51 protein-coding genes (2 of these 51 running past the window's edge) are annotated in these 57,452 nt (G+C 65.2%); 14 read left to right on the top strand and 37 right to left on the bottom strand.

Annotated elements, in window-relative coordinates; translation table 11 throughout:
* From fliG to AAFN46_RS14765, 27 genes are all read right to left on the bottom strand, one after another.
* Positions 1–511, bottom strand: partial view of a flagellar motor switch protein FliG gene (gene fliG / locus AAFN46_RS14895; protein WP_347809473.1) — the 5' portion only. It extends 506 nt beyond the left edge of the window; the window shows 511 of its 1,017 coding nt (coding positions 1–511); it begins with the start codon at positions 509–511; its stop codon lies off the left edge, out of view.
* Positions 504–2,291, bottom strand: a complete 1,788-nt coding sequence (gene fliF, locus AAFN46_RS14890; protein ID WP_347809472.1) for a flagellar basal-body MS-ring/collar protein FliF — start codon at positions 2,289–2,291, stop codon at positions 504–506. Before fliF ends, fliG begins: the two co-directional genes overlap by 8 nt.
* Positions 2,292–2,306: 15 nt before the next feature.
* Positions 2,307–2,639 carry a flagellar hook-basal body complex protein FliE gene (gene fliE / locus AAFN46_RS14885; RefSeq protein ID WP_347809471.1) on the bottom strand — a complete coding sequence of 111 codons (333 nt, stop codon included), beginning with the start codon at positions 2,637–2,639 and terminating at the stop codon, positions 2,307–2,309.
* A gap of 192 nt (positions 2,640–2,831) precedes the next feature.
* Positions 2,832–4,238 carry a sigma-54-dependent response regulator transcription factor FleR gene (gene fleR, locus AAFN46_RS14880; RefSeq protein WP_347809470.1) on the bottom strand — a complete coding sequence of 469 codons (1,407 nt, stop codon included), beginning with the start codon at positions 4,236–4,238 and terminating at the stop codon, positions 2,832–2,834.
* A gap of 3 nt (positions 4,239–4,241) precedes the next feature.
* A complete protein-coding gene (locus AAFN46_RS14875) occupies positions 4,242–5,402 on the bottom strand; it encodes an ATP-binding protein (protein WP_347809539.1) in 1,161 nt (386 codons plus the stop codon).
* 214 nt (positions 5,403–5,616) lie between these two features.
* On the bottom strand, positions 5,617–7,092 hold the full coding sequence (locus AAFN46_RS14870) for a sigma-54 dependent transcriptional regulator (protein ID WP_347809469.1): 1,476 nt from the start codon (positions 7,090–7,092) through the stop codon (positions 5,617–5,619).
* Between the two features lie 188 nt (positions 7,093–7,280).
* On the bottom strand, positions 7,281–7,577 hold the full coding sequence (locus tag AAFN46_RS14865; protein ID WP_347809468.1) for a flagellar protein FliT: 297 nt from the start codon (positions 7,575–7,577) through the stop codon (positions 7,281–7,283).
* Positions 7,578–7,588: 11 nt separating this feature from the next.
* Positions 7,589–7,969: a flagellar export chaperone FliS gene (fliS, locus tag AAFN46_RS14860; protein ID WP_347809467.1), complete on the bottom strand. Its 381-nt coding sequence runs from the start codon at positions 7,967–7,969 to the stop codon at positions 7,589–7,591.
* Between the two features lie 71 nt (positions 7,970–8,040).
* Entirely contained in the window at positions 8,041–8,436 is a 396-nt protein-coding gene (gene fliS / locus AAFN46_RS14855) for a flagellar export chaperone FliS (protein WP_347809466.1), read from the bottom strand.
* A gap of 3 nt (positions 8,437–8,439) precedes the next feature.
* Positions 8,440–10,173: a flagellar filament capping protein FliD gene (gene fliD / locus AAFN46_RS14850; RefSeq protein ID WP_347809465.1), complete on the bottom strand. Its 1,734-nt coding sequence runs from the start codon at positions 10,171–10,173 to the stop codon at positions 8,440–8,442.
* Positions 10,174–10,249: 76 nt separating this feature from the next.
* On the bottom strand, positions 10,250–10,630 hold the full coding sequence (locus tag AAFN46_RS14845; protein WP_347809464.1) for a flagellar protein FlaG: 381 nt from the start codon (positions 10,628–10,630) through the stop codon (positions 10,250–10,252).
* A 72-nt stretch (positions 10,631–10,702) separates the two neighbouring features.
* On the bottom strand, positions 10,703–12,238 hold the full coding sequence (locus AAFN46_RS14840; protein WP_347809463.1) for a flagellin: 1,536 nt from the start codon (positions 12,236–12,238) through the stop codon (positions 10,703–10,705).
* Between the two features lie 244 nt (positions 12,239–12,482).
* On the bottom strand, positions 12,483–17,255 hold the full coding sequence (locus tag AAFN46_RS14835) for a glycosyltransferase (protein ID WP_347809462.1): 4,773 nt from the start codon (positions 17,253–17,255) through the stop codon (positions 12,483–12,485).
* A complete protein-coding gene (locus AAFN46_RS14830) occupies positions 17,252–18,544 on the bottom strand; it encodes a class I SAM-dependent methyltransferase (RefSeq protein ID WP_347809461.1) in 1,293 nt (430 codons plus the stop codon). The genes AAFN46_RS14835 and AAFN46_RS14830 overlap by 4 nt, the downstream gene beginning before the upstream one ends.
* Before the next feature lie 184 nt (positions 18,545–18,728).
* A complete protein-coding gene (locus tag AAFN46_RS14825) occupies positions 18,729–20,408 on the bottom strand; it encodes a flagellar hook-associated protein 3 (protein WP_347809460.1) in 1,680 nt (559 codons plus the stop codon).
* 14 nt (positions 20,409–20,422) lie between these two features.
* Positions 20,423–22,486, bottom strand: coding sequence for a flagellar hook-associated protein FlgK (gene flgK / locus AAFN46_RS14820; protein ID WP_347809459.1), 2,064 nt, complete (start codon positions 22,484–22,486; stop codon positions 20,423–20,425).
* A gap of 10 nt (positions 22,487–22,496) precedes the next feature.
* Positions 22,497–23,636: a flagellar assembly peptidoglycan hydrolase FlgJ gene (flgJ, locus tag AAFN46_RS14815; protein WP_347809458.1), complete on the bottom strand. Its 1,140-nt coding sequence runs from the start codon at positions 23,634–23,636 to the stop codon at positions 22,497–22,499.
* 11 nt (positions 23,637–23,647) lie between these two features.
* Positions 23,648–24,733, bottom strand: a complete 1,086-nt coding sequence (locus tag AAFN46_RS14810; RefSeq protein WP_347809457.1) for a flagellar basal body P-ring protein FlgI — start codon at positions 24,731–24,733, stop codon at positions 23,648–23,650.
* 92 nt (positions 24,734–24,825) lie between these two features.
* Entirely contained in the window at positions 24,826–25,539 is a 714-nt protein-coding gene (flgH, locus tag AAFN46_RS14805) for a flagellar basal body L-ring protein FlgH (protein WP_347809456.1), read from the bottom strand.
* A 58-nt stretch (positions 25,540–25,597) separates the two neighbouring features.
* On the bottom strand, positions 25,598–26,383 hold the full coding sequence (gene flgG, locus AAFN46_RS14800; protein WP_347809455.1) for a flagellar basal-body rod protein FlgG: 786 nt from the start codon (positions 26,381–26,383) through the stop codon (positions 25,598–25,600).
* 46 nt (positions 26,384–26,429) lie between these two features.
* Positions 26,430–27,173, bottom strand: coding sequence for a flagellar basal-body rod protein FlgF (flgF, locus tag AAFN46_RS14795; RefSeq protein WP_347809454.1), 744 nt, complete (start codon positions 27,171–27,173; stop codon positions 26,430–26,432).
* A 196-nt stretch (positions 27,174–27,369) separates the two neighbouring features.
* Complete coding sequence (gene flgE, locus AAFN46_RS14790; RefSeq protein ID WP_347809453.1) at positions 27,370–28,677, bottom strand: flagellar hook protein FlgE; 1,308 nt, start codon at positions 28,675–28,677, stop codon at positions 27,370–27,372.
* Between the two features lie 45 nt (positions 28,678–28,722).
* Entirely contained in the window at positions 28,723–29,391 is a 669-nt protein-coding gene (flgD, locus tag AAFN46_RS14785) for a flagellar hook assembly protein FlgD (RefSeq protein WP_347809452.1), read from the bottom strand.
* Positions 29,392–29,413: 22 nt separating this feature from the next.
* The gene (gene flgC / locus AAFN46_RS14780; RefSeq protein ID WP_347809451.1) at positions 29,414–29,857 is read right to left on the bottom strand and encodes a flagellar basal body rod protein FlgC; all 444 of its coding nucleotides are present in this window, start codon (positions 29,855–29,857) and stop codon (positions 29,414–29,416) included.
* Between the two features lie 14 nt (positions 29,858–29,871).
* Positions 29,872–30,279, bottom strand: a complete 408-nt coding sequence (gene flgB / locus AAFN46_RS14775) for a flagellar basal body rod protein FlgB (RefSeq protein WP_347809450.1) — start codon at positions 30,277–30,279, stop codon at positions 29,872–29,874.
* 235 nt (positions 30,280–30,514) lie between these two features.
* The gene (gene cheR / locus AAFN46_RS14770; RefSeq protein ID WP_347809449.1) at positions 30,515–31,342 is read right to left on the bottom strand and encodes a protein-glutamate O-methyltransferase CheR; all 828 of its coding nucleotides are present in this window, start codon (positions 31,340–31,342) and stop codon (positions 30,515–30,517) included.
* Positions 31,343–31,386: 44 nt separating this feature from the next.
* Positions 31,387–32,319 (bottom strand): chemotaxis protein CheV, encoded by a 933-nt coding sequence (locus tag AAFN46_RS14765; RefSeq protein WP_347809448.1) that lies wholly within the window; start codon positions 32,317–32,319, stop codon positions 31,387–31,389.
* A 79-nt stretch (positions 32,320–32,398) separates the two neighbouring features.
* On the opposite strand from AAFN46_RS14765, the gene flgA reads away from it, so the two are divergent.
* From flgA to AAFN46_RS14745, 4 genes are all read left to right on the top strand, one after another.
* Positions 32,399–33,151: a flagellar basal body P-ring formation chaperone FlgA gene (flgA, locus tag AAFN46_RS14760; RefSeq protein WP_347809447.1), complete on the top strand. Its 753-nt coding sequence runs from the start codon at positions 32,399–32,401 to the stop codon at positions 33,149–33,151.
* A 134-nt stretch (positions 33,152–33,285) separates the two neighbouring features.
* Entirely contained in the window at positions 33,286–33,627 is a 342-nt protein-coding gene (flgM, locus tag AAFN46_RS14755) for a flagellar biosynthesis anti-sigma factor FlgM (protein WP_347809446.1), read from the top strand.
* Positions 33,628–33,676: 49 nt separating this feature from the next.
* The gene (gene flgN / locus AAFN46_RS14750) at positions 33,677–34,144 is read left to right on the top strand and encodes a flagellar export chaperone FlgN (protein ID WP_347809445.1); all 468 of its coding nucleotides are present in this window, start codon (positions 33,677–33,679) and stop codon (positions 34,142–34,144) included.
* Positions 34,145–34,229: 85 nt separating this feature from the next.
* On the top strand, positions 34,230–34,970 hold the full coding sequence (locus tag AAFN46_RS14745) for a flagellar regulator YcgR PilZN domain-containing protein (RefSeq protein WP_347809444.1): 741 nt from the start codon (positions 34,230–34,232) through the stop codon (positions 34,968–34,970).
* A gap of 31 nt (positions 34,971–35,001) precedes the next feature.
* Here the strand turns inward: AAFN46_RS14745 and AAFN46_RS14740 are convergent, their stop codons facing one another.
* From AAFN46_RS14740 to AAFN46_RS14730, 3 genes are all read right to left on the bottom strand, one after another.
* The gene (locus tag AAFN46_RS14740) at positions 35,002–36,243 is read right to left on the bottom strand and encodes a glutamine synthetase family protein (protein ID WP_347809538.1); all 1,242 of its coding nucleotides are present in this window, start codon (positions 36,241–36,243) and stop codon (positions 35,002–35,004) included.
* A 197-nt stretch (positions 36,244–36,440) separates the two neighbouring features.
* Positions 36,441–36,677, bottom strand: a complete 237-nt coding sequence (locus AAFN46_RS14735) for a glutaredoxin family protein (protein WP_347809443.1) — start codon at positions 36,675–36,677, stop codon at positions 36,441–36,443.
* Between the two features lie 45 nt (positions 36,678–36,722).
* Entirely contained in the window at positions 36,723–37,862 is a 1,140-nt protein-coding gene (locus AAFN46_RS14730) for a DUF5610 domain-containing protein (RefSeq protein ID WP_347809442.1), read from the bottom strand.
* Between the two features lie 137 nt (positions 37,863–37,999).
* Here AAFN46_RS14730 and AAFN46_RS14725 point away from each other — a divergent pair, with 137 nt between their 5' ends.
* Complete coding sequence (locus tag AAFN46_RS14725) at positions 38,000–39,958, top strand: cation:proton antiporter (protein ID WP_347809441.1); 1,959 nt, start codon at positions 38,000–38,002, stop codon at positions 39,956–39,958.
* A gap of 1 nt (position 39,959) precedes the next feature.
* On the opposite strand, the gene AAFN46_RS14720 is transcribed toward AAFN46_RS14725, so the two are convergent.
* Positions 39,960–40,517: a helix-turn-helix domain-containing protein gene (locus tag AAFN46_RS14720; protein WP_347809440.1), complete on the bottom strand. Its 558-nt coding sequence runs from the start codon at positions 40,515–40,517 to the stop codon at positions 39,960–39,962.
* Between the two features lie 126 nt (positions 40,518–40,643).
* Here AAFN46_RS14720 and AAFN46_RS14715 point away from each other — a divergent pair, with 126 nt between their 5' ends.
* The 4 genes from AAFN46_RS14715 (at position 40,644) to AAFN46_RS14700 (ending at position 44,396) form a co-directional block, all read left to right on the top strand.
* Entirely contained in the window at positions 40,644–41,240 is a 597-nt protein-coding gene (locus AAFN46_RS14715) for a glutathione S-transferase family protein (RefSeq protein WP_347809439.1), read from the top strand.
* Positions 41,241–41,249: 9 nt separating this feature from the next.
* Positions 41,250–42,158 carry a pyridoxamine 5'-phosphate oxidase family protein gene (locus AAFN46_RS14710; RefSeq protein ID WP_347809438.1) on the top strand — a complete coding sequence of 303 codons (909 nt, stop codon included), beginning with the start codon at positions 41,250–41,252 and terminating at the stop codon, positions 42,156–42,158.
* 2 nt (positions 42,159–42,160) lie between these two features.
* A complete protein-coding gene (locus AAFN46_RS14705) occupies positions 42,161–43,018 on the top strand; it encodes an MBL fold metallo-hydrolase (protein WP_347809437.1) in 858 nt (285 codons plus the stop codon).
* A 109-nt stretch (positions 43,019–43,127) separates the two neighbouring features.
* A complete protein-coding gene (locus AAFN46_RS14700; RefSeq protein ID WP_347809436.1) occupies positions 43,128–44,396 on the top strand; it encodes an OprD family porin in 1,269 nt (422 codons plus the stop codon).
* A 273-nt stretch (positions 44,397–44,669) separates the two neighbouring features.
* Here the strand turns inward: AAFN46_RS14700 and AAFN46_RS14695 are convergent, their stop codons facing one another.
* The gene (locus AAFN46_RS14695) at positions 44,670–45,878 is read right to left on the bottom strand and encodes an ammonium transporter (protein ID WP_347809435.1); all 1,209 of its coding nucleotides are present in this window, start codon (positions 45,876–45,878) and stop codon (positions 44,670–44,672) included.
* A 433-nt stretch (positions 45,879–46,311) separates the two neighbouring features.
* Here AAFN46_RS14695 and AAFN46_RS14690 point away from each other — a divergent pair, with 433 nt between their 5' ends.
* A complete protein-coding gene (locus AAFN46_RS14690; protein WP_347809434.1) occupies positions 46,312–47,478 on the top strand; it encodes an EAL domain-containing protein in 1,167 nt (388 codons plus the stop codon).
* 86 nt (positions 47,479–47,564) lie between these two features.
* Here the strand turns inward: AAFN46_RS14690 and AAFN46_RS14685 are convergent, their stop codons facing one another.
* Complete coding sequence (locus tag AAFN46_RS14685) at positions 47,565–48,677, bottom strand: GGDEF domain-containing protein (RefSeq protein ID WP_347809433.1); 1,113 nt, start codon at positions 48,675–48,677, stop codon at positions 47,565–47,567.
* Positions 48,678–48,858: 181 nt separating this feature from the next.
* Between AAFN46_RS14685 and AAFN46_RS14680 the strand changes: the two genes are divergently transcribed.
* From AAFN46_RS14680 to AAFN46_RS14670, 3 genes are all read left to right on the top strand, one after another.
* Entirely contained in the window at positions 48,859–50,190 is a 1,332-nt protein-coding gene (locus tag AAFN46_RS14680; RefSeq protein WP_347809432.1) for a deoxyguanosinetriphosphate triphosphohydrolase, read from the top strand.
* Positions 50,191–50,194: 4 nt separating this feature from the next.
* Complete coding sequence (locus tag AAFN46_RS14675) at positions 50,195–51,250, top strand: FUSC family protein (RefSeq protein WP_347809431.1); 1,056 nt, start codon at positions 50,195–50,197, stop codon at positions 51,248–51,250.
* Positions 51,251–51,385: 135 nt separating this feature from the next.
* Positions 51,386–54,334 carry an HD domain-containing phosphohydrolase gene (locus tag AAFN46_RS14670; RefSeq protein WP_347809430.1) on the top strand — a complete coding sequence of 983 codons (2,949 nt, stop codon included), beginning with the start codon at positions 51,386–51,388 and terminating at the stop codon, positions 54,332–54,334.
* A gap of 3 nt (positions 54,335–54,337) precedes the next feature.
* Here AAFN46_RS14670 and AAFN46_RS14665 read toward each other — a convergent pair whose 3' ends face one another.
* The 3 genes from AAFN46_RS14665 to AAFN46_RS14655 form a co-directional block, all read right to left on the bottom strand.
* Positions 54,338–54,685 (bottom strand): GFA family protein, encoded by a 348-nt coding sequence (locus tag AAFN46_RS14665; protein ID WP_347809429.1) that lies wholly within the window; start codon positions 54,683–54,685, stop codon positions 54,338–54,340.
* Between the two features lie 85 nt (positions 54,686–54,770).
* Positions 54,771–55,373 carry a glutathione S-transferase family protein gene (locus tag AAFN46_RS14660; protein WP_347809428.1) on the bottom strand — a complete coding sequence of 201 codons (603 nt, stop codon included), beginning with the start codon at positions 55,371–55,373 and terminating at the stop codon, positions 54,771–54,773.
* 2 nt (positions 55,374–55,375) lie between these two features.
* Positions 55,376–56,536: a PLP-dependent aminotransferase family protein gene (locus tag AAFN46_RS14655; protein WP_347809427.1), complete on the bottom strand. Its 1,161-nt coding sequence runs from the start codon at positions 56,534–56,536 to the stop codon at positions 55,376–55,378.
* 81 nt (positions 56,537–56,617) lie between these two features.
* Between AAFN46_RS14655 and AAFN46_RS14650 the strand changes: the two genes are divergently transcribed.
* Positions 56,618–57,061, top strand: a complete 444-nt coding sequence (locus AAFN46_RS14650) for a MarR family transcriptional regulator (RefSeq protein WP_347809426.1) — start codon at positions 56,618–56,620, stop codon at positions 57,059–57,061.
* A gap of 1 nt (position 57,062) precedes the next feature.
* Here AAFN46_RS14650 and AAFN46_RS14645 read toward each other — a convergent pair whose 3' ends face one another.
* Positions 57,063–57,452, bottom strand: partial view of a hypothetical protein gene (locus AAFN46_RS14645; protein WP_347809425.1) — the 3' portion only. Its footprint extends 252 nt past the window's final position; 390 of the gene's 642 nt are visible here — the last part of the coding sequence; its start codon lies beyond the right edge, outside the window; the stop codon is at positions 57,063–57,065.

The following is a 57,452-nucleotide window of genomic DNA, read 5'->3' as shown; positions in this document are numbered from 1 at the left end:
TATTGAGCGAGGACACGCGCAGGATGATGTCCAGGCGCACCTTGTGGTCGAAGTGGCTGAGCACCTCGCCGGCCTGGTCCGGGTCCAGATAGGCCACCACGATCGCCTGGATCTGCGGGTGCTCGTAGCGGATCACGTCGGCCACCGCGCGCGGCTCCATCCACTTCAGGCTGTCCAGGCCGCTGGTGCTGCCGCCGAGCAGGATGCGGTCGATCAGGTTGCCGGCCTTGTCCTCGCCCAGGGCCTGGGTGAGCATCTTGCGGATGTAGCTGTCGGCGCCGACGCCCAGGCTGGTCTGGTCGCCGACAATGTCGACGAACTCGCCCATCACCTTCTCCACCTGCTCGCGCTGCACGTTGCGCATGGCGGCCATGGCCACGCCGACCTTCTGCACTTCCTTCGGCCCGAGGTGACGCAGCACCTGCGCGGCGTCGGTCTCGCCGAGCGACAGCAGGAGGATGGCGGCCTTGTCGACCTTGGTCATCTTGGCGGCGGGACGATTGTCACTCATCGGCATTGATCCACTCTTTGACTACCTGGGCCACACGGCCCGGATCTTCCGCCACCAGACCCTTGATGGCGTTCAATTGAGCATCATACCCCTCCGAGGGGCTGGGCAGCAGGATGCTCTGCGGGCCACCCAGGCTGACGCGGTCGGCGGCGAGCTCGCCCTCCAGGCCGGCCATGTCGCCCAGCTCCACGTCGCGCGCACCGCCCGCGCCGGCGCCACCCTTGCCGCCCGCAGTGATGTTGTTGAGCACCGGGCGCAGCACACCGAACACCAGTACCAGGATGAACAGCACGCCGAGCACCTGCTTGACGATGTCCCAGAACCAGGGTTGCGAGTAGAAGGGAATGTCTATGCTCTCCTCGCCGACCTCGGCCGAGAACGGCGCGTTGATCACGCTGACGCTGTCGCCACGGCTGGCGTCGAAGCCTACCGAGTCCTGCACCAGGCGGGTGAAGCGGGCCAGGTCCTCGGCGCCCCAGGGCGAGCGGGTGACCTCGCCGGACTCGGCGTCGATGCTGATCTTGTCGTCCAGCACCACGGCCACCGAGAGGCGCTTGAGGCGGCCCTGCTGCTGCTTGGTGTAGCTGATCGAGCGGTCCAGCTCGAAGTTGCGGGTGGACTGCTCGCGCTTGTCCGCCGGATAGGGCGCCAGCATCGGCTGACCGGTGACCGGGTCCATGACCTGCTGGCCATTGGCGTCCAGCAGCGGCTGGCCGGGCTGTATCGGGCCGGGCGGCGCGGCCTGGGCATTGGCCTGCTCCGGCGCGCTGGCGGCACCCGGTGGCTGGTTGCTCAGGGCGCCCGGCACACCCTGCGGCGGCAGGCCGCTGGAGCGTTGCTCGTTGACCTGCTGCTCGCTGCGCAGGGCCGGTTGGTCCGGGTTGAACATCTCGGCGGTGGACTCCACCGCGCTGAAGTCGACATCGGCGGACACCTCGGCCTTGTAGCGGCCATTGCCCAGCACCGGCTGCAGGATATTGTGCACCCGCTGGGTGAACAGGCTTTCCATGCGCCGGGTGTAGTCGAACTGCTTGCCCGCCATGGTCAGCTCGGACAGCTCCTGCTGGTCGGACAGCAGGTTGCCCTTCTGGTCGACCACGGTGACCTGCGACTTGGTCAGCTCCGGCACGCTGGTGGCCACCAGATTGACGATGGCCATCACCTGGCTCGGCTCCAGGGCGCGCCCCGGGTACAGCTCGACCAGCACCGAGGCGCTGGGCTTGCGCTCGTCGCGCACGAATACCGAACTCTTTGGGATGGCCAGGTGCACGCGCGCGCCCTTGACGTTGTTCAGGCTGGAAATGGTGCGCGCCAGCTCGCCCTCCAGGCCGCGGCGGTAGCGCGTGGCCTCCATGAACTGGCTGGTGCCCAGGCCCTGCTCGCGATCGAGAATCTCGAAACCGACGTTGCCATCGCCCGGTGCCACACCGGCGGCCGCCAGCTTCATGCGCGCCCGCCCGAGGTCGTCGGACTTGACCAGCAGGGCCCCTGAGTTCGGTTCGACCGTGTAGGCGATATCGGCGGCGTTGAGCACCTCCATCACCTGGCTGCTGTCCATGCCGGCCAGGTTGCCCAGCAGCGGCCGATAGTCCGGCTGCTGCGACCACAGCACCACGGCGAAGCCGATGGCCACGCTGGCGGCCAGGCCGACCAGCAGGCCGATCTGGCGCAGCATGGACATCTCGGAGAGATTCTCCAGGAAGGCCAGGCCGAACAGCGGCTTCTTCGGCCCCTCGGCAGCGGCGGTGGCGGGTACGTTTGCAGCGACTGCGTCAGCCATGTTTCAACTCCGCCCTTAAACCGGCATCTGCATGATGTCTTGATAGGCCTGAACCAGCTTGTTGCGCACCTGGGTCATGGCCTGGAAGGACACGCTGGCCTTCTGCGAGGCGATCATCACGTCGGTGATGTCGACGCCCTTCTGCCCCATCTCGAAGGCGGTCGCCAGCTGGGTAGCGGCCTGCTGGGTCTCGTTCACCTTGCCGACCGCCTGGCCGAGCATATCGGCGAAGCTCGGCGCGCCCGGCTCGGGAGCGGCGACCTGCTCCGGCTTGATCTTGGCCATGGCCTCCATCTGCATGGCACGCATTTCCAACATCAGGCGATTGAATTCGACACCCTGGCTCATGAGCTTTCCTCCAGCTGCCGCGGTTTTTTGACGCTGCGCGGCTTTTGCAGGGTATGTGCAACAAGAGTGCCAAGGGTAGCCGCAAGCTATAAGCCACAAGCTACAAGAGAAAGCCCGCTCCAAACGGTTTCATCTGGATCGGGCTTTTGCTGTCACTTGTCGCTTGTGGCTTACGGCTTGCAGCTGTCGGCGCTAGCTGGCGTAGAGATAGGCCTCGACGTCCATGCCGGAGTCGCGCATCTGGGCCAGCTTGTAGCGCAGGGTGCGGGGGCTGATGCCGAGGCGCTCGGCCGCCTCCTTGCGCCGACCGCGCTCGGCGCGCAGGGTGTCGATGATCAGCTGGAACTCGCGCCGACGCAGGTCCTCGCCCAGGGCGCCGGCGCCATCCGTAGCCGACACCTCGAGCTCCGGCGGATTGCCCGCCGGCGCAACAGCGGGTGCCGGCGCCACGCTCATGGAGGCCATGCCGATGGGCGCGGTCAGGCACAGGTCGTGGGGCTGGATCAGCCCGCCCTGCTGCAGGATCAGCGCGCGCTGGATGGCATTGTCCAGCTCGCGCACATTGCCCGGCCAGGCATGCGCCAGCAGCGCCGCGCGGGCCTGCGGCGAGAGCTGCACGGCGGCATGGTTCATTTTTTTGACGTGCTTGGCCAGCAACCGCTCGGCCAGCGGCAGTATGTCGGCGGGGCGCTCGCGCAGCGCACGCCAGGCCAGCGGGAACACCGACAGGCGATAGTAGAGATCCTCGCGGAAACGCCCGGCCGCCACTTCGCCGGCCAGATCGCGGTTGGTGGTGGCCAGCACGCGAATGTCCAGGCTGGTCGGCTTGCGCGCGCCGACCCGCTCCACCTCGCGCTCCTGCAGCACGCGCAGCAGCTTGGCCTGCAGCCCCAGGGGCATCTCGGAAATCTCGTCGAGCAGGATGGTGCCGCCGTCGGCCAGCTCGAACTTGCCGGGCTGGGCGGCGACGGCGCCGGTGAAGGCGCCCTTCTCGTGGCCGAACAGAGTGGCCTCGAGCATGTTGTCCGGAATCGCCGCGCAGTTGATGGCGATAAAGGGGCCGCTCGCACGCCCGGATTGCTGGTGGATATAGCGTGCCAGTACCTCCTTGCCGCTACCGGATTCGCCGGAGATCAGCACGGTGGAATCGCTCCTGGCCACTCGCGCGGCCAGCTCCAGCAGCTGCTGGCTGGCCGGCTCGCAGGCCACCGGCCCCTCGCCCTCGCCGCCGCTGGCGCGACCGAGCGCATGGCGCCCCACCAGCTCCAGCAGGGTGCGCGGCTCGAAGGGCTTGACCAGGTAATCGGCGGCCCCCTGGCGCATGGCCTCCACCGCGCGCTCGACGGCGCCGTAGGCGGTCATCAGCAGCACCGGCAGTTGCGGGTAGCGCGAGCGGATCAGCGCCAGCAGCTGATGACCGTCCATGCCGGGCATGTTGACGTCGCTGATCACCAGGCCGAAGGCCTCCTCGCCCAGCGCGACCACCGCTTCTTCGGCGCAGTCCACGGCGCGGAACTCATGACCACCGAGCGACAGGGTGTCGGCAAGCGCCTCACGCAGCGCGCGGTCGTCTTCGACCAGCAGAACCTTGGCAGTCATGGCTTACTCCTGAATATCCGGCTGAGCCGCCTGGATCAGCGGCAGTACGAGGGTGGCGCAGGTGCCACGGCCGGCGCGCGAGCGCAGGCGCAGCTCGCCGCGGTGGGCGCGCACCACCGCCTGGACCACGGCGAGGCCGAGGCCGGTGCCGGTGGTCTTGGTGGTGAAGAAGGGTTCGCCGAGGCGCGCCAGGGTGGCCTTGTCCATGCCCGGGCCGTTGTCGCTGACGCACAGGCGCAGACTGTTGCCACGGGCATAGAGGTGGATCTTCAGGCGCGCCTCGCGGCCGCCGGCCTGGATGGCGTTCTCGACCAGGTTGAGCACGGTGCCGACCAGGGTGTCGCGGTTGCACAGCAGCTCACCCAGGCGGGCGTCGCACTGCCAGCGCACCTGCATGCCCTGTACATGGGGCTCGGCGGCGGCGCGCAGGGCGGCGAACAGGGCATTCGGGGCGATACGGTCGGGCAGCGGCAACTCGCCACGGGCGAACACCAGCATGTCGCGCACCTGGTGCTCCAGTTCGTGCAGGCGCTCCTTGATCCGCCCGGCGAAACGCTGCTGCTGCTCGAAGGGCAGCTCCTGCTCGGAGAGGTGACTGGCATAGAGCAGCGCGGCGGACAGCGGGGTGCGGATCTGGTGGGCCAGCGAGGCGACCATGCGGCCGAGCGCGGACAGACGCTCGTGGCGAGCCAGCTGATCCTGCAGGCGACGGGTTTCCGTCAGGTCGGTGAGCAGCACCAACTGGCCGGGCTCACCCTGCAACGAGCGGGTGGCGATGGACAGGCGGCGCCCATCCCTCAGGGAAATCTCGTGGCCGTCGTCCTTGCGCGGCGCGAAGTTGCGCGCGATCACCTCGCGCCAGAGCATGCCCACCAGCGGCTTGCCGAGCAGCGCGCGGGCCACCGGGTTGGCCTCGCGCACCACGCCCTGGCCATCGATGACGATGACGCCACCGGGCAGCAGGTCGAGCAGACTCTGCAGGCGCTGCGCCAGACGCTCCTTCTCGGCCAGCTCCTGCATGCGCTGGGCGCTGACCAGGGCCAGCTGGCCCTTGAGCTCGCTCACCCGCGCCTCGAGCATGCTGTAGGAGCTGCTCAGCTGGGTGGACATCTGGTTGAACAAGGCGAAGGCCTGTTCCAGGCTGGCGCGACTGGCCTGCTCCATCGGCGCGTCGGGAACGGCTTCGGTCGGCGATGGCAGGGGGACGGCTTGGCTCATGTTCTTCTCTCTGCTGGCGAACCGTCGGTAAACGGTCGGTCGAGAGAGTCGAAGCAATCCCCATGCCTAAAAAATTAATCGATATATCTCAATCACTTAAAAACGAAATCCGGGGCATGCGTCAAAGCCCCGGCTTCGTCAGGGAATGGATCGAGGCGAGTCAGTCCTCCTCGCCCGCCTCCTCGTCGCGACGGCTCATGCCGTACTTGCGCATCTTCTCCACCAGGGTGGTGCGGCGGATGCGCAGGCGTTCGGCGGCCCGCGCCACCACACCACCGGCGTCATCCAGCGCCTGCTGGATCAGGCCCTGCTCGAGATTGCCCAGGTAGTCCTTCAGGTCCAGGCCCTCCGGCGGCAACATGGCGGTATTGGTCATGCCCGGCAGGCCGGCGCCGATCACCGCGCGCTCGTCCAGCTCCTCGCGGATGCTGATGGCCAGCTGCTCGTCCTCGTCGTCGACGTGGCGGAACTTCTTCGGCAGCTCGCCGACGCCGATCACACCGTAGGGATGCATGATCGCCATGCGCTCGACCAGGTTGGCCAGCTCGCGCACGTTGCCCGGCCAGTCGTGCCGGCACAACGACATGATGGCCGCGGAGTTGAAGCGGATGGAGCCGCGCTTCTCGAACTCCATGCGCGAGATCAGCTCATTCATCAGCAGCGGAATATCCTCCACCCGCTCGCGCAGGGGCGCCATCTCGATGGGGAAGACGTTGAGGCGATAGTAGAGGTCCTCGCGGAAGGTGCCCTCCTCGATCATCTTCTCCAGATCCTTGTGGGTCGCGGCGATGATGCGCACATCCACGCTCTGGGTCTTGTTGCTGCCGACCCGCTCGAAGGTGCGCTCCTGCAGCACGCGCAGCAGTTTGACCTGCATCGGCAGCGGCATGTCGCCGATCTCGTCGAGGAACAGGGTACCGCCGTTGGCCAGCTCGAAGCGCCCGGCACGGCTGGTGATGGCGCCGGTGAAGGCGCCCTTCTCGTGGCCGAACAGCTCGCTCTCCAGCAGCTCGGCCGGAATGGCGCCGCAGTTGACCGGCACGAAGGGCGCCTCGCGGCGCTTGGAGTGGTAGTGCAGGTTGCGCGCCACCACTTCCTTGCCGGTACCGGACTCACCGAGGATCAGCACGCTGGCCTCGGTGTCGGCCACCTGCTGCATCATCTGCCGGACCTGCTGAATGGCGCGGCTGGTGCCGACCAAGCTGCGGAACAGGTTCGGCTCGCGCTGGCGGCCGCGCTCGCGCGCCTGATCGTACATCTCGCGATAGACCTGGGCCCGATGCAGGGAATCGAGCAGCTTGTTGTAGCTGGGCGGCATCTCCAGGCTGGCCAGCACGCGGCGGCGCAGGTCTTCCGGCCAGTCCGCCGGCGCCGGCTCGCCGAGCAACAGCAGCGGCAGGTTCTCGTCCCAGCTGGCGAGCTGCTTGAGCAGCTCCAGCGCGCCCCCTTTGGCCTGTACGTCACCGAGCAGCACATTGAGCACTTCGCGGCTGGATTCGAGCTTGTCCACCGTCTGGCGCCAGTCGTGGCTGCCACAGGCCAGGTGGTCTTCACCCAGGAAACCGAGAATCACCGCCAGGTCGCGGCGGCGTTCGGCATCGTCGTCAATCAGGAGAATCTTGGTTTCTCGCCACATCTTGTTCTGGTCTGGCTCGCGGGCTGGAAAAAAGGTCTGCAAGCGCTATCGCAAGCGACAACGGCAATTGGCCACTAGTAAAGTCAAAAAACAGGCGATAGTCAATTTTATGACGTGAATTTTTCTGCGATTTCCGGGTGCATCGCCAAGTCTCTGCAGCTACCCGGAAAGGATCAGGCGGGAGACGCTCAGGTGAACAGCTGGTAGACCTTGGCGCCCTGCTGCGATTGGTTGAGCTGAACCAACTCGCCGGCCAGACGCCGCTGCTCGGCCTGGCAGGTAGTGACCAGCTCATGATAGAGGTCGAGCAGCTCCTGCATGCGCTGGCGCAGCAGGTCTTCGTCGCGCACCGCCTCGACCATGGCCTCCTCGACCGCCTGCCGGCACTGGGCATCCAGTTCGCCGATGGCAGCCCAGTCACGTCGCTGCAGGGCATCGCGCAGGGCGCTGCCGGTGGCTTCGAGGAGCTGGACGGATGAACTCATGGCATACCCCTTCACTGGCCGATGGCGTCCCAGGCGGACTTGACGTTGCGCAGCAGGTCGGCGACCTCGTCGAGCAACGCCGGCTCGTTACTGATATTGGCCTCGACCAGGCGAGACACCATGTAATCATAGAGTCGATCGAGATTGGCGGCGATCTCGCCGCCCTGTTCCAGATCCAGGCCTTCGCGCAGGCCGCCGATGATACCAATGGCCTTGCCGATCAGCTCGCCTTTCTGGGCGCTCTGCCCATGCAGCATGGCACCCTTGGCCTGGGCCAGGCGGGAGAGGCCGCCCTCCATCAGCATCTGGATCAACCGATGCGGACTGGCATCGGTGACCTGAGCCTGGGTATTGACGGTTTGATACTGCCTGAGGGCCGCCATCGCGTTCATGATCGCTCCGCTGAACATTGCCTGGATACAGTCCCTGTATCGGCCAATCGCGGTGCGGCTTTAGCGAAGAATCATTGTGTCGTGGCGGCCGGCTCGACCTCCGGACCTATCGCATCCCAGGCGCTCTTGATCTGGCCGAGCAGCTGCTGCACCTCGTCCAGGCTGCGCGGCGTTTCGTCCAGGGCGACGCCGGCCAGACGCCGGGTCATATAGTCGTAGAGTGCATCCAGGTTCTCGGCGATCTCGCCGCCGAGCTGCTTGTCCAGGCTGGACTGCAGCACACCGAGAATGGTGATGGTGCTGCCCACGGCCAGGCCGCGGACCTCGGCATTGCCTTCGAGCTGGGCCTGACGGGCCAGCATCACACGCTCCAAGGCACCGTCGAGCAGCATCTGCACGGCCCGGTACGGGCTGACCTCCTGACTGGTCCTGACCTGCTTGTAGGTGTCGATGGGTTTCTTGCTCATCGATTACTTATCCTTTCTCACGAAGCCGGGAAGACTGGCCAGCTGATTGGTCAGGCTCTCGCTGGTCTTCTGCAGACGGCCGACCAGGGCATCCATGGCGTTGTACTGGTCATACAGGCGCGCCTCGACCTTGGCGATGCGCAGATTGAGCGCCTCGCGCTGCTTGTCGATGCTGCTGATGGTGCCTTGCAGGCCCTTCTGTCGCTGATCCAGCACCCCACCCGTCTCCTGGTAGGGCTTCACCACCTTGGCCAAGCGGCCCATCAGGCCATTGTCGCCGGCGAGGTAGGTCGCGACCTTGTCGTAGTTGCTGCCTGCCAGCGCCGCATCCAGCTTGCTGCCGTCGAGGCTGAGCTTGCCATCCTTGCCGGTGGTGATGCCGAGCTCCGCCAGCGCCCGCACACCGGCCTCCTCGCCGAGCTGAGTCAGCTCCTTGCGCAGGCCGGTGAGCAGGTTGCGAATGGAAGAGTCGCCGAGCATCGGGCCGGTGACCGGCGGCTTGCCTTCGCCGACCTGGACCACCGCGGTCAGCTCGTGGGTGGTCTGGATCAGCTTGTTGTAGGAGTCGACGAACTTTTGCAGGTTGCTGCGGACCAGATTGCGGTCCTGCCCCACCGTCAGGGTCACGCTCTTGCCGGCGGCGATATCGTCGGCCGACTGGGCGCTGACCAGCTTCAGAGTCACGCCATCGATGACATCGGAGATGCTGTTGCTCGACTTGGTCACCGCCAGGCCGTCGACGGTGATCTTCGCCGACTTGGCGGTGTCGATGGTCTTGGCGTTGGCCTGGGCCACCGAGTTCAGGGCCGACAGGCTGTTGTCGCCGAGCCCCGTGTCGGGGCTCGCGGAAGTCACGCTCACCGCCTCGCCACTGGTGGAATTCACCACCAGTCGCGCCGCGCCGCCCTCCACGCTTTCGATGCTGGCGGAAAAGCCCTGGGCCGCGCCCTGGGTGTTGATGGCGTCGCGAATATCGGCCAGGGAATCCTCGGCGTTCACCGTCACGTCCAGGCTGGCAGCGCCGCTGCCGAGGGTCAGGGTGCCCGCCTTGAAGGTGGCCGCCGCGCCGCCGGCAATGCTGCCCAGTTGCACGGAAGACTGCGCCGAGAGGAAGCTCAGCGCTTTCAACGAGTTCTGCCCGAGGGTGGTACCGTCCTCGCTGACCGCGACCCGCAGGTCATTGCCCTCGCCGGTCTTGGTCGAGCTGAGGATCAGGCGCGAACCCGAGGCGTCGGAAACGATACTGGCGCTGACGCCGCTGCTCTCGCCCTGGCTGTTGATGGCATCGCGGATACCGGCCAGGCTGTTGTTCTCGGCGGTGACGTCCACCTCGAAGCTGGTGCTGCCCGCGCTGATGGTCAGCTTGCCGGAATTGAAGGTGGCCGCTGTGCCACCGCCAACCGACTGCAAGGTCACCTTGCTGCTGGAGGCCAGTTGCTGGACCTGTAGGCTGAAGCTGCCCGGCGGCACGCTGCCCGTGGCCGTGGCGGTGAGCACGCCGCTGTTGGAGGAACTCAGCGACTGCTTCTGAAAGGCCGAGAGCTTGCTCAGGTTCTGCAGGGTGCCATTGAGCTCACCCAGCGCCGAGCGCAGACCGCCCAGCGCCGAAATACGCGATGTGGCGGTCTTCTCCAGGCGACTGAGTTGTGCCTCTTTGGGCGCCTTCTCGGCATTGACCAGAGCGGTAACGATGCTCTTGATGTCGATCCCGGAGCCAATCCCAGAAATACCTGCCATGTTTCCACCTCGCCAAAAATATGACTCTCAACGCCTCATGGGGGTTAGGAGTCAAAAGGCATGCCAACGCACTGGATCATGCCTCCGCCTTGAACAGCAGGCTACGCACCTCCTCCAGGCTCTCTGCCAGCTGCAGCGCCTCTTCGGAAGGAATCTGCCGAATCACATCGCCGGAAGAAGCATCTGTCACCTTGACCACGATGCGTCCGGAGCCGTTCTCCACCGAGAAGTTGACATTGCGCCTCACCGACTGCACGAACTCCTGAATGGTGGACACCGCAGACTCGACCTGCTCGCGAGTGACTTCCTGCGCCTCGCCAGCAACTGCCTTCGCCGCCTGCTCGTCGCCAGCTGCAGCGGCATCGACCTGCTGCTGGCGCGGCGCTCCCGCCTGAGCGGCACGCCCGGCGACCTGCTGTAGCGGATTCAGCGAATTCTTGATTGAGCCAAGGTCCATAAATCTCTCCTCACAAAGAGGTAGCGGGGAGAAGAGCCAAGCCCTTCTCCCCGCAGTCTAGCGCTTCCGACCTTAGCCGAGCAGGCTGAGCACAGCCTGCGGCAGCTGGTTGGCCTGAGCCAGGATGGCGGTACCGGCCTGCTGCAGGATCTGATTCTTGGTCAGCTCCGAGGTTTCGGCAGCAAAGTCGGTGTCGCGGATCCGGCTACGGGCAGCGGAGGCGTTCTCGGCGATGTTCTGCAGGTTCGAGATGGTGTTCTCGAAGCGGTTCTGCACGGCACCGAGCTGGGCTCGCTGGCTGTCGATGTTGGCAATCGCCCCCGCGATCACCCCGATTGCATCCTGCGCCCCCTTGGCCGTACTGATATCGACACTCGCCACATCCACCAGGGTACTGAAGGCACTACCTGTTACCGGGTTCAAATCCGCATTGACGCCAGTGATCTGGAAGGGATCTGCCGACTCCATGCGCACCACACCATCGGCACGCGCCGCGCCAGCACCCGCACCAGAGAACGATACCGAAGCACCGATATTATCGAAGACACCGTTTCCATCCAGGTCGGCGAACTGACGCGAGACCAGAGTGCCACTGGTGGCTCCGTCACCATTGGTAAAGTTGGTCAGGATGATGGACTCACCACGCTCACTGAGCAGCTCGACCTCGCCACTGGTATTGGAAAGTGTCGCGGTGACGCCGGTAGTGCCACTCTCCTTGTTGATCGCGTCAACCAGGGCACCGAGCTCGTTGGAGTTGGTGATATTGGCAGAGATCGAGACGCCGGCACTGGCCGAAGAGTCGTTCGAGCCGTACAGCGTGAAGGCAACAGTACCCGAGGTAATACCGCCCAGGGTGGCTTCGGTACGAGCAGTCGCGGTAACGCCGGTGGTATCCGATACCGCGTTGATCGCATTGGACACATCACGGGCACTGACGGCAGCACCAGAAGTGGTGTTGTAGGTGAATGCGGCGGTACCCAACTTGCCGACGATAGTGCCGCTGGTGCCACCATAGCCCGGAACACCGCCACTGGCGGTCAGCGCGGCGAAGTCGGCACCCGACACGGTCGCGGAGCCGCTGGTATCGTAACGGCTAACACCGATACGACTGGCATCTGCGGAGCCGATGGAAACACTGATGGTCTCGTAGGCATTGGCGCCAACCTGGAAACTCTGCGAACCGAAGGTGCCATCGAGAATCTTGCGCCCACCGAAACTGGTGGTTTCGGCGATACGATCAAGCTCCTGCTGCAGCTGGGCGACTTCACCCTGCAGAGCTGCACGCTCGGTAGCGCCGTTGGAGCCATTGGCAGACTGCAGCGCCAGATCGCGCATACGCTGCAGAATACCGGTGGACTGCTGCAGGGCACCTTCAGCGGTCTGCGCCAGAGAGATACCGTCGTTGGAGTTGCGTACCGCGACGTTCAGACCATTGATTTGGCTGGTCAGGCGGTTGGAGATTTGCAGACCAGCCGCGTCATCCTTCGCACTGTTGATGCGGAAACCGGTGGACAGGCGCTGGAGAGAGGTATCCAGACCCTTGGACGAGGTGTTCAGGTTACGCTGAGTGTTGAGAGACGCAACGTTAGTGTTGACTGTCAGGGCCATGGTGTTACCTCCGAATGACCTTTTGAACCGTTTGTCTGAGCTTGCGAGCTCGGGCCTGCATGCTCAGACGCCCAGAGAGTTCGCATTCGGTCTTTATATCGGCGTATTGGGAGGGACCTTTAGGCTTTTTTTCGAGTTTCCATTGATTTTTTTCTCTTTTAAAAAACAGAGACTTGCATCTGATTTCCTTGTTACAGCAAACGAATTGCCGGATTACCGTCGGAGGCAGGTCACCCCACTCAGACTATTTCGGCAGCCAAGCCTGCCTCCATAGCTCCAGATTCTCTCCCTCCAGCATCCATTCGCTTAGCACCCGCTGACGCAACTCATCGCCGAGCTTCGCAGTAGCATCCAGGTCGTGGATATGCATGCGGATGGCCTCAACCCACTCCTTGAAGCGATTTTTCACCCGCGTCACCGGCAGATCGCCGCGATAACAACGCACATCGCTGCATACCACCGGAAAGCCACAGGCGCCATATTCCAGCAGGCGCAGGTTGCTCTTGCACTCGTTGAACAGATTCTGCTCCACCGGTGCGATGGCCAGGTCGAGGTCGAGCCGGGCCAGGGCTTGGGGATACAGCTCGATATCGACCCCGGGGATGTTTTCCTTTACATAAGGCGCCAACTCCGGAGGACACATGCCAAAGAAGACCCAGTCCACCTCGGCGCAAAGCTCCTTGACCACATCGATGATGAGCTGTAAGTCCCCAGTATGACTGCCACCTCCGGCCCAGCCGACACGTGGTTTGCTGCCACGCCGACGTCGACTGACAAGCCCACCCCACCACTGCGTCGGCAAGCGGTTGTGCACCACATGAATCTCCGCATGCAGCCCCTCTAGCGCCTCGGCAAGCGCCTCGGTGGAGACGACAAACCGATCCACATAGCCAAGACCTCGACGCAGCGAGCGCAGCACGTCCTTAGGCATATGCTCGCGGTGGATGCTTTTCATCGGCAGGTTCGGCAGGTAATCATCCAGCTCATAGAGCTTGAAGGCTCTCGAAAAAGCCTTGATGCGCCGCATTGCCTCTAGACGCTCATCGCCGATCTGCCGCTGCAGCACAATCACATCCGGGTCATAGCGCTCAAGATCGACCACCTGCAGGAGCCCCGGCGACAACATACCGTCGACGTTTCCGCGCTCGCGCAAGGCCTGGAATGGCTGGATCACCCGATAATTACCACATCCCCAAGGATCTGCCGGGTGCGCCAGTATCACCGGGAGCGGCCGCCAGGTAAGTGGGCGCCAGCTCAACTGGACATCGGGCTCCAACTCGAAGCCTCGGCCATTGAGCGAGAGATTGCGGTTATAGGCTGGGTCATTGGCCAATGCAGGCAGCCACTTCGCATACATGGCATCCTGCTCCTCGACGAAACGCCTACGCTTCTCCTCCTGCGCCTTCGGGTCAATGCGTCGCTGACTGACACTTCCCTCATGCATCACCACAGAGTGCGGGGTCCATACAATCAAGTAGCCTGCCTCACGCACCTTCAGGCACAAGTCGACATCGTTGTAGGAAACCTTGAAACGATCCTCATCGAGCCCGCCCACCTGCTCATATATGGACTTGCGAATCATTAGGCAGGCGGCCGTCACCGCACTGTAGTCCTGCTCGACCTGCAAGCGCTGCATGTAACCGGGGGCGTCGATCGGCTCATCGATGAAGGGGTGATCCGCCGGGCCACGCAATCCCAGGACGACCCCGGCATGCTGCACCTTGCCGTCTGGATAGAGCAGCTTGGCGCCCACGATGCCGACCTCGGGCCGTAAGGCATGGTTGAGCAACTCATCTAGCCAGGCTTCACTGATAATGGCCGTATCATTGTTCAGCAGCACCAGGTACTCGCCCCGGGCAGCGCTCACGGCCATGTTGTTGATCGCGGAGTAATTGAATGGATGGGGGTAACGCAGCACCCTGACCTTGTCTTCGCCCATATGCTCCACCGCCTCCAGCCAGGCTTTGGCCTCTGACGTCTGGCTGGCGTTATCGACGATCAACAACTCATAGCGACTGTAAGAGGTCTTCTCCAGGAGGCTCTCCACGCAGCGCTGAAGAATGGGCAGTTGGTCCTTGGTCGGAATGATGATCGATACCAGCGGCTTGTCCGGGTGCCCGTAGCGAATTCTGTAACGGGCCGGCAGATGCGAGATTACCTCTGCGGTATAGCCACGAGCGGTCAGGTGCCTCTGTATGGCAGCCTGCTCACCAGGATTCTCCTGCAAAGCCGGCGCATCGGTGTAAAGCAGCGGCTCGGCGACATGACCAATGCCCGCCAACCCTCCTTTTTCGATCAGACGTAGCACCAGATCGAGCTCAATCGCCTCGGGATAGGCCGCATCGTAACCACCCAGATCAATGAACACTTCACGGCGCAATAGCCAGTGCTTGGACATGGCGCGAGGAAAGCTCAGCAATAGATCCAGATTGAGAGCAGGACGGAATGCCCCCCCCAGCTCGCCATCGGCTTGACGCTGTAGCTCGTCGGCGAAAATGGCCCGGCACTGCGGCGCCTGAGTCAACTCAAGCGCCGCGACCATCAAGCCACTCGCGCAGAACTCATCGCCTGCGTCGACCAGCATGAACCAGTCGACAGCGAAGTCCCGGATAGCCTGATTAAGCGCTGCCACATAATCGCAGCCGTCAATCTGGATGAAATGCAGCTTGTTGTCCGGGTGACTGGCAGGCACCGCAGCCACCGAAAGGACTCGCATCTTCAGGGTGGCATAGGCGTTGCGATCCAGCCCCAGGCTGCGAATGGTGCGGGTCAGGCGCTCTGCATCTCCCTGAAGATCGAGGATCACGATACCGAACAGCGGCCCCCCTGCATGTTGTTGCAGGTACTCATTGATTTGCCGAAGCTGCAGCTCGCTCGGCACCCGAGCTGCCACCCAACGCTTGAGCCGCTCAGAGTTGCTCAGCTCACGCCCCGCGTCCACGCTCGCCGGGACTGCCACCGCTCCTTGAGCGTAGCGCCCCAGCAGGTCTTCAGTCTTCGAGTCGACCCCCACACGCATGATGAACTGCAGCGCACACAGCTCGGACAAGTCCTCCTGGGTCAAATCATGCAGCGTCATCCGCCCCGCGCGCAGACTGACTGAAGATTTCTCCCTGTGCTGGGCATAGATATCCTGCAGCTGCGCATCCAGGGAATATTGCAGGGTCTGCAGGTGATAGCCCGTCTCGAACAACACCCTGCGAAACTCTGTAAGCGTGAAGAAACGGATATGCGTGATGTCCAGCAACCCCGCTGGCTCATACTCCCAATAGCCGTCGCTCAAGGCACTCATCAGGCGCAAATTGCGCACATTGGGAATCGAGATGATGATTTGCGCATCCCTACTCAAGAAGGGTTTGAGCTCGGTCAGCACCGCCCACGGGTTGTACATGTGCTCCAGCACATCGGCCAGGATGACCCCATCCAGTGCACCTTTGGCGATGCCCTCGGCCTCTAGGTCGAACTCCTCGAACTTGCCAACCAGCACATGATCAAGCTTGCTCGCCGCTTGCTTGGCTGCGGCCTGGTTGATCTCCATGCCCCACACCTTGGCTTCTGGAAAGCGCTGCTTGAGCAGTTGACCATTGGCACCTGCCGCACAACCAATATCCAGCACGAAACTTGGCGCTTTGGCGAACGCCTCTATCAACGGGCTGCGGGCAGTATCGTGATAGGCAACCTCAACCTCGGTGTGCTCGACATCCAGATACTCCTGCCAAACGTATCGCCGAGCCTCCCGTGGCCCAGCCAGTTCAAGCATGAGCTTGGCCACACGCTGAGCCGCATGACCATCAACCCCCAAGTTGTAGTAGGGAGCACGCAGGCGCATGGCCTCAAGTTGACGCCCGCGAAAGGCATCGTCGGTCAGCAGGCGATGGATGGCAGCAGCGAGATCCCGTGCCTCGGCCTCAACCACACCGCTCTCAGCCTCAAAGCTCGGACCGAGAAGCATGCCCCCGATATTCAACAAGTTGATCGTCGCCGTGCCCGCCAGCATGGCCTCAACGCTGTAATTGGAGTCCACCGCCACCAGCACATCAGCGGCAACCGCCCATAACTGGGTATCTTCAGCGGTATAGAAATAGAGCTCGTCACTTGCACCCAACTCATGCAACAGCTCTATGCATCGTTGTGCGCCAAAATGCTGATTGGAGGGGCGATCCTTGATCACGGCATAAAACTGCAAGCCTGCCTGACGCAGATTTTCGCAGGCCGCGATGAAAGCCAGCAGGCTGTCGCCGTAGATCGACTCATTGCAATGTGCCGTAAGATTGGCCGCCCAGGTCGTCCCGAACACCACCAACGGCACCTCGGACTGCATCTGATGCTTATTGCGCAACACCGCACACGCCTGCCCGCGCTGCCCGCGCAACTGGGCGTAGCCATCCCAGGCGGGGTTGCCAGTCACATGCAGGCGTGCCGGGTCAATCCCTAGATCCCGATAACCTTCAAGACCGCGCTCACCGTATACCGCCAGTACATCCGTATGCAGCGCGCTGTGTACGGTGTAGGGCTCATGCAGCGCAATCGAGTGCGCCAGCTGCAACGAGGGGATACGCTGCTGTCGGGCCCAGAGCGAAACCGTCTTGCCCATCAGCATCACATCCTCGCTGACCACCAGCAGTTCGATTTGAAACTGCTCTCGCGCTCGCTCGCACGCTTCCAGAAGACCGAGCGCAGATGGCAGATCCTGTTGCAACCGTCGCTCGATCAATGGCCGTAAACGCTGCTTGTCCTCCCCCGACAGCGCTGGCGGCCACAGCGGGCCGGCAAGGTACTCAGCAAAATCGGCGCAAAACTGCGAGGCCTGCTGCTGCGAGTGCGCAGCACCCTGCCCCTCAATCAACTCCTCCAGGGCCAGCACACGACACCCTGCCTCGTTGGCAATGTCGAGTAACCCCTGGGTAATCTGGGTGCGGACGGTGAGAATCGTCAATGTGCCGCGTTCACGCACAAACAGTCGCAAGGCCTCGGCGTGCTGGGCCCAGAGCAGGCTGATGATGGCCGGCGCTTTCATGTGCGCTCCCCGGTGAATAGTCCAAAGTAGTCGCTCAAGATCGCCTCAACCAATAGGTACTCGCTGCCCTGGCTGATGTCCACGCCGTGGCTGTAGCGTTGCGCACAGGCCGCAGCCCACTGCCGGGAAATGACAGTTGCGCGCCGGTCGGCCTGGCGCTGGGAGCGCCAAGCCTGAAACTGCTCCTCAAGCTCAGGCAATAAAAGCCCGGCAAAGTCGTAGTCCGGAAGGCGCGCCAACAATGCGTCGTACAGGCAGAAAAAGAAATGACGCGCCCGCATGGGTTGCAACAGCTGCCCCAGCTCCGCGGCGAGCTCCGCGACGGGGAGCTGCAACCAGGATTGCAGAGCCCCAAACGAGCGTTTCGACAAGGCAGCCTCGCTCTCCGCCATCTGTTGCGCGAAGCGCGCATTGGCCGCAGGGTCGGCACGGTTCTCCAACACCACGAAAAGGCGCCCCGCCAGGCACGGCGAGAGTCGCGCGATCAACTGCCGCTCCAGGAACAGCCCCAGCGCCACCAACCCGGCATCGGCAGCGAACCAGGACAGAACACGCTTCCACTTATGCGTTCGCTCCAGTGCCTCATACAGTAGCCAGTTGATATTACCTCCGCCCAGGAAGGCTCCGTAAGGTACAAGCGCATGCACGGTCAAACCTTGCGCGTCGGCATGCTCGACCAACTCCGCCACGCTCAGGCGCGCCATGTAGTTGGCAAAATCCGCGCAGTCCGCCGTCTTGCGTAATGCATCCGGCCAGTTCTCACGGCTCTCGCCATAAGCCAGACGAATATGATCACTGGAGTGGATGTCAAAGAGCAGCCGCCCTCCGGGACGAACCACTCTGCGCCACTCCTGCAGTGCCTCGCGCCAGTTGGGAAAGTGCACCATCACGTTGAGGGCCACAGCAGAGTCGAAACTCCCATCCCCGCATGGCAGAGCGAGGATATCGCCAAGCTTCAGAGTGATCGGCCGCGCGCCGGCCAGGCGCCGCGTCTCATCTAGCATTGCTTGGGAACTGTCAACGCCGGTCACCTGGTAGCCCTGCTGCAGCAGGGCCAATGCGGCACGCCCGGTGCCGGTGCCGATGTCGAGAATCTCGCGGCCACAGACATGGCGCTGGATGATGTCGATTTCCAGCGCATGCTTCAGTTGATTGGTAGTGGTGTTCTCGCACATCCGCCCGGAATACCAGGCCACCATGTTGGGGTCCTGCCAGGCATTGGTCTTCCAGCGGATGAGATCACTGCCTGCCGCCCCCCCCAAGCTCCTAGCGTCTTTGTGTTGACTCACTTCAGCATCCCCTGTGTAGGCCCGTCCGAGTCGTACCAGGCTAGGACATAGACCATCATGTTTGCCTGTAAAAGCACCAAAGGGGAATCCCGGTGCTACAGCCCCCCTCGGCGTCAAACTCATGACATCTCAAGTGGATGAGCAAAACACAGGCCAATAGGTGTCGCGGGGGTATTACTCTGACTCAACGCAACTGGTTAAACAGGTTGAGCCCGGCAATCTTCACGTAACTCTGCTGCGCCGCCTCGAGGATGATGCTCTGGAACGACAGACGCGACAGCGCCTCGGCATAATCCAGCTCGCGCAGATCGGCCTGTACGGCCTTGTTGACCAGGGTCACATCCTCGTTATCGATCTCGGTGGTCTCGATCAAATTGAGACGCGCGCCGATCTCGGTCTGCACCTCCAGCACCTGGCCAATGCCGTTGTCCAGGTTCTTCAAGGCGATGGCCACTTCGTCGCGAATCGCCAGATTGCCGACGGGCGAGGTCGGCGACGACTCCAGCGCCTGGCGCAAGCGGGAAATACTGTTGAGTATGCTGCGTTGCTCCTGGAACTGCGGTTTGATACCGAATTCGTCACCCGCCGCGGCAGCCGCGCTCAGGCTGAAGTCGACCCCGAACACGGTGAAGTTTGCCGGGTACGGCCCCGGCGCCGAGCCAGTGCCGATAGGCGTGCTGCTAGGGCCGACCGGCTGGGCATAGACATCATAGTTGGCTGGGCTGGTGAAGCGCAGCACCACGCCGGAGGTGGGGAACTGCGAGTTGAAGGTGGTCTGGTTGCTGATGGTACCGCCGGTGACCACCGCCGTGGAGGCATTGGTCGAGGAGCGGGTCACGGCAAATTCGGTGGGCGCCGCCTGCAGGGTGAAGCTGTGGGTGCCGATGCCCGGTGTTCCGGGGGTGGTGGTATTGGCCAGCAGATTGTCCAGATCCTGCTCGTTGTCTCCGGGCTGCAATACCACATCCAGTTGAAAACGCATGCCACGGAAATTGATGGTACTGCCACCACTGGCCAGGGGATCTATTTGTCCTCCGCCCGGAATCTCCGAGGTCACATCCGCCCCGGTACCGTCGTAGATGCGGAACTCCCTGCCGCTGACAAATACCAGCGAGTAGGGTTCGCCGGCACGGAAGGTACTGTTGAAGGTGTCCTGGTCCTCGACCAGCCCCTGCGACATGAACACGCGCTGATTGGCGGCGGGCACCGGCGGTATCGTGGTGGCCGGCAGCGGCGGCACCTGGCCGGCCAATGCGGGATTGTTGACGCCTGCCGTCTCCAGCACGCGGTCCGCGTTGGTCACGTCCTCGAACAGGCGCTTGCCGTTGTCGTTGATGGCCACTGTGGTCGAACTGGCCACCTGCAGGCGGCGCTGCCCCTCGTCGCCATAATAGGAGTAGGTACCGTCGGGGTTGCGGATGAACGGCTCGGTCTTGCCCAGGAAGCCGGCGAACAGGTACTCGCCCCGAGCGTTGCGGCTGTTCATCAGGTTGAGCAGCTCCGCCTCGCGCTCACCCAGCTCCTTGGCAATGGACTTGCGGTCCTCGGTCGACAGGGCGCCGCCACCGGCCTGGACGGCCAGCTCGCGGATGCGCTGCAGCACGGTGTTGACCGAGTTGAGGGTGGTTTCTTCCTGGGTCAGGCTGTTCTTCGCCGCCGTCAGATTGTCCTTGTACTGGCCCAGCACTGCCTGCTGCTGCTCCAGCTGCAGCAGGCGCACCGAGGCCACCGGGTCGTCCGCCGGCGTGAGGATGCGCAGGCCGCTGCTGATCTGCTCCTGGGTACGGATCACGCTGGAGTAGTTGCGCCCGATGCCGCTCACGCCATTGTTGAAGGCTTGGATGGAGGAGATGCGCATGACCATGGTGGCTATCCGGCTTAGAAGCTGTTGATCAGGGTATCGAACAAATTACGGGCGACTTGAATGATCTGCGCCGATGCCTGGTAGTACTGCTCGAATTGAATGAGCTTGGCCGCCTCCTCATCCAGGCTCACCGCCGACACCGAGTCGCGGTTGTCGGTGGCCTGTTTGAGAATGGCACCGGTCGCCTCGCCATCCACTCGCGCCTGGCTGGTCAGGGTGCCGACCCGCTCCACCAGATCGCCGTAGGCATCGGTGAAACTCGCTCCAGTGGTGGCCGGGAAGTTCGGATCTATGCCGACCGTCGCCTTATTCTGCAGATCCACCAGTTTCAGTGCATTGCGGTTGTCCGAAACACCGTTGGTATTGAAGGAAATGGTGAAGTTGTCGCCGGTAGTCGGCCGCCCGCTGAGGGTGAACTCGAAGGTGAAGTCGTCGGGTGGCGTGCCGGCGGTGACCTGCTGAGTGTTGTTCTGCCCCGGCACTATGACGTTGCTGCTGAGCACCGCGCCGTTGATATCCACCACGTCGTAACCGGTCGCCGAAGTGAACACGATGCGCAGCGGCGGCGTGGTGCGCAGGCTGTTCTCCATGCCGGCCTGGGCCACGGAGTCGTAGATATCGATGCGCGTAATCAGGCTGGGCTGGGTGATCACCCCGGTGCCGATATTGCCGGGGCTGGTCTCGGCCTTGAGCGGCGAGGCGAAGGCCAGCTCCGATGCGTTCTTCAGGTCGGCGCGGATATCGCTGCCGGCGGTGCGGGTCGGCATGATGCGGAAGCGGTCGCCGGCGGCGAAGGTGCCGGAGGCCACGTTCATCGAGAAGCCGTCGAACACCAGCGGCGTGGCGCTGGTGATGTCATAGGGCGTCGGCGCCGCCACCAGCGGAGTGTCCGGATCGCCATCGTCATCGTACAGGGCGGCCACCGCCTGGCCGTCGGAGACCCGGCGCACCGTGTACTCGGTGGCGCTGGTGAACACCACCTCGTAGTCGCTGGTGCTCAGTGCCGTGGTGTCCTCGATCAGCACGTTGAGGTTGGCCGCCGGGTCGCTGTTGCCGACCCGGGCGATGCTGCGCTGGCCGATCAACAGCGGATCGTTGATGGCACGGAACAGCGGCTCGCCGAAGTTGCCCTTGAGGTCCAGACCCTGCCCCAGCTGGCTGTTGATCTGGTCGGCGACGGACAGCGCCAGGCGCCCGATAGAGTTTAGCGACTCGTCCAGCACATCCTCGCGGTAGCGGATCAGCCCGCCCATTTCACCGCCGGTGATTAACGAGGTGATGCCCTGACGTGAATTGCCGCTGACGAACTGCACCTCGGCGCGCAGCGGGTCGGCGGTGCCCGGCACCACCGCCAGGCGCGCGGCGCTGGCGCCCACCACCAGTGGCTGGCCGGAGCCGATGAACAGGTTGTAGCTGTTGTCGTCCTGCGGCACCACGGTCACGCCGATGAACTCGGAGAGCCTGCGCACCGCCTCGTCGCGGGCGTCCAGCAGGTCGTTGGGCTGCTTGCCGTTGGCGGCTGCCACAGCGATGGCGTTGTTGTAGCCGGCTATGGAAGTGGCCAGCTGATTGACCTGGTCGGTCACCGCCGAGAGCTGCTTGTTGATGAAGGCGTTCTGCTCGTAGAGACGGTCGTAGATGGTGTTGAAGCGCTTGGCCAGGCCCTCGGCCTCGGACAGCACCAGCTGCCGCGCCGGGATATTGGCGGGGTCTTCGGCCGCCGTCTGCAGGGAGGCGAACAGCTTCTGCAGGCCGGGGGTGACGCCGGTGGTGCTGCCGGCCAGCAGCGAGTCGAGCTGGTTGATCTGGCTCAGGTAGGCCGACACGTCGCTGTTCAGCGCCGTGCTGCTGCGCACCTGGGTGGTGAGGAACTCGTTGTAGATGCGCCGCACGTCGACCAGGGTGGTGCCCGAGCCTATGTAGCCGACTCCACTGAACTGCGGGATGCGCGTGGCCTGCACCGTGTCCTGCCGGGTGTAGCCCGGGGTGTTGACGTTGGTGATGTTGTGGCCGGTGACCGCCAGCGACGTCTTGTTCGCGGCGAGGCCCGACAGGCCAATGCTCAGTAGGTCAGCCATGGTTCAGCTCTCAGGTCCTCGTGGTCGGACTGTCGACGGCGGCAATGGCCTGATAGGTCTGCATCTGCCGGGCGATCTGCACGATCTTGCGGGCGTACTGGGGGTCGGTCGCATAACCGGCCTCCTGCAGCTCGCGCACGAAGCTCTCCGGGTTATCGGTCGCCGCCAGCGCTTCTTGATAGCGGCCATTGCCCTGCAGGAAATTCACGTAGTCGTTGAAACTCTGCCGATAGGAGTCGTAGGCCCGAAACGACGCCGCTTCCTTCACCGCCGCGCCGCCCTTGTATTCGGTGGTCAGTACCCGTGCGGCCTGGCCCTGCCAGCCGCCATGGGCCTTGATGCCGAACAGGTTGTGGCTGCTGGAGCCGTCGGACTGGCGGATGATCGACTTGCCCCAGCCGGTTTCCAGGGCGGCCTGGGCCACCAGATAGCGGGCGTCGACACCGATCTTCTGCGCCGCCTCTTCGGCCAGCGGCAGCATGGTGGCGACGAAATCGGCGGCCGAGGCGAAGGCCGACTTGCCCTTGGCCAGCGGCGGCTGGGCCACCCGGCGGCCGCCGATGGCCTCGCCGTTGTCCAGGTCGGCGACCACCGCCTTGCTCTGTAACGGCACCCAGTCCTTGCCGGCCAAGGGTTGAGCCTCGGCCGTGGCCGGCACTATGCCGGCCAGCAACCGGTCGCTGAGCTTGCTCGGCAGGCTCAGGCGGCGCTGGTTGAGCAGCTGCGAGTCGTCGCGCACAGCGCCCTCGCCCGCCGGTTTAAAGGCGCCGGCACGCGCGCCGGCGGCCGGCGGCTCGACCTGGGCGAAGGGATTGACCCGTTTCGGCCCGCTCTTGATCTGGCTGAGCTGGCGCTCCAGCACCGCGGCCAGGCCGATGCCGCCATTGTTCTTCGACAGGGTCACGGCCAGCTGCTGGTCGTGCATGTCCTGGTAGGTCTTGCTCTCGTTGCTGTTCATGAAGTTGCCTTCGGCGAACACCTCGTTCGCCTTGCGCATGGCCTTCATCATCTCGTTGAGGAACAGCGACTCGAATTCCTGGGCGACCTTCTTGATGTTGCCTTCGCTGTCACCGCCGACCTTGAACTGGTTGAGCCGGTTCAGGTCGGTATAGGCGCCGCTGTCGAGGCCGGCTGCGAGTCTGGAATTCATGGTCGCCTCCGTCAGATCACGATCAGGTCGGCCTGCAGGGCGCCGGCTTGCTTGAGCGCCTCGAGGATGGCCATCAGGTCGGAAGGCGCGGCGCCCACCTGGTTCACCGCACGCACTATCTCGTCCAGGGTGGTGCCGGGGCCGAACTTGAACATCGGCTTGGCCTCCTGCGCGGCATCCACCCTGGAGCGCGGCACCACCGCGGTCTGCCCGCCGGACAGCGCCTCCGGCTGGCTGACGATGGGGTCTTCGGTGATGGTCACGGTCAGGCTGCCATGGGTCACGGCGGCCGGCTGCACCCGTACGTTCTGGCCGATGACGATGGTGCCGGTGCGCGAGTTGATGATGACCTTGGCCGCCGCCTGGCCGGCCTCGATCTCGATGTTCTCCAGCACCGCCAGATAGTCGACGCGCTGGTTCGGGTCCAGCGGCGCGCTGACGCGGATCGAGCCGCCGTCGATGGCCTGGGCCACGCCCGGGCCGAGCAGGCCGTTGATCTGGTCGACTATGTTCTTCGCCGTGGTGAAGTCGGGCCGGTTGAGGTTCAGCGTCAGGCTGTTGCCCTGGTCGAAACCGCTGGGCACCGGGCGCTCGACCGTGGCGCCGGCGGGAATGCGCCCGGCCGAGGGGATGTTCACGGTGATCCGCGAACCATCGGCGCCGCCAGCGTCGAAACCGCCGACCACCAGGTTGCCCTGGGCAATGGCGTAGACGTTGCCGTCGATGCCCTTGAGCGGCGTCATCAGCAGGCTGCCGCCGCGCAGGCTCTTGGAGTTGCCGATCGAGGAGATGGTCACGTCCAGGGTCTGCCCCGGCTTGGCGAAGGGTGGCAGGTCGGCATGCACGGACACCGCCGCGACGTTCTTCAACTGCACGTTGCCGGAGCCCGCCGGCACCTTGATGCCGAACTGCGCCAGCATGTTGTTGAAGGTCTGCAGGGTGAAAGGCGTCTGGGTGGTCTGGTCACCGGTGCCGTTGAGGCCGACCACCAGGCCGTAGCCGATCAGCTGGTTGCTGCGCACGCCCTGGATGCTGGCCAGGTCCTTCAGGCGCTCGGCCTGGGCCGGCAAGCTCAGCAGCAGGCTGAGCAGCAGCACCCCGCAGGAGCGAGCCCTGCTCGCGAAGCTTCTGCCTTCAACCCGATCGCGAGCAGAGCTCGTTCCTACGACATTCATCTTCATTCTCCTGCTCAGAACGGGAACAGCGGGCTGAGGAAGAAGCGATCCAGCCAACCCGGTTGGCTGGCATCGGCGAAGGCACCGGTACCCGAGTAGGTGATCCGCGCGTTGGCGATGCGGGTCGAGGACACCGTGTTGTCGGTGGCGATGTCGTCGGCGCGCACCAGGCCGGCGATGCGCACCAGCTCGTCGCCGGTGTTCAGGGTCATCCACTTCTCGCCGCGCACGGCGAGGATGCCGTTGGGCAGCACCTCGGCCACGGTGACGGTGATGGAGCCGGTCAGGCTGTTGCTCTGCTTGGCCGCGCTCTCGCCCTCGGTCGAGCGGGTGCCGCGGTAACCGACGTCCAGGTTCAGGTCGTCGCCATTGAGCGGGTTGAGCCCGGAGCTGGGGTTGTTGACGCCGACGGTGGCGCCGAACAGCGAGGTCAGGCCGAGGCTGGCCGAACTGTCCTTGGACATGTCGGAGCCGGCCGACTTGCTCGCCTGGGTACGCTCGCTGAGGGTGATGGTGATGATGTCGCCGACCCGGTAGGCCTTTCGGTCGTCGTACAGGTTGGTCTCGAAGCCCGGCTGGTAGATGGCGCCGTTGTTCTGCGCGGCCGGCAGGGGGGTGCGCGGCAGCACCGGGGCGTAGTAGGGGTCGTCCGGCTTCGGCGGTGGCGTCACGCAGCCGCTCAGGACCACGCAGCCCAGCAGGGAGAGAAGAATTATAAGCCGGTTCATAACCACTACCTCACGGCGTTCGTGTCGCTAGCCGCCGGCGCCTACGGCGCCCGCGGTATTAAAGGTTCTGCGTGATGAAGGAGAGCATCTGGTCCGAGGTGGAGATCACCTTGGAGTTCATCTCGTAGGCACGCTGGGTGGTGATCATGTTGACCAGCTCCTCCACCACGCTGACGTTGGAGTTCTCCAGGGTGTTCTGCAGCACGGTGCCGAGGCCGGTCAGGCCTGGGGTACCGACCTGCGGTGCGCCGCTGGAGGCGGTTTCGAGGAACAGGTTGTTGCCGATCGCCTGCAGGCCGGCCGGGTTGACGAAGTCGGCGGTCTGGATATTGCCGATCACCTGGGCGGCCGGGTTGCCGGCGGTGGTCACCGAGACGGTGCCGTCCTCGCCGACGGTGAAGGTCTGCACCTCAGCCGGCAGGACTATGGCTGGCTCCAACGGAAAACCGCTTGAAGTGACGATCTGGCCGTCGGAGTCCAGGTGGAAGCTGCCGTCGCGGCTATAGCCGATGGTGCCGTCCGGCATCAGGATCTGGAAGAAGCCGCGCCCGTTGATCGCCATGTCCAGCGGCTGCTCGGTGGTCTGCAGGCTGCCGGCGGTGAAGATCTTCTGGGTGCCGGCGATGCGCACCCCGGTACCCAGCTGCAGGCCGGTGGGCAGCTCGCTGTCCTGGCTGGACTGACCGCCCGGCTGGCGCCGGATCTGGTACAGCAGGTCCTCGAAATCGGCGCGATCACGCTTGAAGCCGGTGGTCGAGACGTTGGCCAGGTTGTTGGAAATGGTGGTCAGGTTCATGTCCTGGGCGGACAGACCGGTTTTCGCGACCCACAGAGCCGGAAGCATGTTCTTTCTCCTCGAACGCCAGTTTCATGGCGCTTCGCGTTGGTGATTAGCTGATTTGCATGACCCGTGCCATGGCCGCCGCGCCGTCTTCGGCGGTGCGCATCATCTTCACGTGCAGTTCGAACTGGCGGGACAGCGAGAGGATCGCGGTCATCTCCTCGACGGCGTTGACGTTGCTCGACTCGAGAAAGCCCGAAGTCAGGCGCACGTTGGCGTCGGCGGCCGCCGGCTCGTTGGCGCCCTTGACCCGGATCAGGCCGTCGCCGCCCTTCTCCAGGGTCTTCGGGTCCGGATTCACCAGCTTGATGCGATCCACCTCGGCCATCACGTTCGGCGCCTCGCCGAGGGCGCGGATACTGATGGTGCCGTCCTGGCCGATCTCGACCTTCTGCTCCGGCGGCACGGCGATCGGCCCGCCGTTGCCCAGCACCGGCAAACCGGTGCCGGTGCGCAGCTGGCCGAGGGCATCGATCTGCAGGCTGGCGGTACGCACATAGGCCTCGCTGCCATCGGCGGCCTGCACGGCGATCCAGCCCTGGCCGTCGATGGCCACGTCCAGGTCGCGGCCGGTCTCCTGCAGGGAGCCGGGGGTGAAATCGGTGGCCGGGCGCTCGGTCATGGCATAGACCCGCGCCGGGTAGCTGTCGCCGAACACCGGCATCGAGCGCGCCTGCTCGTAGTCGCGACGAAAGCCGGTGGTGGAGATATTCGCCAGATTGTTGGCGTGGGCGCGCTGGGCCAGAGTGTTCTGGCTGGCGCCGGTCATGGAGATGTACAGCATCTTGTCCATGGTCTGCTCCGCAGGGTCGGCTTTTTGCCGCTGATTAATCTGTTACCTGCTGTTGAGCAAACCACGTGCCAAAACTATTCTTTAATCCTATCTAGCTGATTTAAAAGAAAATATACGAAAGAAAGACTCCCGAAGGAGCCTTTCTCGAAAGCCAACCGGCCAAGCCTTGCCGCCAGCGGCAAGGCTTGGCTAAGCATCAGCGGATATTGATGATGGTCTGGGTGATGGCGCTCTCGGTCTCGATGGTCTTGGCGTTGGCCTGGTAGTTGCGCTGGGCGACGATCAGGTTGACCAACTGATCGGACAGCTCGACGTTGGAATCCTCCAGGGCGCCGGCCTGCAGGGCGCCCAGGGTGCCGGTGCGCGGCGTGCCAATGACCGGCTCACCGGACTGGAAGGACTGCACCCAGGCGGTCTTGCCGATCGGGGTAAGGCCCTGCACGTTGGCGAAGCTGGCCAGCACAACCTGGCCCTGGATCAACGACTGGCCGTTGGTGTAGCGGGCGAAGATCACCCCGGTATCGTCGATCTCCAGGCCGGACAACTCGCCGGTGGTGTAGCCGTCCTGGCTCACCGAGGTGACGGCGAAGGCGCTGGCGAACTGGGTGGCCTGACGGATATCGACGGTGATGCCGGCCGCCGCCGCGTTGGCGCCGTTGGCGCTCCACACCGGCGGCACCGAGTTGTCCGGCGCGGCCGGCACCCAGTTGGTCAGCACCAGCGTGCCGTCGGGGTTGACCGTGAAGTCCGGCGAGGCCAGCGCCGCGGTGTTCAACTGCCCCGCCGCGGTGAAGGCCATATTGACCGTGTAGGGCGTGGTGAGAGTCGGGTCATTGGGGTTACGCCCGTCGATCAGCACATTCATGGTCCAGGTATTGGCCGCCGTCTTGACGAAATACTGGGTCATGACGTGGGCGTTGCCCTGGGTGTCGTAGATATTGGTCGAGGTCGAGGAGTTGTAGGTGGTCGGATCGGCCGGATCGAAGGGCACGGTGGTCGGCACCGTGTTGTTCGAGTTCAGGTTGAAGGTCTGCGCCAGGTTCTCGGTGGCCCTAGGCGCCTGGGCGGCGGTGCGAATCTGGATATCGTTGACAATGCCATTCTGCAGATTGCCCGCCGCATCCACCGCATAACCCTGCAGGCGGTAGCCGAAGTTGTTCACCACGTAACCGTCACGGTCGGTGCCGAAATAGCCGGCGCGGGTGTAGCTGATCTCGCCGTTGTTGCTGGTGACGAAGAAGCCGTTGCCGTTGATCGCCAGGTCCAGGGCGTTCTGCGTGTAGTTGATGTTGCCCTGGTTGAACAGCTGCGACACATCGGCCAGCAGCACGCCACTGCCCTGGGCGTTAGAGCCTGTGCCGAGCACCGAGGCGGCGTAGACATCGGCGAACTCGGCACGCGACTGCTTGAAGCCCGCGGTGCCAGCATTGGCGATGTTGTTGCCGGTGACGTTGAGGTCGTTGGTGGCCGCCCGTAGACCGCTGAGACCGATATTGAAAGCCATGAATGAACTCCTCTGCCGTTACTGCCGGCGCTGCAAGTCTGGGGGTTACTGACCGATGATCTGGACCTGGGACAGCGGGACGCTACCGATGCCCGCCAGGTTGAGCTTCATTTCTCCGCCGTTCTGCCCGAGCACCACGCTGTCGACGTTGGCCGGCAACAGGGTGTAGAGCCCCTTGGTGCCATCGGCGTAGGTGGCCTGGGCCTCGAACTTGTAGGTGCCGGGCGGCAAGAGATTGCCGCTGGAGTCCTTGCCGTCCCACATGAAGCTGACGTTGCCGGCGGCCTGCTGGCCCAGGTTGACGCGATTGACCACCTTGCCGGCGTTGTCGTAGACGTTGACGTAGACGTTGCTGCTGGTGACCGGCAGGACCAGGCTGCCCTTGAAGGTCTCGCTGGTATCCACCACCGCCTTCTCGGTCGGCACTATCACCTTGCGCCCGACCAGGGACGAGGCCTGCAGGGCCTGGGACGACTGGTAGCCGGAGAGCAGCGACGCCATGCTGGAGTTCAGCTTCTCGATGCCTTCGACCTGACTGAACTGCGCCAGCTGGGCGATGAACTCGCCGTTCTCCTGGGGCTCCAGGGGGTTCTGGTTGTTCAGCTGAGCCACCAGCAGCTCGAGGAACTCGTTCTTGCCGAGATCCTTGCTCTGCCTGGTGTCCTGCTTGATCTGGTACTGCTCCAGGACGGAACTGACGCCACTGACGCTCATTTTCTCGCTCCTTCTTCGCCGCTTACTGGCCCAGGGTCAGCACGCGCTGCATCATCTGCTTGGCGGTGTTCATCATTTCCACGTTGGTCTGGAAGGCCCGACTGGCGGAGATCATGTCGGCCATTTCCTCGACTACGTTGACGTTCGGGTAGTACACGTAACCCTTCTCGTCGGCCGCCGGGTGGTTCGGCTCGTAGCGCGGCATCAGGCTGCTCTGGTCCTCGACCACCCCCAGCACCTGCACGCCACGGCCGGCCTGGTCCTGATCGGCGAACAGCGAGCCGCGATCGCCGCTCATGCTCGACTCGAAGACGGTGGCGAACACCGGGTGGCGAGCACGATAGGTCTGCTCGACGCTGGAAGAGACGGTCTCGGCATTGGCGATATTGCTGGAGATGGTGTTCAGGCGAGTGCTCTGGGCGCTCATACCGGTACCGGCGATGTTGAAGACACTGGCGAGTGACATGACTGGGATCTCCCTTATTCGCCGCGCAGGGCGCCGATCAGACCTTTGAACTTGCTATTGAGCAGAGTGAAACTGGCCTGGAACTGCACCGCGTTCTCGGCGTACTTGGCCTGTTCCTGCTGCATGTCGACGCTGTTCTGGTCGATGGACGGGTGGAACGGGGTGCGGTAGCGCAGGGCCGGGTCGGCCAACTGGATGCCGTCGGCGGCGATGTGCTGGCTGTCGGTGCGGCTCATGGCGAAGCGCTTGCCGCTCTGCCTCTCGCTCTGCTCGGCGAGCACGGCGGCGAAGTCCAGATCGCGGGCCTTGTAATGCGGGGTATCGGCGTTGGCGATGTTGTTGGCCAGCACTTCGGCACGCTGGGCGCGGAAGGCGAGCGCTTCTTCGTGGATACCGAGTGCTCTGTCGAAGCTGATGCTCATGATCTGGAACCTCTGCCGATGGGCGTCTTGCCAGACATACAGCAAAGGCTATGCCAGATTTATTTATCCTTATTTTTCAATGGCTTGAATAAGAATAAGACGTCTCCCACCCGGAAAGCGGCAAGGCTTTTCCGCTTTCCGGACGGCAGGCGGCAAAGCCGGCAAGGCCGCCTTGCCGCCTGCCGAAACGAAAACGGGAGGCCATTGGCCTCCCGTCTCGCATACGCATTGCGAATCACTTGACCTTGTAGATGATCCCCGGACTGCACTGCACCATCTGATACAGATCCGGCAGGCCGTTGAGCGCCTCGGAAGCGCCGAGGAACAGGTAACCGCCCGGCTTCAGGGTGGCGTGAATGCGGGTGAGGATGTCCTTCTTCACCTCGGCGGAGAAATAGATCAGCACGTTGCGGCAGAACACCACATCGAACTTGCCGAGTGCCGCATAGCTCTCCAGCAGGTTCAGCGGACGGAACTCCACCCGGTTCTTGATCGGCGCCTTGACCACCCAACGCCCCGGCCCCTTGGGATCGAAGTAGCGCTGCAGGCGCTCCTGCGACAGGCCACGCCCCATGGCCAGGCTGTCGTACTCGCCGGACTTGCAGGCGCTCAGCATCGATGGCGACAGGTCGGTGGCAACGATCTGTACCCCGGCCTTGAGCTGGCCCAGGTTGGTCTTCTCGAACTCGTCGATGGTCATCGACAGCGAAAAGGGCTCCTGCCCCGAGGAACAGGCCGCCGACCAGATACGCAGGCGCTGGCTTGGATTGGCCTTGATCAGCTCCGGCAACACCCGGTTCTTCATCACTTCGAAGGGGTAGGTGTCGCGAAACCACAGGGTTTCGTTGGTGGTCATGGCGTCCACCACCTGCTCGCGCAAGCCGCCGCGCGGCTGGGCTTGCATCTTCTGCACCAACTCCCCGAGGGTCTTGATGCCCTGCTGCTCCATCAGCTTGTTGAGGCGACTGGACACCAGGTATTGCTTGTTGCTCCCCAGCAATATGCCGCAGGCCTTCTCCAGAAAGGTCCTGAACTGCTCGAAATCCAAATTGCCTGAAGACACTAAAGCTGCCTCACCAAACATAGTCCTAACCGAGGGCCCCGCCCTCAGCCCCCATCGGCAACCCGGATGCGTTCGACCACGCGTGACGCCAACTCGTCCGGACGGAACTTCGCCAGGAAGTCATCCGCCCCGACCTTCTTCACCATGGCCTGGTTGAACACACCGGAAAGTGAAGTATGCAGAATCACGTGCAGATTCTGCATCCTCGGATCGGCACGAATCTCCGCCGTCAGGGTATAGCCGTCCATTTCCGGCATCTCGATATCGGAGATCAGCATGAGGAACTCCTCGGCCGGATTCTTGCCCTCCTCCACCAACTTGCGCAGGTAGTCGTAGGCCTGCTGTCCGTCGTTGAGCGCCACCACCTCGACGCCGACGCTCTCCAGGCAACGCGAGACCTGCTTGCGCGCCACCGAGGAGTCGTCGCAGATCAGCACCCGTTTGGAAACCGCCTTGGCCTGGGTCTCGACATCCACCACGCCCTCGGAAATCGTCTCCGACATGGGCGCCACCTCGGCGAGAATCTTCTCGACGTCGATGACTTCCACCAGCTGGTTGTCCACGCGGGTAACGGCGGTCAGGTAGTGATCGCGACCGGTGCCCTTGGGCGGTGGATGGATCTCGCCCCAGTTCATGTTGACGATGCGCTCCACCGAGCGCACCAGAAAACCCTGCACCTTGGTGTTGTACTCGGTGATGATCACGAAACTGTTCTGAATGTCGCCCAGCGCCGGCCTACCGGTGGCCAAGGCCAGATCGAGAATGGGGATGGTGCCCCCGCGGATGTTCGCCACACCGCGCACGACCTGGCTGGACTTGGGCATCACGGTGAGTTTGGGGCACTGCAGCACCTCCTTCACCTTGAATACGTTGATGCCATAAAGCTGCGAGCCGTCCAGACGAAACAGCAAGAGCTCCAGGCGGTTCTGCCCGACCAGTTGGGTACGCTGGTTAACCGAGTCCAATACTCCGGCCATGCCCAGACTCCTTATTTTTCATAGTGGCGCGCGTCTGCTTAAGACTAGCAGGCGGCACGGGCCTTGCTTCGTGAGTAGCATGAACGCACCCACGACACTTTCCCGACGCATGATGGCAAAAAGCCTTTTAGCCGTTTTACCCGCTTTGGGTCTGCTCGGCTACAGTTCGCTGCATGCCGCACAGCTGACTCTGCCCGAAGAGCTTATCGGCGCTACCGAAGGCTTTCTTGAGTTCGCTGTCGAGGACTATCTAAAGCGTAGCGAAATCCAGGCGCGTCATGAAATTCAAGTGAGCCCACTCGACCCCCGTCTGCGTCTTGCCAGCTGCGACAGCGATTTGACGCAGAGCCTGGAAAGCCCGACTCAGCCGATCGGGCGCGTGACGGTGCGGGTCAGTTGCCCGGGCAGCACACCCTGGACGGTGTTCGTTCCCGCCCAGGTGCGCATCTTGCGTCCGGTGGTAGTACTGAAGACTCCGCTCAAGCGCGGCAGCCCCATCGGCGCCGACGACATAGCCCTGATCGAGCGGGACATCGGCCAGCTCGGCCGGGGCTATATCACCGACCCGGCGCAGGCCGTCGGCAAGAAACTGACGCGCCCTGCGAGGGTGGACCAGGTATTGATCCCGGCGCAGCTCAGCCTGGTGGAAAGCGTGAAGCGCGGTGACCAGGTGGTGATAGCCGCGCGCAGCGGTGGCATCAGCGTGCGCATGCAAGGCGAGGCCTTGTCCGCCGGCAGCCTGGGACAGCAGATCAGCGTGCGCAACCTGAGCTCGCAACGCGTGGTGAGGGCCCGAGTGGTGGGACCGGGACAGGTCGAGGTGGAGATGTAGGCACGAATCTTGTAGCGCAAAACCCCAGCGTTTTCCTACACTGTTAAGCAACGCACATTAACGCGCCCTAAAGTTTCGACGGGACCGGCCGAAAAACCTTCCAAGCGTCCAGATCACCGTCCGAGGTTCACAACATGGTTATCGACTTCAACCGGCTGAACAATGCCGCCAACCCCGCCAACAGCGGGCGAGCCGGCAATGCCCAGGCCAGCGGTCGCAACGAGGCCGTCAGCAATGCACCGCAGAACGCGGCTCAGGTTGCCGACGAGCAGGCCACTGCCGCCAAGATGGGCGAGTCCGTACAGCTCAGCCGGGAGGCCCAGCAGCTGCAGAAAGTCGGCGACAAACTGCGCGACCTGCCGACCGTGGACAAGGAGCGTGTCGCCAAACTGAAGCAAGCCATAGCCGACGGCAGCTACCAGGTCGATGCCCAGCGCGTCGCCGACAAGCTCCTCGACTTCGAATCCCAGCGCTAGTCTCAGGGCTGCGCTGGGGATATTGGACGCCCGATCCCCAGAGCCCGCGATGCACGACCAAGACCTGCTGCACCTCTTCCAATCCGATATCGGCACGGCCCAACGACTGCTCGAGCTGCTCGACGCCGAGTTCCAGGCCCTGAGCGAACGCGACCTGCCGCGCCTGGAGCAGATCCTCGGCGAGAAACTCCCCCTCCTCGGCCTGCTCGACCAGCATGCCAGCGCACGCAGCCAGGTGCTCTCGGCGCAGCAACTGAGCCCCGACAGGGCAGGCCTGGAAGCCTTTGCCGCCGGCCGCGCAGAAGGCGCCGAACTACTCGACCGCAGCACCGCGCTGAACGACCTGCTCGAACGCTGCCGCGACGCCAACCAGCGCAACGGCCGGCTGATCCGCGCCAACCAGGCCTCGCTCAAGAGCGTGCTCGGCATTCTGCGCGGCGGCGAGACGCCGAGCCTCTATGACAGCCGTGGTGGCGCCGCTAGAATCGCCCAGCAACGCCCGCTCAGCCAAGCCTGACATAACAAGATGAGCACAGGGACATACAGGCCATATGCCAGTATGCTAGTGCAGTAGTAGCTTTGTGCCTGGAGACCTCTGGATCGTGTCCAATCCATTCATCGAGGAAGCCGGTCCGCAACCGCCCAAGGTGCTGACCGCCCCCTTGGAAATCTTCGCCAATCTGCGCCTACTGCTGCAGGGCCGCGACCCGCTGATCATCAAATTCAAGGACCGTAATCAGCGTTTCCAGAGCTTCTTGGTAGAGATCAATCGAGAGCGCGCCGTGATCGCCCTGGACGAGCTAGTCCCCGGCGAGGGCGAACGCTACCTGCAGAGCGGCGAACCCTTTACCGTGGAGGCCTTCCATGACGGCATCCGCATCGCCTGGGAATGCGCGGACCCCGTTCACATAGGCGAGTTGCAGGGCGCCCGCTGCTACTGGTGCCACCTGCCGGAACGCATGATCTATCACCAGCGGCGCAACGCCTTCCGCGCCAGTCTGGGTCAGGGACAGCTGGTCAATATCGAGCTGTCCGGCGCCCGCCTCAGCCCCCCGCTCAAGGGCCAGATGCTGGACATCTCCGCCACCGGCTGCCGCCTGCGCTTCCCCGGTAACGTGACCGAGCGCCTGCAGCCCGGCCAGGTCTACGAGCACTTTGTCGCCATGCTGCCGATCGGCACCCTGACCACCGCCGGCGAGCTGCGCCACCTACGCTTCGAGGAAAAGGCCAACATGACCTTCGCCGGCTTGCGCTTCCACCGCATGGACGGACTGGAGCAGCGTCACGTCGAGCGCTTCGTCTACCAGCTGCAGCGCGAGGCGCGCCGCGTCGAGCAGGAATAACCAGAGGCCGCGCCGGCGGCCTCTCGCATCTTCAGGCCTGAAAGCCCAGAACGCGCCTTTCCCAGGGCGTGATCTCGTCCAGGTAACTCATCAGCTCCATCTCCTTGCTGGCGCAATAGCCGCCGACGAACTCCTCGCCGAACCACTCACGCGCCAGGGCGCTGCCCTGCAGGCGCTGCAGCGCCGCGTGCATGGTGCAAGGCAGGCTCAGCGCCGGCGGCACCTCGAACTCGCCCTGGATCGGCTCGCTGGGCTGCAACTGCTGACGCAGGCCATGCAGGCCCGCGGCCAGGCTGGCCGCCATGGCCAGGTAGGGATTGGCATCGGCGCCCGCCAGGCGGTTCTCCACGCGTCGCGCCGCCGGACCGCTGGCCGGGATGCGCAGGCCGGCGGCGCGATTGTCATGCGACCAGCAGGCGTTGTTCGGCGAGGCATAGGGGTGGCACAGGCGTTGGTAGGAGTTCACATGGGGCGCGAACAGCAGGGTGAAGTCGGCCAGCGCGGCCTGCTGCCCACCGATGAAGTGGAAGAAGGCCGCAGTCGCGTCGCCGCTGGCATCGCTGAAGATATTGTTTCCGCTGCCCTGCTCCACCACGCTCTGGTGCAGGTGCATGGAGCTGCCCGGCGTATGCGGCAGCGGCTTGGCCATGCACACCACACTCAGGCCGTGCTTGAGGCCGACCTCCTTGAGCAGGTGTTTGAACAGGAAGGTCTGGTCGGCCACCTGCAGCGGGTCGCCGTGCAGCAGATTGATCTCGAACTGGCTGACGCCCATCTCGTGCATGAAGGTATCGCGCGGCAGGCCGAGCGCATCCATGCACTGATAGACCTCGGCGAAGAAGGGCCGCAGGCCGTTGCCCGACGACACACTGAAGGCCGCCTCGCCGCATTCGCGGCGGCCATTCAGACCCAGCGGCGGCTGGAACGGCTGCTGCGGGTCGGCGTGCCGCTCGAAGACGAAGAATTCCAGCTCGGTGGCCACCACCGGCTGCCAGCCATGCTCGGCATAGCCTGCCACGATGCGCTTGAGCAGCCCGCGGGTAGAGAGACCGGAGGAACGACCGTCCAGCTCATCGGCGTCGCAGATGGCCAGCGCCCGCGGCGACTCGGCCCAGGGCAGACGAAACACCCGCTCCGGCGGGCAGGTCAGCACCAGGTCGCCGTCGTCGCTGCCGTAAAAGCGCGCCGGCGGGTAGCCGCCCATGATGCACTGCAGCAACACGCCCCTGGCCAGTTGCAGGCGACGTCCTTCCAGGAACCCCGCCGCGGTCATCACCTTGCCGCGCGCCACGCCATTCAGGTCGGCGGTCACGCATTCGATTTCGTCTATTCCCTTCAGGCGCTCGGCAAGCGAACTTCGGCCGTCGGTCGTCATCTGCAGTTTTCCCTGTGAGGCCGCACGAGCGGCGATGCGTACAAAATACGCATCAGCCGTTCGGGATATCAAGCAGCTCGCGGAGGGATCGGGAATTAACGCAGAAAGCTCACCACCTGCTCGGCCTCGAAAGGCCAGTTGAGCTCGGCGCCGGTGTCGCAACGACGCAACACGGGGATGCGCAGGCCATAGCGCTCGACCCACTCCTCGTGCTCGGCGATATCCACCAACTCGACCAGCAGGCCATGTTCGACGAAGGGCATCAGCAGCGCCTCGGCCACCTCACACAGGTGGCAACCGAGGGTGCCGAAGAGTTGGCATTCGGGCAGCATCGACGGGTCTCTGTTGCGACTCAAAGGCCCAGTTTAACACTCCGCTCAGGCGGCGGCCGGGGCCTCCTGCAGCTGGCCCTGCAGGCCATCGAGCAGGCGCTGATTGAGCGCATGGGCCTTGTCCAGCAGCGACTCGCCGAAACGCTCGTCGAGCGCGAAGCCGCCATCGAGCAACTGCTCCAGGGTGCCCCTGGCGTCGCGGGCGAGGGCGTCGGCACTGCGCAGCGCCTCCAGCAGCCCCTGCGCGTAGTCGATCAGGCTGTCGTTCATCGCGCTGGCCGCCTGGCCGCCCTGCCGCGCCACCGCGCCATAGGCATCGGTGGCCTGGCGCACCGTGGTCTGGGTCAGGCGCAGGGACATGGAGGCCAGCTGCGAGCCATCCATGTCCAGCTCCATGGCGCGGTCGAAGGCCCCCGCCAGATCGCCGGCATAGAATCTGTTGGACAGCTCTTGCACCTGGCCGAACAGGTCTTCCAGGGCCGCCCGCTCCTCCTCGTCCAGCTCGCCTTCCACCTGCACTTGCCAGGCCCCGATCTGGATGCTGCCCGAACGGCTGCCGGACACGGCCAGTGAGTTAGTGCCATCGCTGGCGGCGAATGCGCCGCTCTGCGACCAGCTGGCCGAGGCGGCGGCGACGGAGATGCGCAGGCGATCGCCATCGCGCGTGGTGATCTGCATGTCGAAGGTTTCGGCACGGGCGGAGAAGCGCTCGCTATAGGCCGCGGCGGCGACCACCGAACCTCCGGGCGCGGCCGGCGCCCTGGGCGCAAACTCCTCTTGCAGGCCCTGCAGGCCGTCCTGAATCTTGGCGTAGGTGGTGTCTATGTCCTCGGCCACCTTGCCGCCCAGCACACCCATGCCGTCGAGAATCTTGCGCGCCTCGGCGAAGCCCTTTTCCACACCCTCACGCGCCTGGGCCAGCAGGCTCTCCAGTTTGCCTGTATCGGCCCCGGCGGCGGCCTCGCTGCGCAGGCGCCGCTCGATGAAGCCCAGCACTCGCCCGGCCACCTTGTCCGGGGTGAAGTCGCTCTGCTGGCCATCGAGCGCGCCTGCCTCGAGGCCGAGACGCTCGGCCAGGCGGTTGGCCAGGGTGTTCTGCGCCTCGACCCGAGCATGCGGCACATGCCGATAATCGGACAGCGAGGGACGAGACAGTGAGGGGGAGAGAGAAGCCAGAGCGCTCATGGCGGCGTACCAGGTCGGGACATCTGCCCTCTTGGCGGCCATAGGCCGGGAAACTTGAGATACGACCGACGAATGGCCACGCTTTGCCCATGGCGCTTATGCTTCAGCAAGCTGCCGCCCAGAACGGGAGACCCCCTTTGTTCACCGACCTGCTGATCATCCTCGCCTGCTCGCTGCTGGTCATCGCCCTGTTCCGCCGCCTGCGCCTGCCGCCGGTACTGGGCTACCTGTGCGTCGGCCTGCTGGTCGGACCTGCCGCGCTCGACCTGATCTCCTCGGCCCAGGATCTGCCGCACCTGGCGGAGCTGGGCGTGGTCTTCCTGCTGTTCAGCCTCGGCCTGGAGTTCTCCCTGCCGCGCATGCTGGCGATGCGCAGTCGCGTGTTCGGCCTGGGCAGCGGCCAGGTGCTGCTGTGCGGGGCGGCGCTGAGCGGCGGCCTGTGGCTGGCCGGCCTGGCGCCGGTCATCGCCGCGCTGCTCGGCCTGGGCCTGGCGCTCTCCTCCACCGCCATCGTCGGCAAGGAACTGGTCAGCCTGGGCGAGGTGTTCAGCGAACACGGGCAGAATGCCATGGGCGTGCTGCTATTTCAGGACCTGGTGGCCGTGCTGCTGCTCACCCTGGTACCCGTGGCGGCGGGCCAGGGCGACACGCCCTGGTACTGGGCCCTGCCGCTGACCCTGGGCAAGACCCTGGTGCTGTTCTTCGGCCTGCTGCTGGCCAGCCGCTGGCTGCTGCCCAAGCTGTTTCGCGAGGTGGCCCAGGCCCACTCGGCCGAACTGTTCGTCATGCTGGCCCTGGTCATCGTGCTGCTCACCGCCTGGCTGACCCACCTGCTGGGCCTGTCCATGGCCCTGGGCGCCTTCCTCGCCGGCATGCTGCTGGGCGAGAGTCACTACCGCCACCAGATCGAGGCCGACATCCGGCCGTTCCGCGACATTCTCCTGGGTCTGTTCTTCGTCAGCATCGGCATGCTGATCGACCTGCGCCTGTTCGCCGAGCACGGCTGGACCATACTCGGCGCCACCCTGATCCTGCTGGCGCTCAAGGGAGGCCTGGTGACCCTGCTGGCACGCCTGCGCGGGGATGACGGCGAGACCGCCTGGCGCACCGGGCTGGCGCTGGCCCAGGCCGGCGAGTTCTTCTTCGCCCTGGTCGCCCTGATGCGCCAGCAGAGCCTGCTGGAGGCCCCGCTGGCCGGAGTGCTGCTGGCCTCTGCCTTCTGTTCCATGGCCCTCACGCCCCTGCTGCTGCGCATCGTGCCCTGGCTGAACGAACGGCCGCGCAGCAGCGCGCGGCACGAGAGCCGCCTGGAGGAGATCGCCGAACGCAATGCCGGGCTCATGAACCATGTGCTGATCTGCGGCTACGGCCGGGTCGGCCAGTCGATCAGCCGCTTCCTGCAGCGCGAGGGCCAGCCTTACGTGGCCCTGGACGACGACCCGGTACGGGTCGAGGAAGCCGGCGCCGGCGAGAGCCATGTGCATTTCGGCGACTCGCGCCGCCACGACCTGCTGGAGGCCGTCGGCATCGCCCGCGCGCGCCTGCTGGTGGTAGCGGTCAACAAGGCCGACACGGCCCTGAGCATCGTCGCCCAGGCGCGCCGGCTCTGCCCCGAGCTGCCGATCCTGGTGCGCACCCGCGACGACAGCCACCTGGAAGAACTGCAACACGCGGGGGCCAACGAGGTGGTGCCCGAAGTCCTGGAGTCCAGCCTGATGCTGGCCTCGCATGCCCTGGTCATGCTCGGCATCCCGGAGTGGCGGGTCCACCAGCGCCTGGACGAGGTGCGGCGCAATCGCTACCGCCTGCTGCACGGTTTCTACCATGGCGCCCAGGCCAGCCTGCTGGATGCCCAGGGCCGGCCGCGCCGGCTGCTGCACGCCGTCAAGCTGGTGGAGGACGCCCATGCCTGCGGTCTCTGCCCGACCGAACTGCAACTGGAGGAGCTGGGCCTGGAAGTGCAGGCGGTGCGCCGCGACGGCCACGACCTGCCACTGGAGCCGGCCCCGCAGCTGCGCGAGGGCGATACCGTGCTGCTGTCCGGCCCGCTGCAGGCCATCGAGGCCGGCGAGGCGCGCCTGCTTAGCGGCGCCTGATTCAGACCCCGGCGGCGCTCAGCAGCACCTCGGCCGCGGCCCTGGCCTGCAGGGCCTGCTCGCCCGGCCCCTGCACATGGGCCATGCTCAGCGCGCCCTCGAGCAGGAACTGCAGCTGCGCGGCCAGCAGCTCGCTCTGCGCAGCTCCCAGCGCCAGCAACAGCTCGTGGAAGTGCCCGGCGAAGGCCGCCTTGAAGTCCGCCGCCTGGCGATGGATGGGATGGTCGCGGTCGTGGAACTCGGCCGCCGCGTGGATGAAGCTGCAGCCGCAGAAATCGCCTTGGTTGATCCAGGCATGGAGGCCGTCGAAAGTCAGCAGCAGCGCCTCGCGCGGCGACCTGGCGCCACGCAGCCTGGCCAGGTCGTCGAGGGTCTGGCGCTCGCGCTGCGCGAGCACGGCGAGGATCAACTCGTCCTTGGAACGGAAGTGCTTGTACAGAGTCATCTTGGCCACCCCCGACTCGGCCAGGATGCGGTCTATGCCGGTGGCGTGATAGCCCTCCCGGGCGAACAGGCTCTGGGCGGTGCTGATCAGTTGCTCGCGTTTGCTCGATGCCATCGGGTCCTCCAACTGGCGGACATTATGCGGGGGGCGGCGGCCACCGCTCCAGTTCGAATACGTCTCGCTTGAAATATACAGACTTGTCTGTCTATTATCGAGACACCCCCACAAGAGGCCAGCGCCATGCGACTCCACGACTTCACCCTCTCCGGCAACTGCTACAAGGTCCGCCTGTTCCTCGCCCTGCTCGGTCGCGAGGCCGAACTGCTGCAGGTCGACCTGCGCGGCGGTGCGCAGAGAAGCCCCGAGTTCCTCGCCCTCAACCCGCGTGGCCAAGTGCCGGTGCTGGAGGACGAGGGCCTGTCGATCCATGACTCCCAGGCCATTCTGGCCTACCTGGCCAGGCGCTATGCCGACGCCGGCTGGTTCCCTCAGGATGCCGCGGGCCAGGCGCGGGTGATCGCCTGGCTCAGCTTTGCCGCCAACGAGGCGGCCAGAGGCCCCGGCCAGGCGCGCCTGCACGCCCTGTTCCGCATGCCCGGCGACCTCAAGGAAGCCCAGCAGCGGGCGCTACGGGTGCTGGAGCTGCTCGACACGCATCTGGCCCACCACACCTGGCTGGCCGAAGGCACGGCGCCGAGCATCGCCGACATCGCGGTCTACCCTTATGTGGCCCTGGCTGGAGACGGCGGCCTGGACCTTTCGCCCTACACCCATGTCGCCGCCTGGTTCGCGCGCATCCGCGCCCTGCCCGGCTACATCGGCATGCCCGGTCTCTAGGAGCCCGCCATGGACAGCCCCTACCATCCCGGCGAACGGCGGATCCAGGCGCGCCTGGGCGTGCGCGACAAGCTGGAAGAAGTCGGCCGCCGGGTGATCCGCCAGTACATGCCCGAGCAGCATCGCGCGTTCTTCGCCCTGCTGCCCTGGCTGCTGGTCGGCAGTCGCGATGAGGATGGCCAGCCCCAGGCCTCGCTGCTCTGGGGCGAGCCCGGCTTCGGCCACTCGCCGCAGCCGCAGTTGCTGCGCATCGACGCCCGGCCGCAGGCGGACGACCCGCTGGCCGCCAACCTGCGCGCTGGGGCGAGCCTCGGCCTGCTCGGCATCGAGCTGCCGACGCGCCGGCGCAACCGCCTGAACGGCAGGATCGAGGCGCTCGACGAGGGCGGCTTCGCCGTCGCCGTGCAGCAGTCCTTCGGCAACTGTCCCAAGTACATCCAGGCACGCGGCTGGCGAGCCCAGCCGCGCACGCCGGGTCCGCTGGAGCGTGGCACGGGCCTGGACGCGCGCTGGCTGCCCCTGGTGGAGGGCAGCGACACCCTGTTCATCGCCAGCTGCCACGCCGAGGAAGTCGACATCTCCCATCGCGGCGGCCCGCCCGGCTTCGTCCGCCTCGGCGCGGACGGCCGCCTGTGGCTGCCCGACTACAGCGGCAACCTGATGTTCAACACCCTCGGCAACCTGCTGCTGGAGCCTCGCTGCGCCCTGCTCTGGATCGACTTCGCCAGCGGCGACCTGCTGCACCTGGAGGCGCGTGCCGAGCTGATCTGGCCCGAGGACTACCGGCAGAAGCCGCCACCCGGCGCCGAGCGCATGCTGGCCCTGACGCCCGGGCGCTGGTGCCTGCGCCGCGCGCGCCTGCCGCTGGCCTTCGCCGCCGCCGAGCCCTCGCCCCATCTGCCCAACCAAGGAGACTGAACATGCGCGCCCTACTCTGCGCCCTGCTGCTGATCCTGGCCGGCGCGTCCCAGGCCGCCGGCCTGCGTTTCGCCCTGGTCAAGACCGCCGAGACCGAGACCCGCGACGCCTTCACCATCGAGGGCGGCGCCTGGACCGAGAAGACCATCGCCAATCATGTGGCCGTGCTGATCGAGCACCATGCCGCCACCCTGCTGCTGGACACCTCCCTGGGCCGCCAGGTGGACCGCCAGTTCGAAGCCGAGATGCCCTGGTACGACAAGCCGCTGCTGCGCTACGGTCGGGTCGAGCCGGTGCGCGACCAACTGGAGCGCGACGGCATCCGCGTCGACCGCATACTGCTCACCCACAGCCACTGGGACCATGCCTCGGGCCTGGTCGACTTCCCCGAGGTGCCGGTCTGGGCGCCCTACGAGGAGATCGAGTTCAGCCGCATCGCCACCCCGCCGGCCGTGCTGCCCAGCCAGTTCGCCCACGCCATTCGCTGGGTACCCTTGCAGTTCGCCGAGCAGCCCTTCCTGGGTTTCGAGCGCAGCCACGACATGTTCGGCGACGGCAGCCTGGTGCTGGTGCCGCTGGCAGGCCACACCCCCGGCTCGGTCGGCCTGTTCCTGACCCTCGACGATGGCCGGCGCTTCTTCTTCACCGGCGACGCCAGCTGGCGCCTGGAGGGCTTCACCGGCCCGCGCGAGAAGTTCTGGATCAGCAGGCGCATGGTCGACAACGACCCGCAGGCCACCCGCCTGCAGTTGGAGAAGGTGCATCGGCTGCTGCAGGAGCAGCCGCAGCTGAGGGTGATCCCCGCGCACGATGAGGCCGTGCAGCGCGAACTCGGCTACTACCCGCGCTGGGTCGAATGACCCGCGCCACTCGACCAAGGTCTAGAGGCCGCTCGCCCGGCAAAGTGTTTTATTCGTCCCGCTGCAACCCGGCCATGCAGGCCGCCATCACCAGCCGAGGACAATAACAATGAGCAAGTCCCCCCTCGCCCTTAGCGTGGCCCTCGCCACGCTGGGCAGCCTCACCCTGCCGAGCATCGGCCAGGCGGCCTTCGTCGAAGACGGCAAGGCCAGCCTAGAACTGCGCAACTTCTACATGAACCGCGACTTCCGCCAGGAAGGCGGCAACAGGGGCCAGGCCAAGGCCGAGGAATGGGCCCAGGGCTTTTTGCTGCGCTACGAGTCCGGCTATACCGAGGGCACCGTCGGCTTCGGCGTCGACGCCATCGGCACCCTGGGCCTGAAGCTGGATTCCGGTGGCGGCACCAGCGGCACCGGCCTGCTGCAGCGCGACCGCGAAAGCGGCGAGGCGCAGGACAGCTACGGCGACCTGGGGGTCACCGCCAAGCTCAAGGTCTCCAACAGCGTGCTCAAGGCCGGCAGCCTGATGCCCAAGCTGCCGAGCGTCGCGGCCAACGACTCGCGCCTGCTGCCGCAGAGCTTCCAGGGCGGCTGGCTGAACGTGCAGGAGATCGCCGGCCTGACCCTCGACGCCGGCCAGCTCAGCCGGGTCAACCAGCGCGACTCCTCCGACCACGAGGCCATGCTGATGACCACCGGCACGGGGCGCGGCTTCACCGGCACCACGGGGGTCGACAGCGACGAGTTCAACTTCGCCGGCGCCAGCTACAAGTGGAACGACCGCCTGACCACCGCCTACCACTATGGCGCGCTGGACGACTTCTACAAGCAGCACATCCTCAGCGCCGTGCACCTGCTGCCGCTGGGCGACAAGCAGAGCCTGAAGAGCGACCTGCGTTTCGCCCGCTCCACCGACGACGGCGACACCAACGTCGACAACAAGGCCTTCGGCGCCATGTTCACCTACAGCCTGGGCGGCCACGCCTTCGGCCTGGGCTACCAGCAGATGAGTGGCGACACCGGCTACGCCTATATCGCCGGCACCGACCCCTTCCTGGTCAACTATGTGCAGATCGGCGACTTCGCCTTCAAGGACGAGAAATCCTGGCAGGCGCGCTACGACTACAACTTCGCCAGCCTCGGCATCCCCGGCCTGACCTTCATGACCCGCTACCTGTCCGGCGACAACGTCGATCGCGGCGCCGGCCTGTCCGAAGGCAAGGAGTGGGAGCGCGATACCGATATCGCCTACGTGTTCCAGGAGGGCCCGCTGAAGAACTTCGGCATCAAGTGGCGCAATGCCACGGTGCGCTCCAACTTCGGCAACGACCTCGACGAGAACCGCCTGATCCTCAGCTACCTGCTGCCGCTCTGGTAAGCACCCCGCACGACGAGGCAGACCGTCGCGCAGACGTCGTGCTGTTCACATAAGAAAACGCCGCGATTTCTTTACAGAGTCGCGGCGTTTTCTTTTGGCTTCGGCCGGCAGCGAGGCGCACTGCGCAATGCCATAGCCCTTCAAGACGGTGCTTTGAGAGTGCTCCCCTCTCCCGCCGGGAGAGGGGCTGGGGGTAAGGGACTATCGCCTACTCGTTGCCTGCCCCTCACCCCGACCCTCTCCCAGAGGGAGAACAACAGCCACGGCGCCGGTTCAATCCTGGCCGTTGGCGCCGATCTTGTGGATCGACAGGTCGGCACCGTAGTACTCCTGCTCCTGGCTCAGACGGATGCCGGTCAGCGTCTTGAGCAGGCCGTAGACCAGGAAACCGCCGACCAGCGCCACCAGCACGCCCAGGGCAGTACCGATCAGCTGGCTGGTCAGGCTCACGCCGCCGAGGCCACCGAGGGCCTCCAGGCCGAAGATGCCGCAGGCGATGCCGCCCCACACCCCGCACAGTCCGTGCAGCGGCCACACGCCGAGCACGTCGTCGATCTTCCACTTCACCTGGGTGGCGGTGAAGGCCCAGACGAACAGGGCGCCGGCGATGGCGCCGGTGACCAGGGCGCCGACCGGGTGCATCAGGTCGGAACCGGCGCACACCGCCACCAGACCGGCCAGCGGGCCGTTGTGCAGGAAGCCCGGGTCGTTGCGGCCGACCAGCAGCGCGGCGACGGTGCCGCCGACCATGGCCATCAGTGAATTGACCGCCACCAGGCCGCTGATGCTGCCGAGGGTCTGCGCGCTCATCACGTTGAAGCCGAACCAGCCGATGATCAGGATCCACGAACCCAGGGCGAGGAACGGAATGTTCGACGGGGCGAAGGCCACCAGACGTCCATCGCGATAGCGTCCGTCGCGCTTGCCCAGCAGGATCACCGCGCCGAAGGCCAGCCATCCTCCCACCGCGTGCACCACCACGGAGCCGGCGAAGTCATGGAAGGCGAAGCCGAAACGCTCGGTCAGCCAGTCCTGCAGGCCGAAGTTGCCGTTCCAGATCAGGCCCTCGAAGAAGGGGTAGACGAAGGCCACGATCAGCAGCGTGGCGCACAGCTGCGGGCCGAACTTGGCGCGCTCGGCGATGCCCCCGGAGATGATCGCCGGAATGGCGGCGGCGAAGGTCAGCAGGAAGAAGAACTTGACCAGGGCATAGCCGCTACCGGCCGTGAGGGTCGCCGCCGGCTCGAGGAAGGTGATGCCATAGGCCACCCAGTAGCCGACGAAGAAATAGGCCAGGGCCGAGACGGCGAAGTCGGAGAGGATCTTCGACAGGGCGTTGACCTGGTTCTTGTGGCGCACCGTGCCCACCTCGAGGAAGGCGAAGCCGGCGTGCATGGCCAGGACCATGATGGCGCCCAGCAGGATGAACAGGGTGTTGGAGCCGTGGATCAGGGTTTCCACGGCGCTGTTTAGGTTTTCCATCGGCAGAGGGCTCCAGCGACATCGGCACCAAATCGGTTCACACGAAAGAGAGAGCGCACCATCCTGATGCCAACATGCACCAAATCGAGGCAAACAAAGGGCCGATCTTGGCGCGCTCTCTCGTCACAGACGAACCAAATGAGATGCAATTTTCTTTATTTATCAGTGCATTAGGGTGGAATCAGGCGACCTCTCCAGGCCTGCCGAGTGCCCCACACGAAGGCATGCAACCACCCTGACGCACCAGATGATTGCAACTGCCGTACCAAATAGGGCGAGAGCAAAGACGAGCACGGCCTCTGCCGGCTCCATCGCGCACCAAGGCCGGGCAGCGCGATCACGCCAAGCCGCGCTGCGGCGACCTGGCCGTATTCTTGCTTTTCTGGGCCATCGACCCGCCCCAATCGGGCCCCACCCGGACAAGGAACCTCCCGTGATCGACGGGCATCCCATCGCCTGCTTCCAGCCCTTTATCGACACCGCCACCGGTCGCATCGCCGGCATCGAGGCCCTTGGCCGCCTGCGCCAGGCCGATGGCAGCCTGCGCTCGGTCGGCCCGCTGTTCGTCGATCCACGGCTGTCGCCCGCCAGCCTGCGCCGGCTGGACCGGCAGATCCGCGACAATGCCCTGGCCCGCCTGCACGAGGCGCCGGCCGACTGGTTTCTCAGCCTCAATATCTCGCCGCGCTGGATCAGCCGGCTGCGCCCGAACCAGGCCCTGCCCAGCCTCAAGCAACTGCACAAGCACGGCGTGGCGCCGCAGCGCGTGGTGTTCGAGATCACCGAACTGGGCGGCGGCAGCGGCAAGCTGAGCGAAGTGGTGGCGCGCTACCGCGAGGCGGGCGCACGCATCGCCATCGACGATTTCGGCGCCGGCTACTCGCAGCTCGACCGCGTGCTGGCGCTGCAACCGGACATCCTCAAGCTGGACATGCGCCTGTTCCAGGAGGCCGCCCGCGGCGGCCCCAGCGGCGAGGTGGTCAAGGCCCTGGCGCAGATGGCGGAGAAGACCGGCTGCTGGATCATCGCCGAGGGCGTGGAAACCGAGGCCGAACTGGATTTCGCCCTGGAGTGCGGCGCGCGCTATGTGCAGGGCTACCTGTTCGCCAGGCCCGAGCTGGACTTCCCCGCCGCCGATGCCTTCGTCGAACGCTTCGCCGGCCTGCGCGAGCGCTATGTGCAGCGCAAGCTGGCGGAGCGGGCCCGACTGACGACCCTGCGCCGACAGCTGGGCGAGCTGATGAACCTGCTGCGCGCCTGGGTCGAGCGCGGCGGCGGCCTGGAAGGCCTGTTCGACCCGGCCGACTACCCCTGGCTGCTGCGCCTCTACCAGTGCGACCGCCACGGCACCCAGACCAGCCCCAACCTGCAGTGGGACGGCCGGCGCTGGCGCGAAGACCCTCGCTATCTGGGACACAACTGGTCGTGGCGCCCCTACTTCTACCAGTTACTCGCCGAGGGTTGGGAGGAGCACCGCCTGACGCTGTCCGGCACCTATCGCGACGCCACCAGCAACCAGTACTGCCTGACCGCCGGACAGTTCATCGACAACGGTCGCAGCCTGCTGCTGCTCGATATCGATGCGGCGGGACTTCCGTAGGGTGGATTCGGAGCGCAGCGACAATCCACCAAGCGGAGCAGGTGTACTGCCCTGCGATCGAGTACGCCCTACAGCGAGAGCGGCGCTCAGATCAGGAGCGGCCGATGGAAGGTCGCCATCTCCATGCGGTTGCGGCCGTTCTGCTTGGCCTTGTAGAGCGCCTTGTCGGCGCGTTCGATCAGCTCGGCCACGCTCTCCAGCAGATAGTACTGGGCCACGCCGATGGAGGCGGTGACGCGCATGCCCTGCGGCAGGCTCGGATAGCGGGCCACGGCCAGCTCGTCCTGAATGCGCTTGACGCAGTGCTGGGCCATCTCCAGCGAGGTCTGCGGCAGGAACAGGAGGAACTCCTCGCCACCGTAGCGGGCGAAGAAGTCGGTGCTGCGCAGCAGGGGCTGCACCGTGTTGGCGAAAGTCCTGAGCACCTCGTCACCCACCGGATGACCGTAGCTGTCGTTGATCCGCTTGAAGTGATCGAGGTCGAGGATGCACACGCAGAACCCGGCGCCGCCACGGTCGGTACGGTTCTTCTCGTGGGTGAGCATCTCCAGCAGGTAGCGACGGTTGTAGGCCCCGGTCAGTTCGTCGTGGGTGGCCAGTTCGGTGACCTGCTGCAGCACCTCCTGCAACTGAGCGTTGCTGGCCATCAGCTTCTGCCGCAGGTCGCTGATATTGCCACCGAGAGCGGAGATGAACGGCAGGAAGGCGGAGAAGCTGCACCACAGCACCATCTCCACCGCCAGGTCGAAGCGCTCGCCCTCGATGCGCTCGATCAACGGCAGGGTCAGACCGTAGGCGAAGATGGTCAGCAGGCTGAGGACGAGGAGCTGGCGGGTGCGCAACCTGAAGGTGCCGAACACCATGATGATCATCAGCACCACCAGGTAGGCGCCACGCGCCTCGCCGGCGTACATCTGGGTGAAGATCACCATGGCGATGGCCACGACCATCTGCGCCGTGGTCATGCTCGGATCGCGCAGGCGCAGGTTGAGGCCGTAACGGAACAACAGGTAGAAAGCGAGATTGCTGAGCAGGGCGATGGCCGCCCACAGCCCCATGACCCAGGCCGGGGAGATGCCGTTATAGAGGGAGACGCCCTGCGGAATGCTGGCCAGGAGATACATCGCCAGGCTCATCATGAAGCGGCGCATGCGCAGTTGCTGCTGCGAATCCTTGGGTAAGGCAGCCTCTGAGATCATGTGCGTATTACTCTTGTTGTTATGCTCGGTACGCGATGGCAAGACAATATCACCGCGCTCGCGAGCCCAGCACTCGCCGCCCGTCGTCTGTCCCGACGGTTCTGTGCGCCAGTGCACGACACTTGCAGGCATCGCCACGAACACCGAAGCTAGGCCCAGGATCAGAAGAAGAGTACAGCCCTTGGATTGGCAGACCCTGCTCACCCGCGAGCGCCTCGGCAAACCGCTGTACAGCAGCGACGAGCTGGGCCGCAGCCCGTTCCACAAGGACCACGACCGCATCATCTTCTCCGGCGCCTTCCGCCGCCTGGGGCGCAAGACCCAGGTCCACCCGGTGTCCAGCAACGACCATATCCACACCCGCCTGACCCACTCCCTGGAAGTCGGCTGCGTCGGTCGTTCGCTGGGCATGCGCGTCGGCGAGATGCTGCGCGAGGCCCTGCCGGACTGGTGCGCGCCGAGCGACCTGGGCGTGATCGTGCAGTCCGCCTGCCTGGCCCACGACATCGGCAACCCGCCCTTCGGCCACTCCGGCGAGGACGCCATCCGCCACTGGTTCCAGCAGGCCGCCGGGCGCGGCTGGCTGGACGCCATGAGCGAGGCCGAACGCGACGACTTCCTGCACTTCGAGGGCAACGCCCAGGGCTTTCGCGTGCTCACCCAGCTGGAATACCACCAGTTCGACGGCGGCACCCGGCTCACCTACGCGACCCTGGGCAGCTATCTCAAATACCCCTGGACCGCCCGCCACGCCGAGGCCCTGGGCTACAAGAAACACAAGTTCGGCTGCTACCAGAGCGAACTGCCGCTGCTCGAACAGATCGCCGGCAAGCTCGGCCTACCGCAGATCGAGGAGCAGCGCTGGGCGCGCCACCCACTGGTGTACCTGATGGAGGCCGCGGACGACATCTGCTACGGCCTGATCGACCTGGAAGACGGCGTGGAAATGGAGCTGCTCGACTACAGCGAGGTCGAGGCGCTGCTGTTCGACCTGGTCGGCGACGACCTGCCGCAGACCTATCGCCAGCTCGGCCCGCAGGACTCGCGCCGGCGCAAGCTGGCGATCCTGCGCGGCAAGGCCATCGAGCACCTGACCAACGCCGCAGCGCGGGCCTTCGTCGAACAGCAACCGGCCCTGCTCGCCGGTACCCTGCAGGGCGATCTGGTGGAGCACATGCACGGCTCGGCCAAGCACTGCGTGCTGCGCGCCAAGGCCATGGCGCGCGAGAAGATCTTCCAGGACAAGCGCAAGACTCTGCACGAGATCGGCGCCTACACCACCCTGGAAATACTGCTCAACGCCTTCTGCGGCGCGGCCCTGGAGCAGCATCGCGGGCACGGCCTGTCGTTCAAGAATCAGCGCATTCTCGACCTGCTGGCGCACTACGCGCCGGAGCCGGGCTGGCCGCTGTACCGCGCCTTCCTGCGCATGATCGACTTCATCGCCGGGATGACCGACAGCTACGCCACCGAGATGGCCCGGGAGATGACCGGGCGCTCCAGCCCGGTGTGAGCCGATGACGACCGGCAAACGCCTGCTCGCCTGGCACTCCGGCCCACCGGAGTGGGGGCCGGCGATCATCGCCGGGCTGGGCTGCGCCCTGCCCCTGCTGCTCGGGCTGGCCAGCGGCCACCCGGGCTTCCTCTGGGCCTCGGTCGGCGCCTTCTTCGCCTCGCTGTACAACCCCCTGCACCGCTTCGGCATGCTGCGCCTGCTCGCCCTCGCCCTGCTCGGCGCCTGCAGCGCCGGCCTGGGCTTCTGGAGCGCGGAGTCGGCCATCCTCAGCCTGTGGCTGTTCGGCCTGCACGGCTTCCTCCTGGCCTGGCTGCAGCGTTTGGGCAGCGAGGCCGGCAAGCTCGGCCTGTGTCTGCTGGTCTGCCTATGCCTTGGCCAGGGCCAGCACGGCCTGGCGGGGCTGCGCAATGCCGATGCGGTGGCCGCCCTGTTCTTCCTCGGCGGCCTCTGGGTGGCCCTGCTGGCCTTCGGCCTGCGCGGCCTGCACGGCCTGCGCATGTGGCCGTACATGCCACACCTGATGGCCATTTTCCGCGTCCTGCGGCGTCACGCCAAACGCCTGCCGGAGCGGCGCTGGCGCCTGCACGCCCTGGGCTGCAGCCTGGCCTGCGCCGCGGCCGGGCTGATCGTGCAACTGGCCGACCTGCCGCGCGGCCACTGGCTGAGCCTGGCCCTGCTCGCCAGCCTGCAGCTGGAATACCGTGGCAGCCTGGCCCGCCCGTTGCTCGCCAGCCTGGCCAGCCTGGGCGCCGCCTGCCTGCTGATCTACCTCGGCCACGGCCTGCAGAGCCCCGCGACGATGGTCGCCCTGGCACTGCCGCTGATCGTCCTCTGCCGCGCCCTGCAGGCGCGTCGCTACGGGCTGTTCATGCTGCAGGTCATCCTCAGCTTCCTGCTGCTGGCCGAGAGCCTGGCGCCCGACTGGCAGCTGGCCCAGGCGCGCCTGTTCAACAGTTTGATCGGCACCGTGCTGGCCATGCTCACCGCCCTGCTGCTCTATGGCCTGGAACAATGGCTGGGAGCACGGCACGGCACGGGCGAAACACAGAAAAACTAGGGGCCGCAGGCGTTTCGGCGCGAACCAGGTTGCGGCGCAAGATCCTCGCGCCGATTCTGCAACCTACTTCCGAGACAACACCCCAGCCTTCACTATGCTTCTGCTCTCGGACAGCTGTGCCAGTGGAGTAAGACCATGCAGGGCAAGTCAGTCATAAAGGAACGTCGCTTTCCCCTCCACGTCCACATCAGCGTGCTGTTCACCTTCTTGTTACTGGGCAGCGGCGCGGCCCTGGGCCTGTTCAACTACTACCAGACCACCCAGGTCATCCTCTCCAGCAGCAACCAGCTGTTCGCCCAGATGCGCGCCGAGGTGGAGTCGAACCTGCAGCATACCTATCAGCCGATTCGCCACCTGCTCGGCCTGCTGGCGCTCAACGAGAACAACCAGAGTGCCGACGGTTACCAGCGCATGAGCCTTCTGCCGCTGTTCGCCCGGGCGCTGAACGACAACCCCAAGCTAGCCTCGCTGTACCTGGGCTACGAGGACGGCGACTTCTTCATGGTGCGGCCGCTGCGCGACGCACGGCTCAAACGAATCTTCGACGCACCGGAGAACGCCGCCTTCCAGGTCTGGACTATCGACCGCAGCGGCGAGGCGCGACCGATTTCCGAATCGCAGTATTTCGACGCCGAGCTGAACTGGATCAGCCGCCGGCAGAACCTCAAGGAGATATTCGACCCGCGCACCCGCCCCTGGTACCGGGGCGCGCTGGAGAGTGGCGCGCCGATCACCACCGACCCCTATGTCTTCTTCTCCACCCAGGACATCGGCACCACCCTGGCGCAGATCAGCCGGGACAAGACGGTGCTGGCCGCCGATCTGACCCTGGCCGACCTCTCGGAGACCCTGGCACGGCACCGGGTCACGCCCTCCACCGAGGTGGTGCTCTATCGCCCAGACGGCGCGGCGGTGGCTTATCCGGACATGGGCCGCCTGGTGGTGAGCAACGGCACCCCCCACCTGAACCCCGTGGACAAGCTCAGCCCGGCCCTGGGCGAGCTGTTCCAGCGCGGCCTGGACGAGGATCGCCAGGGCAGCATGCGCCTGGCCGGCAAACGCTGGCGGGTGTCCTACAGTCAGCTCGACGAGGGTGGGCCCAACGGCCTGCGCCTGGCCCTGCTGGCCCCGGAGGAAGAGCTGCTGGCCGATGCCTACCGCATTCGCTGGCAGGGCGCGGTGCTGACCATCGGCATCCTGCTGCTGTGCATCCCGATCGGCTGGATGACCTCGCGGATACTGGTCAGGCCGCTGCGCGCCCTGGTCGACGAGGCCGAGGCGATCCGCAGCTTCAACTTCGCCTACCCGGCCAGCGGCCATTCGCCGGTGCTGGAGATCAACCAGCTGGCCGTGGCCATGGGCAAGATGAAAGACACCCTGTCAAGCTTCCTCGACATCACCGCCAGCCTGTCCGCCGAGACCCGCTTCGATGCGCTGCTGCGCCGCGTGCTCAGGGAGACGGTGGACCTCAGCGAGGCCAGCGCCGGCCTGCTCTACCTGCGCGAGGCCGACAGCGGCCGCCTGGAACCCCACGGCTTGTTCGTCAACAACGAGCAGCACAGCCTGGATGAGCACCGCATCCCCACCTACGTGCCGGGCGAGACGGCAATTCCCGACTGGGTTCGCCAGCCGGCCGAGGGCGGCGTCACCACCGTGGCCTCCATCGGCTTCGACCAGGCCGATGGCCTGCAGAGCCTGTTGCATACCCTCGACAGCCCGCGCGTGCACCTGATCGGCACCGGCCTGCACAACCGTCAGGGCGAGACGGTCGGCGTGCTCCTGCTGCTGCATCGCGACACCGGCGAGGAGCCGGCCTTGTTGCGCCCGCAACGCATCGCCTATGTCGAGGCGGTGTCCGGGGTCGCCGCCCTGTGCATCGAGAGTCAGCGCCTGCTGGAACAGCAGAAGAAGCTGCTGGACGCCTTCATCCAGCTGATCGCCGGCGCCATCGACGCCAAGAGCCCCTACACCGGCGGCCACTGCCAGCGCGTGCCCGAGCTGACCCTGATGCTCGCCCGTGCCACCGCCGCCAGCGACGCCGAGCCATTCCGCGGCTACAACCCCAGCGACGAGGAATGGGAAGCCCTGCACATCGCCGCCTGGCTGCACGATTGCGGCAAGGTCACCACCCCGGAATACGTGGTGGACAAGGCGACCAAGCTGGAGACTATCTACGACCGCATTCACGAGGTGCGCATGCGCTTCGAGCTGCTCAAGCGCGATGCCTGGAGCGGCTACTGGGAGGGGCTGGCCAAGGGTGGCGACGAGGCCGGCCTGGCGGCACTGCGCGACGAGACGCTGAGCACCCTGGACGAGGAGTTCGCCTTCGTCGCCCGCTGCAACCTGGGTGGCGAGGCCATGGCCGAAGCCGACCAGGAACGCCTGCGGCGGATCGCCTCGCGCACCTGGACGCGCACCCTGGACGACCGCCTCGGCGTGTCCTGGGAGGAGAACCAGCGCCAGGCCCGCACCCCGGCGCCCATGCTGCCGGTGCAGGAACCGTTGCTGGCGGACAAGCCCGAGCACCTGTTCGAGCGCCCCGAGAGCGAGCTGATCCCACCCGACAACCCCTGGGGCTTCAAGCTCGACGTGCCGCAGCATAAGTACAACCGCGGCGAGCTGTACAACCTGGGCATCGCCCGCGGCACCCTGACCGCCGAGGAGCGCTACATCATCAACAATCACATCGTGCAGACCATCCTCATGCTCGACCACCTGCCCTTCCCCAGGCATCTGGCGAACGTGGCGGAGATCGCCGGCGGGCATCACGAGAAGATGGATGGCAGCGGCTATCCGAAACGCCTCAAGCGCGAGGAGATGAGCCTGCCGGCACGGATGATGGCCATCGCCGACATCTTCGAGGCGCTCACCGCGGTAGACAGGCCCTACAAGCAGGGCAAGACCCTCAGCGAGGCGCTCGGCATCATGGCCGGCATGTGCCGCAACGCCCATGTCGACCCGCAGCTGTTCGGCCTGTTCCTGCAGTCCGGCATTGCGCATACCTATGCCCAGCGCTACCTGAGGCCGGAGCAGATCGACGCGCTGGACGTGCCGGCCATTCTGGCCAAGGCCGGGCTGGCCTGAGCCTCAGTGGCTGCGGCCGTCCCACTGCACCACCTTGAAGGCCGCCAACTCGACGCCCTCCAGGCAGCGCGCATTGATCGAGGCCATGGGCCGCCCATCGGGCCCCGCGGCCTCGCTGAAGGGCGCGCAGCCACAGACATCGCAGAAGTGGTGGGCAATCTTGCGGGTATTGAAGCGATAGGTCGGCAGCTCGCCGTCCGGTGACTCCAGCCGCAACTGGTCACGCCCCACGAACCACAACAGCCCGCCGCGCTTGCTGCACAGCGAGCAGTTGCACTCGGTCAGGCTGTCGATCTCGCCACTCACCTCGAAACGAATCTTGCCGCAGTGACAACCGCCTTGGTAAGTCATGGCCAATCCTCCTTGTGGGAACGGACAAGCTAGTCGGCGGCAGATGGAGCGGCAAGAAAAAACCGGCCTGGGGCCGGTTTCCGTCTTAGTCGAACATGCCGACGTGCCGCGGGTGGCTGGCGACCCGGTCGAGCCAGGTCATGATCGCCGGGTAGCCGCTCAGATCGAAGCCACCCTCGTGAGCCACGTGGGTGTAGGCATACAGGGCGATGTCGGCGATGGTGTACCGCTCGCCCACCAGGTAGGGCGTGCGCTGCAGCTGCTGCTCCATCACCTTGAACGCCTTGCGCCCACCCTTGTGGCAGTTCTCGTACTCGGCGCGGCGTTCTTCCGGCAGGCCCAGGTACAGCTGGATGAAGCGCGCCACCGCCACGTAGGGCTCGTGGCTGTACTGCTCGAAGAACTGCCACTGCAGCATCTGGGTGCGCAGGCGCGGTTCGCTGGGGATGAACTCGCTGCCGTCGGCGAGGAAGTTGAGGATGGCATTGGACTCCCACAGGCAGGTGCCGTCTTCCAGCTCCAGCACCGGAATCTTGCCGTTGGGATTCTTGGCCAGGAACGCCTCGGTCTGGGTCTCGCCCTTGAGGATGTCGACCGCCTGCCACTGATACTCGCGGCCGAGCAGGTGCAGCATCAGCTTGACCTTGTAGCAGTTGCCGGAGCGGTAGTCGCCATGGACCTTGAGCATCGCTATTGCCCTCCCTGTGCATCACGAATGACGGCCGCCAGGCGGCGCAGGCCCTCGCCGAGCTTTTCCGGCGGCACGTGGCTGAAGTTCAGCCGCAGATGGCCCGGGTTGGCGTCCGGGTCGACGAAGAACGGCTCGCCGGGCATGAAGGCGACGTCCCGCGCCATCGCCGGCTGCAGCAGGGTGCGGGTGTCCAGCTTGTGCCTGAGGGTCAGCCAGAAGAACAGGCCGCCCTGCGGCACCTGCCAATCGGCCAGGTCGGCGAAATGCTCCTGCAGCGCCGCCTGCATGGCGTCGCGGCGCACGCGGTAGAAGTCGCGCAGCTCGGCCAGGTGCGCGCTGTACTTCTCAGTACCGAACCATTGCAGCGCCTGCCACTGACCAATGCGGTTGGTGTGCAGGTCGGCGGCCTGCTTCAGGCGCAGCAGGTGCGGGAACAGGTCGGCGCTGGCGATCAGGAAGCCCACGCGCAGACCCGGCAGCAGGGTCTTGGACAGGGTGCCGGTGTAGATCCAGCTGGTGCGCTTGAGGCGGCTGACGATCGGCGTGGCGCTGCCTTGGTCGAACACCAGCTCGCGGTAGGGTTCGTCCTCGATCAGGGTCACGTCGAACTCGTCGAGCAGCGCCGCCACGGCGTCGCGCTTGGCCTCGCTGTAGCGCACGGCGGAGGGGTTCTGGAAGGTCGGGATCAGGTAGGCGAAGGCCGGCTTGTGCTGCTGCAGGCGTTCGCGCAGGGCTTCCAGTTCGGGGCCGTCGGCCTCCTGCGGCACGCTGATGCAGTCGGCGCCGAACAGCTGGAAGGACTGCAGCGCGGCCAGGTAGGTCGGCGCTTCGACCAGAATCTCGGTGCCCGGATCGATAAACAGCTTGCTGGCCAGGTCCAGGGTCTGCTGCGAGCCGCAGGTGATCAGCACCTGGCTGGCGTCGCACGGCACACCCAGCTTGCGCGCCTCGGCGGCTACCGCTTCGCGCAGCGCCGGCTCGCCCTCGCTCATGCCGTACTGACCGATGGAGGCCGGCATCTCGCTCCAGTCCACCTTGGGCAGCATCGGCTCGGCCGGCAGGCCGCCGGCGAAGGACATCACCTCCGGACGCTGCGCCGCGGCGAGGATTTCACGGATCAGGGAGCTTTTCAGGCGGGCAACGCGTTCGGAGAAGGCCATGGGAACACCGGTAGCACTCGAAGGGAAAATTGGGTCAAACTCTTTGACCGAAACTACGATGCCCCGGATGGATACGTCAATATGCTTGACCTGAAAAAGCCGAGCACCCAGCAGGCCGCGATGGAAGCCTTCTTCTTCGGTTACCAGGCCTTCACCGCCAAGCCCGACGAGATGCTGGCGCGCCGCGGGTTGTCGCGCGTGCACCATCGCATCCTGTTCTTCATCGCCCGCTACCCGGGTCTCAGCGTGAAGGAGTTGCTCGGCTACCTGGGCGTGAGCAAGCAGGCGCTGAACACGCCGCTGCGCCAGCTACAGGAGATGCACATGGTCGAGAGCGTGGCCGCCAGCGACGACAAGCGCAAACGCCAGCTCGGCCTGACTGTCGAGGGCGCCAGGCTGGAACAGAGCCTGCGTCGCGAGCAGTCGCGTCTGCTGGAACGGGTCTTCGAGGAGGCCGGCGAGCCGGCCGTGCAGGCCTGGCTGGAGGTCAACCAGGCCCTGCGCCAGGCCGCCGGCGAGGGCTGAGTCAGGCCGCCTGGCGGCCGCTCAGCTCGCTGGCGCCACGGAAGAACACCAGGGCCATGGCCAACGAAGCCGCCAGCAGGGGAATGATCGCGATCAGAATCAAGATCACCGAGGTGAACATGACGCCACCGGCAATCTCCAGCCAGGCCATCACCCGCAGAGAGGGATAGGGATCCTGGACTCGTAGCAGCACAACGCCCAGCCACAGCATCGTCACCCCCAGCAGCAAGACCGCAGCGAAGAAGCTCAGGGTCTGCCAACCCAGGCTGGCCAGGATCGCGTCACCCCACAACCAGTCCAGCAACTCGGTGAGCAGACTGAAAAATATGATCAGGCCGGTCGGCCACCGCAGCCCCTTGGCCGCGAAACGCTGCTCCAGAAACACCCGCAG

The sequence above is a fragment of the Pseudomonas sp. CAU 1711 genome (assembly GCF_039888625.1).
Lineage (GTDB): Bacteria > Pseudomonadota > Gammaproteobacteria > Pseudomonadales > Pseudomonadaceae > Aquipseudomonas.
The sequence above is the reverse complement of the archived record's forward strand: the minus strand, read 5'-3'. Positions and strand labels throughout refer to the sequence as shown.

Coding starts and splice junctions, on each gene's coding strand:
- AAFN46_RS14845 (WP_347809464.1), bottom strand. CDS start 10,630: ATGGACCTTGGCTCAATCAAGAATTCGCTGAATCCGCTACAGCAGGTC.
- AAFN46_RS14875 (WP_347809539.1), bottom strand. CDS start 5,402: ATGGAGCAGGCCAGTCGCGCCAGCCTGGAACAGGCCTTCGCCTTGTTC.
- AAFN46_RS14685 (WP_347809433.1), bottom strand. CDS start 48,677: ATGATCTCAGAGGCTGCCTTACCCAAGGATTCGCAGCAGCAACTGCGC.
- flgB (WP_347809450.1), bottom strand. CDS start 30,279: ATGAGCATCAGCTTCGACAGAGCACTCGGTATCCACGAAGAAGCGCTC.
- flgM (WP_347809446.1), top strand. CDS start 33,286: ATGGTTATCGACTTCAACCGGCTGAACAATGCCGCCAACCCCGCCAAC.
- fleR (WP_347809470.1), bottom strand. CDS start 4,238: ATGACTGCCAAGGTTCTGCTGGTCGAAGACGACCGCGCGCTGCGTGAG.
- AAFN46_RS14870 (WP_347809469.1), bottom strand. CDS start 7,092: ATGTGGCGAGAAACCAAGATTCTCCTGATTGACGACGATGCCGAACGC.
- flgN (WP_347809445.1), top strand. CDS start 33,677: ATGCACGACCAAGACCTGCTGCACCTCTTCCAATCCGATATCGGCACG.
- AAFN46_RS14825 (WP_347809460.1), bottom strand. CDS start 20,408: ATGGTCATGCGCATCTCCTCCATCCAAGCCTTCAACAATGGCGTGAGC.
- flgE (WP_347809453.1), bottom strand. CDS start 28,677: ATGGCTTTCAATATCGGTCTCAGCGGTCTACGGGCGGCCACCAACGAC.
- AAFN46_RS14660 (WP_347809428.1), bottom strand. CDS start 55,373: ATGCTCAAGGTCCATGGCGACTACCGCTCCGGCAACTGCTACAAGGTC.
- flgG (WP_347809455.1), bottom strand. CDS start 26,383: ATGCTTCCGGCTCTGTGGGTCGCGAAAACCGGTCTGTCCGCCCAGGAC.
- AAFN46_RS14840 (WP_347809463.1), bottom strand. CDS start 12,238: ATGGCCCTGACAGTCAACACTAACGTTGCGTCTCTCAACACTCAGCGT.
- AAFN46_RS14705 (WP_347809437.1), top strand. CDS start 42,161: ATGCGCGCCCTACTCTGCGCCCTGCTGCTGATCCTGGCCGGCGCGTCC.
- flgK (WP_347809459.1), bottom strand. CDS start 22,486: ATGGCTGACCTACTGAGCATTGGCCTGTCGGGCCTCGCCGCGAACAAG.
- AAFN46_RS14740 (WP_347809538.1), bottom strand. CDS start 36,243: ATGACCGCGGCGGGGTTCCTGGAAGGACGTCGCCTGCAACTGGCCAGG.
- AAFN46_RS14665 (WP_347809429.1), bottom strand. CDS start 54,685: ATGACTTACCAAGGCGGTTGTCACTGCGGCAAGATTCGTTTCGAGGTG.
- AAFN46_RS14730 (WP_347809442.1), bottom strand. CDS start 37,862: ATGAGCGCTCTGGCTTCTCTCTCCCCCTCACTGTCTCGTCCCTCGCTG.
- AAFN46_RS14655 (WP_347809427.1), bottom strand. CDS start 56,536: ATGGCCTTCTCCGAACGCGTTGCCCGCCTGAAAAGCTCCCTGATCCGT.
- AAFN46_RS14720 (WP_347809440.1), bottom strand. CDS start 40,517: ATGGCATCGAGCAAACGCGAGCAACTGATCAGCACCGCCCAGAGCCTG.
- AAFN46_RS14735 (WP_347809443.1), bottom strand. CDS start 36,677: ATGCTGCCCGAATGCCAACTCTTCGGCACCCTCGGTTGCCACCTGTGT.
- AAFN46_RS14710 (WP_347809438.1), top strand. CDS start 41,250: ATGGACAGCCCCTACCATCCCGGCGAACGGCGGATCCAGGCGCGCCTG.
- flgH (WP_347809456.1), bottom strand. CDS start 25,539: ATGAACCGGCTTATAATTCTTCTCTCCCTGCTGGGCTGCGTGGTCCTG.
- flgF (WP_347809454.1), bottom strand. CDS start 27,173: ATGGACAAGATGCTGTACATCTCCATGACCGGCGCCAGCCAGAACACT.
- fliE (WP_347809471.1), bottom strand. CDS start 2,639: ATGAGCCAGGGTGTCGAATTCAATCGCCTGATGTTGGAAATGCGTGCC.
- fliD (WP_347809465.1), bottom strand. CDS start 10,173: ATGGCAGGTATTTCTGGGATTGGCTCCGGGATCGACATCAAGAGCATC.
- flgC (WP_347809451.1), bottom strand. CDS start 29,857: ATGTCACTCGCCAGTGTCTTCAACATCGCCGGTACCGGTATGAGCGCC.
- flgJ (WP_347809458.1), bottom strand. CDS start 23,636: ATGAATTCCAGACTCGCAGCCGGCCTCGACAGCGGCGCCTATACCGAC.
- AAFN46_RS14865 (WP_347809468.1), bottom strand. CDS start 7,577: ATGAGTTCATCCGTCCAGCTCCTCGAAGCCACCGGCAGCGCCCTGCGC.
- AAFN46_RS14675 (WP_347809431.1), top strand. CDS start 50,195: ATGACGACCGGCAAACGCCTGCTCGCCTGGCACTCCGGCCCACCGGAG.
- flgD (WP_347809452.1), bottom strand. CDS start 29,391: ATGAGCGTCAGTGGCGTCAGTTCCGTCCTGGAGCAGTACCAGATCAAG.
- fliS (WP_347809467.1), bottom strand. CDS start 7,969: ATGAACGCGATGGCGGCCCTCAGGCAGTATCAAACCGTCAATACCCAG.
- AAFN46_RS14650 (WP_347809426.1), top strand. CDS start 56,618: ATGCTTGACCTGAAAAAGCCGAGCACCCAGCAGGCCGCGATGGAAGCC.
- AAFN46_RS14835 (WP_347809462.1), bottom strand. CDS start 17,255: ATGAAAGCGCCGGCCATCATCAGCCTGCTCTGGGCCCAGCACGCCGAG.
- AAFN46_RS14695 (WP_347809435.1), bottom strand. CDS start 45,878: ATGGAAAACCTAAACAGCGCCGTGGAAACCCTGATCCACGGCTCCAAC.
- AAFN46_RS14670 (WP_347809430.1), top strand. CDS start 51,386: ATGCAGGGCAAGTCAGTCATAAAGGAACGTCGCTTTCCCCTCCACGTC.
- AAFN46_RS14700 (WP_347809436.1), top strand. CDS start 43,128: ATGAGCAAGTCCCCCCTCGCCCTTAGCGTGGCCCTCGCCACGCTGGGC.
- AAFN46_RS14765 (WP_347809448.1), bottom strand. CDS start 32,319: ATGGCCGGAGTATTGGACTCGGTTAACCAGCGTACCCAACTGGTCGGG.
- fliF (WP_347809472.1), bottom strand. CDS start 2,291: ATGGCTGACGCAGTCGCTGCAAACGTACCCGCCACCGCCGCTGCCGAG.
- flgA (WP_347809447.1), top strand. CDS start 32,399: ATGAACGCACCCACGACACTTTCCCGACGCATGATGGCAAAAAGCCTT.
- AAFN46_RS14715 (WP_347809439.1), top strand. CDS start 40,644: ATGCGACTCCACGACTTCACCCTCTCCGGCAACTGCTACAAGGTCCGC.
- fliS (WP_347809466.1), bottom strand. CDS start 8,436: ATGAGCAAGAAACCCATCGACACCTACAAGCAGGTCAGGACCAGTCAG.